52 protein-coding genes (2 of these 52 only partly in view) are annotated in these 56286 nt (G+C 67.2%); 23 read left to right on the top strand and 29 right to left on the bottom strand.

Translation table 11 applies throughout. The features are described 5' to 3' along the window. The 4 genes from VG556_RS04795 to VG556_RS04780 form a co-directional block, all read right to left on the bottom strand. Positions 1-179, bottom strand: partial view of a TerC family protein gene (locus VG556_RS04795; RefSeq protein ID WP_100449593.1) — the 5' portion only. Its footprint begins 1363 nt before the window's first position; only the first 179 of its 1542 coding nucleotides appear in the window; it begins with the start codon at positions 177-179; its stop codon lies off the left edge, out of view. A gap of 43 nt (positions 180-222) precedes the next feature. Beyond that, positions 223-447, bottom strand: a complete 225-nt coding sequence (locus VG556_RS04790) for a helix-turn-helix domain-containing protein (protein WP_012479411.1) — start codon at positions 445-447, stop codon at positions 223-225. Next, positions 447-914, bottom strand: coding sequence for a DUF2975 domain-containing protein (locus VG556_RS04785; protein ID WP_041864087.1), 468 nt, complete (start codon positions 912-914; stop codon positions 447-449). Before VG556_RS04785 ends, VG556_RS04790 begins: the two co-directional genes overlap by 1 nt. A gap of 209 nt (positions 915-1123) precedes the next feature. Next, on the bottom strand, positions 1124-1705 hold the full coding sequence (locus VG556_RS04780) for an NMCC_0638 family (lipo)protein (RefSeq protein WP_046429431.1): 582 nt from the start codon (positions 1703-1705) through the stop codon (positions 1124-1126). 129 nt (positions 1706-1834) lie between these two features. On the opposite strand from VG556_RS04780, the gene VG556_RS04775 reads away from it, so the two are divergent. Together VG556_RS04775 and VG556_RS04770 are read left to right on the top strand one after the other, a co-directional pair. After that, positions 1835-2146 carry a metalloregulator ArsR/SmtB family transcription factor gene (locus VG556_RS04775; protein WP_004147836.1) on the top strand — a complete coding sequence of 104 codons (312 nt, stop codon included), beginning with the start codon at positions 1835-1837 and terminating at the stop codon, positions 2144-2146. Between the two features lie 24 nt (positions 2147-2170). Further along, the gene (locus VG556_RS04770; RefSeq protein WP_100449592.1) at positions 2171-3565 is read left to right on the top strand and encodes a DUF2867 domain-containing protein; all 1395 of its coding nucleotides are present in this window, start codon (positions 2171-2173) and stop codon (positions 3563-3565) included. Positions 3566-3603: 38 nt separating this feature from the next. On the opposite strand, the gene VG556_RS04765 is transcribed toward VG556_RS04770, so the two are convergent. After that, positions 3604-4035, bottom strand: a complete 432-nt coding sequence (locus tag VG556_RS04765; protein WP_046429427.1) for a pyridoxamine 5'-phosphate oxidase family protein — start codon at positions 4033-4035, stop codon at positions 3604-3606. Between the two features lie 285 nt (positions 4036-4320). Between VG556_RS04765 and VG556_RS04760 the strand changes: the two genes are divergently transcribed. Both VG556_RS04760 and VG556_RS04755 read left to right on the top strand, forming a co-directional pair. After that, complete coding sequence (locus tag VG556_RS04760; protein WP_049418964.1) at positions 4321-4758, top strand: hypothetical protein; 438 nt, start codon at positions 4321-4323, stop codon at positions 4756-4758. A gap of 36 nt (positions 4759-4794) precedes the next feature. Continuing rightward, entirely contained in the window at positions 4795-5301 is a 507-nt protein-coding gene (locus VG556_RS04755; protein WP_053494603.1) for a PaaI family thioesterase, read from the top strand. Positions 5302-5310: 9 nt separating this feature from the next. On the opposite strand, the gene VG556_RS04750 is transcribed toward VG556_RS04755, so the two are convergent. From VG556_RS04750 to VG556_RS04735, 4 genes are all read right to left on the bottom strand, one after another. After that, entirely contained in the window at positions 5311-7053 is a 1743-nt protein-coding gene (locus VG556_RS04750) for a GGDEF domain-containing protein (RefSeq protein WP_100449640.1), read from the bottom strand. A 164-nt stretch (positions 7054-7217) separates the two neighbouring features. After that, positions 7218-8243, bottom strand: a complete 1026-nt coding sequence (locus VG556_RS04745) for an AI-2E family transporter (protein ID WP_032961540.1) — start codon at positions 8241-8243, stop codon at positions 7218-7220. A gap of 106 nt (positions 8244-8349) precedes the next feature. After that, the gene (locus VG556_RS04740; protein WP_049404949.1) at positions 8350-9402 is read right to left on the bottom strand and encodes a sensor domain-containing diguanylate cyclase; all 1053 of its coding nucleotides are present in this window, start codon (positions 9400-9402) and stop codon (positions 8350-8352) included. A gap of 144 nt (positions 9403-9546) precedes the next feature. Further along, positions 9547-10554, bottom strand: a complete 1008-nt coding sequence (locus VG556_RS04735; protein WP_046429416.1) for a LacI family DNA-binding transcriptional regulator — start codon at positions 10552-10554, stop codon at positions 9547-9549. A gap of 95 nt (positions 10555-10649) precedes the next feature. On the opposite strand from VG556_RS04735, the gene VG556_RS04730 reads away from it, so the two are divergent. From VG556_RS04730 to VG556_RS04710, 5 genes are read left to right on the top strand one after another with little or no spacing between them, the layout of a single operon-like run. Continuing rightward, entirely contained in the window at positions 10650-11702 is a 1053-nt protein-coding gene (locus VG556_RS04730; RefSeq protein ID WP_100449591.1) for a sugar phosphate isomerase/epimerase family protein, read from the top strand. Positions 11703-11729: 27 nt separating this feature from the next. After that, on the top strand, positions 11730-12947 hold the full coding sequence (locus VG556_RS04725; protein ID WP_049404951.1) for a nucleoside permease: 1218 nt from the start codon (positions 11730-11732) through the stop codon (positions 12945-12947). 12 nt (positions 12948-12959) lie between these two features. Then, a complete protein-coding gene (locus tag VG556_RS04720; protein ID WP_046429414.1) occupies positions 12960-14084 on the top strand; it encodes a Gfo/Idh/MocA family protein in 1125 nt (374 codons plus the stop codon). Positions 14085-14103: 19 nt separating this feature from the next. Beyond that, entirely contained in the window at positions 14104-14967 is an 864-nt protein-coding gene (locus tag VG556_RS04715) for a sugar phosphate isomerase/epimerase family protein (RefSeq protein ID WP_075076559.1), read from the top strand. Positions 14968-14985: 18 nt separating this feature from the next. Beyond that, positions 14986-15282: a c-type cytochrome gene (locus VG556_RS04710; RefSeq protein ID WP_032961525.1), complete on the top strand. Its 297-nt coding sequence runs from the start codon at positions 14986-14988 to the stop codon at positions 15280-15282. Positions 15283-15312: 30 nt separating this feature from the next. Here the strand turns inward: VG556_RS04710 and VG556_RS04705 are convergent, their stop codons facing one another. The 6 genes from VG556_RS04705 to VG556_RS04680 form a co-directional block, all read right to left on the bottom strand. Next, positions 15313-16071 carry a 3-keto-disaccharide hydrolase gene (locus VG556_RS04705; RefSeq protein ID WP_100449639.1) on the bottom strand — a complete coding sequence of 253 codons (759 nt, stop codon included), beginning with the start codon at positions 16069-16071 and terminating at the stop codon, positions 15313-15315. Then, on the bottom strand, positions 16071-16646 hold the full coding sequence (locus tag VG556_RS04700; RefSeq protein ID WP_014646300.1) for a gluconate 2-dehydrogenase subunit 3 family protein: 576 nt from the start codon (positions 16644-16646) through the stop codon (positions 16071-16073). Before VG556_RS04700 ends, VG556_RS04705 begins: the two co-directional genes overlap by 1 nt. Further along, positions 16646-18331, bottom strand: coding sequence for a GMC oxidoreductase (locus tag VG556_RS04695; protein ID WP_100449590.1), 1686 nt, complete (start codon positions 18329-18331; stop codon positions 16646-16648). The genes VG556_RS04700 and VG556_RS04695 overlap by 1 nt, the downstream gene beginning before the upstream one ends. Before the next feature lie 26 nt (positions 18332-18357). Continuing rightward, on the bottom strand, positions 18358-19254 hold the full coding sequence (locus VG556_RS04690) for a hydroxypyruvate isomerase family protein (RefSeq protein WP_100449589.1): 897 nt from the start codon (positions 19252-19254) through the stop codon (positions 18358-18360). A 210-nt stretch (positions 19255-19464) separates the two neighbouring features. Continuing rightward, positions 19465-20247, bottom strand: coding sequence for an SDR family oxidoreductase (locus VG556_RS04685; RefSeq protein WP_049404956.1), 783 nt, complete (start codon positions 20245-20247; stop codon positions 19465-19467). Next, positions 20244-20570 (bottom strand): nuclear transport factor 2 family protein, encoded by a 327-nt coding sequence (locus VG556_RS04680; protein WP_049404957.1) that lies wholly within the window; start codon positions 20568-20570, stop codon positions 20244-20246. Before VG556_RS04680 ends, VG556_RS04685 begins: the two co-directional genes overlap by 4 nt. Before the next feature lie 98 nt (positions 20571-20668). Here VG556_RS04680 and VG556_RS04675 point away from each other — a divergent pair, with 98 nt between their 5' ends. Further along, the gene (locus VG556_RS04675) at positions 20669-21580 is read left to right on the top strand and encodes a LysR family transcriptional regulator (RefSeq protein ID WP_049404958.1); all 912 of its coding nucleotides are present in this window, start codon (positions 20669-20671) and stop codon (positions 21578-21580) included. A 121-nt stretch (positions 21581-21701) separates the two neighbouring features. Here VG556_RS04675 and VG556_RS04670 read toward each other — a convergent pair whose 3' ends face one another. After that, positions 21702-22274, bottom strand: coding sequence for a single-stranded DNA-binding protein (locus tag VG556_RS04670; RefSeq protein WP_005408464.1), 573 nt, complete (start codon positions 22272-22274; stop codon positions 21702-21704). 291 nt (positions 22275-22565) lie between these two features. On the opposite strand from VG556_RS04670, the gene VG556_RS04665 reads away from it, so the two are divergent. From VG556_RS04665 to VG556_RS04655, 3 genes are all read left to right on the top strand, one after another. After that, a complete protein-coding gene (locus VG556_RS04665) occupies positions 22566-23597 on the top strand; it encodes a LacI family DNA-binding transcriptional regulator (protein WP_014646297.1) in 1032 nt (343 codons plus the stop codon). Between the two features lie 129 nt (positions 23598-23726). Further along, positions 23727-24629, top strand: a complete 903-nt coding sequence (locus tag VG556_RS04660) for an ABC transporter ATP-binding protein (protein ID WP_046429400.1) — start codon at positions 23727-23729, stop codon at positions 24627-24629. Between the two features lie 12 nt (positions 24630-24641). Further along, positions 24642-28226 carry an ABC transporter permease/M1 family aminopeptidase gene (locus VG556_RS04655; protein ID WP_423179979.1) on the top strand — a complete coding sequence of 1195 codons (3585 nt, stop codon included), beginning with the start codon at positions 24642-24644 and terminating at the stop codon, positions 28224-28226. A gap of 115 nt (positions 28227-28341) precedes the next feature. Here the strand turns inward: VG556_RS04655 and VG556_RS04650 are convergent, their stop codons facing one another. The 5 genes from VG556_RS04650 to VG556_RS04630 form a co-directional block, all read right to left on the bottom strand. After that, a complete protein-coding gene (locus VG556_RS04650; RefSeq protein ID WP_049404961.1) occupies positions 28342-28659 on the bottom strand; it encodes a hypothetical protein in 318 nt (105 codons plus the stop codon). Between the two features lie 142 nt (positions 28660-28801). Continuing rightward, on the bottom strand, positions 28802-29188 hold the full coding sequence (locus VG556_RS04645; protein ID WP_021203054.1) for an SseB family protein: 387 nt from the start codon (positions 29186-29188) through the stop codon (positions 28802-28804). 120 nt (positions 29189-29308) lie between these two features. After that, a complete protein-coding gene (locus tag VG556_RS04640; RefSeq protein ID WP_049404962.1) occupies positions 29309-31024 on the bottom strand; it encodes an alpha-amylase family glycosyl hydrolase in 1716 nt (571 codons plus the stop codon). Next, positions 31024-32511: an MFS transporter gene (locus VG556_RS04635; RefSeq protein ID WP_049404963.1), complete on the bottom strand. Its 1488-nt coding sequence runs from the start codon at positions 32509-32511 to the stop codon at positions 31024-31026. The genes VG556_RS04640 and VG556_RS04635 overlap by 1 nt, the downstream gene beginning before the upstream one ends. Beyond that, positions 32508-34700 (bottom strand): Six-hairpin glycosidase-like protein, encoded by a 2193-nt coding sequence (locus VG556_RS04630; RefSeq protein ID WP_049404964.1) that lies wholly within the window; start codon positions 34698-34700, stop codon positions 32508-32510. Before VG556_RS04630 ends, VG556_RS04635 begins: the two co-directional genes overlap by 4 nt. 237 nt (positions 34701-34937) lie before the next feature. Between VG556_RS04630 and VG556_RS04625 the strand changes: the two genes are divergently transcribed. Both VG556_RS04625 and VG556_RS04620 read left to right on the top strand, forming a co-directional pair. Beyond that, entirely contained in the window at positions 34938-36992 is a 2055-nt protein-coding gene (locus VG556_RS04625) for a glycoside hydrolase family 97 protein (protein ID WP_049404965.1), read from the top strand. Between the two features lie 275 nt (positions 36993-37267). After that, positions 37268-40021, top strand: coding sequence for a TonB-dependent receptor (locus VG556_RS04620; RefSeq protein ID WP_049404974.1), 2754 nt, complete (start codon positions 37268-37270; stop codon positions 40019-40021). A 211-nt stretch (positions 40022-40232) separates the two neighbouring features. Here the strand turns inward: VG556_RS04620 and VG556_RS04615 are convergent, their stop codons facing one another. Then, positions 40233-41846: an alpha-glucosidase family protein gene (locus tag VG556_RS04615; protein ID WP_100449587.1), complete on the bottom strand. Its 1614-nt coding sequence runs from the start codon at positions 41844-41846 to the stop codon at positions 40233-40235. A gap of 214 nt (positions 41847-42060) precedes the next feature. Here VG556_RS04615 and VG556_RS04610 point away from each other — a divergent pair, with 214 nt between their 5' ends. Continuing rightward, on the top strand, positions 42061-43059 hold the full coding sequence (locus tag VG556_RS04610) for a polyprenyl synthetase family protein (protein WP_014646286.1): 999 nt from the start codon (positions 42061-42063) through the stop codon (positions 43057-43059). A 173-nt stretch (positions 43060-43232) separates the two neighbouring features. On the opposite strand, the gene VG556_RS04605 is transcribed toward VG556_RS04610, so the two are convergent. Next, positions 43233-44024 (bottom strand): dienelactone hydrolase family protein, encoded by a 792-nt coding sequence (locus tag VG556_RS04605; protein ID WP_100449586.1) that lies wholly within the window; start codon positions 44022-44024, stop codon positions 43233-43235. 133 nt (positions 44025-44157) lie between these two features. Between VG556_RS04605 and VG556_RS04600 the strand changes: the two genes are divergently transcribed. Next, complete coding sequence (locus VG556_RS04600; protein WP_100449585.1) at positions 44158-44751, top strand: SMI1/KNR4 family protein; 594 nt, start codon at positions 44158-44160, stop codon at positions 44749-44751. Between the two features lie 77 nt (positions 44752-44828). Here the strand turns inward: VG556_RS04600 and murD are convergent, their stop codons facing one another. From murD to VG556_RS04585, 3 genes are all read right to left on the bottom strand, one after another. Further along, a complete protein-coding gene (gene murD / locus VG556_RS04595; protein WP_100449584.1) occupies positions 44829-46238 on the bottom strand; it encodes a UDP-N-acetylmuramoyl-L-alanine--D-glutamate ligase in 1410 nt (469 codons plus the stop codon). Further along, a complete protein-coding gene (gene murL / locus VG556_RS04590) occupies positions 46219-47571 on the bottom strand; it encodes a UDP-N-acetyl-alpha-D-muramoyl-L-alanyl-L-glutamate epimerase (protein WP_100449583.1) in 1353 nt (450 codons plus the stop codon). Before murL ends, murD begins: the two co-directional genes overlap by 20 nt. Positions 47572-47647: 76 nt before the next feature. Further along, positions 47648-50242 carry a bifunctional aspartate kinase/diaminopimelate decarboxylase gene (locus tag VG556_RS04585; protein ID WP_046429381.1) on the bottom strand — a complete coding sequence of 865 codons (2595 nt, stop codon included), beginning with the start codon at positions 50240-50242 and terminating at the stop codon, positions 47648-47650. A gap of 75 nt (positions 50243-50317) precedes the next feature. Between VG556_RS04585 and VG556_RS04580 the strand changes: the two genes are divergently transcribed. Both VG556_RS04580 and VG556_RS04575 read left to right on the top strand, forming a co-directional pair. Continuing rightward, positions 50318-51190 (top strand): PhzF family phenazine biosynthesis protein, encoded by an 873-nt coding sequence (locus VG556_RS04580; RefSeq protein ID WP_014646278.1) that lies wholly within the window; start codon positions 50318-50320, stop codon positions 51188-51190. A 130-nt stretch (positions 51191-51320) separates the two neighbouring features. Beyond that, the gene (locus VG556_RS04575) at positions 51321-52199 is read left to right on the top strand and encodes a PhzF family phenazine biosynthesis protein (protein WP_100449582.1); all 879 of its coding nucleotides are present in this window, start codon (positions 51321-51323) and stop codon (positions 52197-52199) included. A 166-nt stretch (positions 52200-52365) separates the two neighbouring features. On the opposite strand, the gene VG556_RS04570 is transcribed toward VG556_RS04575, so the two are convergent. After that, positions 52366-52797 (bottom strand): OsmC family protein, encoded by a 432-nt coding sequence (locus VG556_RS04570; protein ID WP_014646276.1) that lies wholly within the window; start codon positions 52795-52797, stop codon positions 52366-52368. A 372-nt stretch (positions 52798-53169) separates the two neighbouring features. Here VG556_RS04570 and VG556_RS04565 point away from each other — a divergent pair, with 372 nt between their 5' ends. The 4 genes from VG556_RS04565 to VG556_RS04550 all read left to right on the top strand — a co-directional run bounded on the left by VG556_RS04565 (position 53170) and on the right by VG556_RS04550 (position 55399). Then, positions 53170-53568, top strand: coding sequence for an HU family DNA-binding protein (locus VG556_RS04565; RefSeq protein ID WP_010483539.1), 399 nt, complete (start codon positions 53170-53172; stop codon positions 53566-53568). A gap of 253 nt (positions 53569-53821) precedes the next feature. Continuing rightward, on the top strand, positions 53822-54130 hold the full coding sequence (locus VG556_RS04560) for a DUF3861 family protein (RefSeq protein ID WP_014646275.1): 309 nt from the start codon (positions 53822-53824) through the stop codon (positions 54128-54130). 56 nt (positions 54131-54186) lie between these two features. Continuing rightward, entirely contained in the window at positions 54187-54720 is a 534-nt protein-coding gene (locus tag VG556_RS04555) for a hypothetical protein (protein WP_100449581.1), read from the top strand. 82 nt (positions 54721-54802) lie between these two features. After that, positions 54803-55399, top strand: a complete 597-nt coding sequence (locus VG556_RS04550) for a DUF1439 domain-containing protein (protein ID WP_014036282.1) — start codon at positions 54803-54805, stop codon at positions 55397-55399. 72 nt (positions 55400-55471) lie between these two features. Here VG556_RS04550 and VG556_RS04545 read toward each other — a convergent pair whose 3' ends face one another. Further along, positions 55472-56014 carry a type 1 glutamine amidotransferase domain-containing protein gene (locus VG556_RS04545; RefSeq protein WP_032957815.1) on the bottom strand — a complete coding sequence of 181 codons (543 nt, stop codon included), beginning with the start codon at positions 56012-56014 and terminating at the stop codon, positions 55472-55474. A gap of 162 nt (positions 56015-56176) precedes the next feature. Next, on the bottom strand, positions 56177-56286 hold the 3' end of the coding sequence (locus VG556_RS04540; RefSeq protein WP_012479369.1) for an SET domain-containing protein. Its footprint extends 358 nt past the window's final position; only the last 110 of its 468 coding nucleotides appear in the window; its start codon lies off the right edge, out of view; its stop codon occupies positions 56177-56179.

Raw genomic sequence — 56286 nt, 5'->3', positions numbered from 1 at the left:
ACCAGCCGCATCAGCAGTGCCAGCGCCAGGCCGATCACCCGCGCGCGGTCGCGCTGGTGCGGCGGCAGCTTGTCGGCAAGGATCGCAATGAACACCAGGTTGTCGATGCCGAGAACGATCTCCAGCACGACCAGGGTTGCAAGGCCCATCCATATCGAGGGGTCAGCCAACCATTCCATTTCAGGTCCGTTTTGTCAGTGGGTAAGGGAAAAGGGCGTCCACTCAGTCGGCATCCTGCGCCTGCGCCGGGTCATGCCCAAGCAGGTCGCCGGGCGTGCACTGCAGCTCGCGGCAGATCGCATCCAGCGTGGAAAAGCGGATGGCTCGCGCCTTGCCGGTCTTCAGGATCGACAGGTTCGCCAGGGTGATGTCGATGCGCCCGGCCAGCTCGGACAGGGTCATGCCCCGTGCCTGCAGCATGCGGTCCAGGGTGATGACGATCGCCATCAGATGACACCATCAAGGTCATCGCGCATCGCCGCGCCCACGGCGAACACGCGTGCGAGCACGAACAGCATCAGCACCGCCACCAGCCCGGTGATCGACATGCCGCCGCCCACCTCCATCCAGGTGAAATCCGGGCCCATCCAGGCCGCGTAGGCACCGATCAGGATCGACAGCAGTTCCATTGCCAGCATCAGCCAGGCCATGCGCTGCAGGCGCTGTGCATTGGCATGGGTGAACGGCCGCTCGCGCGCCGCCGACTTCAGCAGCCTCAGCAGATGGCGCAGGAACAGCAGGCACAGCACCAGCAGCGCGACGATCGCGCCCAGGCCCAGGCAGAAGTGCAGGAACAGGTCGTTGCCATGCGCGGCGGCGGCCTCGGCGTCATGCACGCTGTCGAGCAGCCAGCGGCGGTCATGGGCGACCAGGGGCACCGCCAGCAGTGCGGCCAGGATGCCCAGCCAGCACATCGCCCGGACGGCCTGTACGGCGGCCTGGGCAAGGGTGAACAAGCCTCGCGCGGGTCTGGCGCGGGCGGGACGAGCGGTCAAGCGGCCTCCGGCATTGGGGTGGCCTCGCCGCCCCAGGGTGGATTTATCGATAAACGATATAACACATCCTGCGTGAAAGGCTGAATCGCGGGCATGGTCCACCGGCTGGGCGCGGGCCCCGGCAGGCGTTACGGGGTGGGAGCCGCGGGTTCGAGCATCGCGTCCCCCGGCGTCACCGAGGCCATCGCCTGTACGCCGGCCTCGGCCGCCTGCCGCGTCACCAGCCGGAAGCGCACCTGCAGCTTGGCCTGCCCCGGCGTGGCCCAGCCGTATTGGATCGCCACCTGGTCGGCCGACAGCGGACCACGGCCCGGCAGCGAGCGCGCCTGCAATGGCTTCGGTGCCGCCTGCACCAGCCGTGCGAAGCCCTTCTGCACCACCGCCGCATCGGCCTTTTCCGCATACACCGAGCAGGTGCCGTCGTCGGCCCAGCTGACCGCATAACGGCCGCTGGCCAGCGGCACCATCCAGGCCACGCCCGACTGCCCCTGCAGCAACGTTGCCGCTTCGGCAGGCTGCAGCGGTGACAGCCCGTTGGATTCCATCAGCGACTGCAACCGCGCCGGCGCGCCGATGTGCTGCATGCAGGCGGTATCGAACAACTCGCTGAAGGGATCCTGCGCCGGGGCCTTGGCCTTGGGAGTACGCGCGGGTTGCGCCACCGCCAGGGTGGGCAGCAGGGCCAAAGCCAGCCAGAACGCAGGACGCATCGGGATTCCACGCTACGGAAAACAGCAGGGAGGATGGCAAAGCCCGGGCGCGCCGCGCAATGGGTCATGGCTTGACAGTCCTAAGCTGCGGGAGCAACATGAATTAACGAATTAGTTAACTAGCTCTCCATGGACCGCATCTTCGAAGCCCTTGCCTCCACCGCCCGCCGGCAGATCCTGGCCTATCTCAGCGCCGGCGAGCTCAGCGCGGGCGAGCTGGCCGAGCGCTTCGACTTCAGCAAGCCGGCGTTGTCCAGCCACCTGCGCATCCTCGAGGAAGCCGGACTGATCGAACGCGAGAAACGCGGCCAGTTCGTGTACTTCAGGCAGGTACCCGACCGTTTGGCCAACACGTTGTTCTCGTGGGCGGCCGAAGTCTGCCCGGTCGGCGGCCCGCTCAAGCGTGAAGCCCGCGCCCGCCGCAAGTCCCCCGCCCGCTGATCCGCCCCGCCAAGGAGCATGACCATGCCTGGTTCGACCCGCGATCGCCGTTCGTTTCCAGCAGTGCAGCTTCCGGCACAGGACGGCGGCAGTCCGACCGAAGTCACCCTGATCGCGCAGCTCGGCATCGGTGCCGGCGACGCGCTGGTGAGTGACGCCGGCCAGCGTCAGCGCCACCACCCGGCGTTCATCGATGCGTTGGATGAACCTTCGGCGCGACTGGGTGGCATGCACCTGCAGCACGGGGATGCCTCCTCGCTGTACAGCTTCACCGTCGGTGCCGGTGGCCACCCGTTTCATCGCCATGCAGGCCCGCGCATGTTCACCGCCATCGCCGGCAGCGCGGGAGCCGAGCTGCGTTTCGCTACCGCCTCCGACGCGCAGCTGGCAGCAGGTCCTGGTGCCTTCGCGCGCACGCTTCGGCGCGTCCGCATCCCACCGGACTGCCTGTTTACCGTGCGCTTCGGCGGCGGCACCTGGCACCAGTTCGCGTCGAACCATCCTGCACATCCGGCGCTGTTTGCGCTGTCCTGCCACAGCGATGAACTGGCAGGCCGAATGAGCGAGCAGACCCGTGCGCAGGTGGAGCGCAATGCCGCCGATATCCCCAGCCTGACCGAGGTGCTTCCGGAATCGCACTGGCCTTCGTGCACCTCGCTTGCGGCGGCACCGCTGTTGCAGCTGTCGCTGCAGGCGGCACCTCCCAGCGTGTGCGCGCTCCTGTGCGCGCGTACCCGTGCCGTGCTCGGCCCGCTGCGCCGCATCCCAATACGGCCGCTGCGCGGGTTCGTCGAACGTGCCACACCGGCCTATCCCATCCATTCGCGGCCCGCGCCCACCGATGGCCTGCTGACCACAGCGCTGCCGCACAGCCACTACCAGGACCTGACCACCCTGTGCCTGGAACCCTCGCAGGTGGTCCACCCTTCCGCGTCGGCGCTGCTGGCCGACGTACTGGAGGGCTTCCTGCGCAATCCACCCAGCGGCGTAGGCCATCTGATGGCGCTGCGAAACCGACTGGTGGCACCGCTGCGGTTGCGCACGTCGCCGCTGGGATGCCCGGTGTCGTCATTGCTGTCGACCGATCGCAGCCGGTTGTTCGCTGGTCGATTCCCGGTGCTGGATTCGCACATCGATACGCAGGACAACGACGCCGAAGTCCTGCTCGGCGCCGACGATCGGCACCTGCGTTTCCGCAGCAGCGTGCGCGTGCAGCGGCATCGCGATGGACACGTCGAGATCAGCCTGGGCTCACGCGTGCAGACCCTCAATGCGTTCGGCGGCATGTACATGGCCCTGATCGACGCCGGGCACCGGCACTATGTCGCACCGGCACTGCTGCGGCGCGCGGTGGAGCACGCCTTGGCACCGGAACTGGCCAACCTTGAGGGTCCGGCAGCACACCCTGCGCACTGCTGACCCTGGAACGCGATGCGCCGGGCGCTGCGCGGTTCCGGTCAGATCACGATTTCGCCCTCGTCCTCGCCATCCCAGTAGTGGATGCGGCTGGCGCGCACATGGATCAGCACCAGTCCCGGTGTATCCACGCCCTGTTCGAACCAGCGCTCCAGGTCCTTCACCCAGTGCTGGCTCATCGTGGCCCGGTCGCGCACCAGCACAGCCCTGCCCTGCACGTGCACGAACAGCGGCGGCTTGCCCAGCAGCGACTTGCTGCCGGAAAAACCCAGCGCAACGGCGGGGTCAGCTTCAATCTCGCGCACCATGTCGGTGTCTTCGGTGGTGAAGAACCAGCTGTCACCGTCATAGTCCACGTCGCCATTGTTGCTCATCGGACGGCCGGCAATCTCTCCACCGGCGTGGGTCTGCAGCAGGCTGAAATCAATGCCGGCCATTTTCCTGGCCAGTTCGGGCAGGGTGAGCTGGGTCATGGCGTCGTCCTTCATGGAATGGAATCCCAGCGTCTGCGCAGCGCGGTGACCTGGGCGTGGACGGGTAGTTGCGGCCTCTTCACAGGAAACGAGATAGAGCGCATGGCGCGTACGTGACGCATTCCTCACCACCACACTGGCGTTAACGGCAGATGGAGGAACGGCCCTGCAAGCCGCGACACGCCCCTAACGGCGTGCTGCCCCAGAATCGCGCAACCCCGTGGCGCGACCGGCATGGCTGCCGGTACAAACGCGGCCTTTCCTCCGCAACCGCATGGCCTCCACATGGACCTGTCCGCCTGGCTCGCGTTCGGCTGCTACCTGTTGGCGTTCTTCATTGTCTCCCTGTTTGCTGCGGCCTATCTGAAACGCTCCGACTTCATGCCCTACCACGGCCAGGCCGTGGACAGGCCGTGGGCACAGATCGACCCCCGCATGCAGGTGCTGCTGATGGCACTCATCCGCGTGGTCGGCGCTGCCTGGATCGCACTGGCCGGTGCCGGCGTGATGCTGGCCTGGTTGATCTTCTTCGGAGGTCACTTCGCACTGCCGCAGCTGCTGGCGTTCCAGCTGTTCTGCCTGGTCGCCACCCTGCCGCCGGTCCTGGTCGCTTCCGGCGTGCGGCGACGCACCGGTGCGCGTACACCGGTGCCCGCCGGCGCCGCGGTGGTGCTGCTGTCGGTCATCGGATTCGTGCTGGCCCTGTTGTCGCTACCGCAGTGAGTTCTTTTTCTCCCCTCTCCCCCGCGAGGCTCCACGATGAATCCCGAATCGATCTTCTACAGCGTGGTCAACGGTGATCTTCCACGCTCCCAGGCCGGCACCCTGCTCGGCTGGTGCTTCGTCGGTTACGACGATGCACTGCGCCGCATCCAGGTCGAGTTCGAGGCCGGGCCGGTGCTCACCAACCCGATGGGCAACGTGCAGGGCGGTTTCCTGTCAGCGATGCTGGACGACTGCATGGGGCCAGCGATCTACGCCACCCTGCCTGCCAACCGCATCGCGGTCACGGTCGAATCCAAGACCAGTTTCGTCAGCCCCGCACGGCCCGGGCGGATCATCGGCTGGGGCGAAGTCGAGCACAGCAAGGGCAGCATCGCCTTCACCCGCGGCTGGCTGACCGACCCGGCCGGCAAGGTGCTGGCCACTGCCAGCGCCACCTTCCGCGTGGGTGCGCTGCGCTGGCGTGGACTCTCGGTGCCGCGTCCCATCGCGCGCCGGATGATTGCGCGCACGCTGCGGCGCGTGCATGCGCAGATCGGCTGATGGGTGCCGTCAACGTGCGTTGCGGCCGCCGCCAGCCACGCGCACGCGGTCGCGGCCCTGCGCCTTGGCCTGGTACATGGCCGCGTCGGCGGCACGCAGCAGGGTACGCCAGCCCAGCGCGTCGGTGCCGCCCTCGGCCACACCGAAGCTGGCGGTGACGCGCAGCACCTTGCCACCGACCAGGGCGATGTCCAGCCGCTGCAGCGCCACCCGCAGCGACTCGGCCAGCTGGCGGCCACCGGCCAGATCACCGTCGGCCAGCAACACGAGAAACTCCTCGCCACCATAGCGGGCAATGCTGTCGCTGCGGCGCAGGTGGCGCTGCAGCAGCTGCGCCACCTGCACCAGCACCTCGTCACCGGCGTCATGCCCGTGGCCATCGTTGATCGCCTTGAAGCGGTCCACGTCCAGCAGGATCACCACCGCGCTGTTGCCACCGTCGGCATGACGCTGCTGCACCAACTCGTCCAGCGCGCGCCGGTTCAACAGCCCGGTCAGCTCATCGGTGCCGGCCAGCTGGCGCAGCTCGCTGGTCAATGCCGAGCGCTCGCGCGACTTCTCGCGCAGCACTTCGATGGCATCGAACAGGCGCTGCATCTCGGCCAGCGGGTGGGTCACATGCTGCTCCGGGCCGGGCGCTTCCGAGGCGATCTGGATGACCTGCTTCTGCGCCTGCAGCAGCGGCCGCAGGATCTGAAGATGCGCGATGCGCAGCGCCACGCCCAGCACCACCAGCGTGCCCAGCACCGTCGCCACCAGCACCACCAGGCGCGTCGCTTCGCGATTGCGGGTGCGTTCGAAACGGGCGATGGACACGCTCAGGTAGCCGTCCCGCAGCGCTTCCAGCGACCGCAGGGTCGGCACGTAGCGGGTGGTGAATTCGGCGGTGGTCCACGGCGGCGGCACGCCGCGCCGGCCATCCTCGATCAACTGTTCGATCATCGGCAGCGATTCGCCGAAGAACTGCCGGCGCGCCATGTCCCAATGCCAGGACAGCACCGGATCACTGCGGAACACCGCTTCATGGCTGCCTGCCAGCCGCCACAGCTCCAGCAGGCGGCCTTCGGTCTGCAATGCCGCCCGCACCTGTTCGTCACGCCAGGCCCCCGGCACCGCCACCGGCGCCATCACGTTCGAGGCCAGGCGGCCGCCATGCTCGCGAAGGTCGATCAGCACCTGGCCCTGCATCGCCGGAATCGCCGCTTCGCGGTCGGCGCTGACCAGCACGTTGATCTGCGCCGAGGTCAGCACGTGCAGGCGATCAACCACGGCGAACATGCTGCTGATCGCGCGCTCCACGTCCTCCACCTGGCGCGCGCCATGCGGCTGTGCCGCCACCCGGTCCACCGCGGCCCGCGCCGATTGCAGGCGACGTTGCGCATCGGCCAGCAGCCCGTGTTCGTCGACCACGCCCGGGTCAGCGTTGAACACGGTGTCCAGGCGTTGCAGGGCGGTATCGACCCGCTTGCGCGCGACTGCCAGCTCCGCCGCCAGCCGGGCCTGTTCGCCCGCATCGGCCGTGTCGGCCCCGAGCAGGCTGTTGGCGGGGCCGCGCTCGGCCGACACCAGGTTGGCCAGGTCGAAGGTCTGCCGCAGCTGGCGCAGGCTGACCAGGTTGTCCTCGGCGGCAGTGAAGCGCAGCGTGCCCTGCACCAGCGCGATGGCCATCAATGGCAGCGTACAGACTACGAACAGCCCGGCCAGGATCCAGACCCAGGTCCGCAATCCGATGGGCGACGCCTTGCGGGCCATGCACATTTCCCCTGTAGTGCACAACACTGTAGCGGCCGCCTGCACAGGCGCCAAGCCGCTACCGGATCAATCGTTGCCATGGGTATACCGCGCCCGCCGCGAACGCACCGACAAAGGCCGCACGGGTTGTCGAATCGGGGCAAATTACGTCATGCCCCGCCGCGTCAGATCCAGCGCTGGTCGACCAGTTCGCGCTTCACGTAGGCATAGAACACCGGTGCGGCGACCAGGCCCGGCAGGCCGAAGGCCGCCTCCATCACCAGCATGGCCAGCAGCAGCTCCCAGGCACGCGCCTGGATCTCGCCACCGACGATGCGCGCGTTGAGGAAGTACTCCAGCTTGTGGATCACGATCAGGTACAGCAGCGCCGCCACCGCCACATAGAACGAGACCGACAGCGCGACGATGGCGATGATCGTGTTTGAAATGATGTTGCCCACCACCGGCAGCAGGCCGGCCAGGAAGGTGATCAGCACCAGGGTCTTGGACAGCGGCAGGTGCACGCCGAACAACGGCAGCACGCCCAGCAGGAAGATGGCGGTGAACACGGTGTTCAGCAGCGAGATCTTCACCTGCGCGAACACCACCTGGCGGAACGCGGTGGCCAGGCGGCTGGTGCGCCCGACCAGCTCCTGCGCCAGCGGGCCCATCTTCGGCAGCGGCAGTTCGTCATACAGCGCGATCATCGCGCCCAGCACCATACCGATCAGTACGCGCACACCGACCTGTACCACCGAGGTACCGGCCACGCCCAGCTGCCGCTGGTGCTCGGCGGCCCAGTCGTTCAGCGCCGCGCGCAACGCCGGCATGTCTTCGGGAATGTAGGGTTGCAGCAGCGCCGGCACCTGGTGCCGCGAAGTGTTGAGGATCTCCATCAGGCGCGCCAGCAATGCGTCCGGGCCGCCGGTCTCGTTGCGGAAGAACGAGGCCACGCCGATGCCGGCCAGTACCAGCCCGCTGATGATGATCGCCGACAGCACGATCACTGCGATCGCCCGTGCCCGCCCCGGCGGCAGCTTGCCCTCCACGGTGGAGGCCAGCACGTGCGTCAACTGGAACACCAGCAGGCCGGACAGCAGGGTCACCACCAGGCCGAGCTTCAGCGCCAGCCACATGCCCAGCAGCATCATCAGCCACGCCGCGATCCTTGGAATGGGGGGCTTGGGCTGGGCAACGAGAGCGTCTTGCATGGGAGCGCGTCCGGGCGGGGTGGCCCATGGTAGAGGATTGGCGTGCCGATTCCGCGTGCAGGATGAACCGGCATTTCACCCTCGTTCGGCGGCGGCGGTGCCGCACTCACTCGCCGTAGCTGGCCGTGTTCTTGCCCTGCCGCTTGGCGTGGTACAGCGCGCGGTCGGCCAGTGCCAACCAGTCCTCGACACTGCCGCCACGCGGTGTGGCGGCAATGCCGATACTGACGCTGAACTCCACGCCCGGCGTGGCCTGCTGCGCGGCCTCCAGCAGGTGCAGGCGCACCCGCTCGGCCACATGCATCGCATCGACGGGTGCGCAGTCGCGCAGCAGCACCACGAACTCATCGCCCCCCAGCCGCGCGGGCGTATCACCGGGCCGGGCAAAGGAGCGCAATGTCGCCGCGACATGCCGCAGCACCTCGTCACCGGCGCGGTGGCCATGCGAGTCATTGATGCGCTTGAAGTCATCCACATCGAGCATCAGCAGGCAGGCAAAACCGCCCTGGCCCTGTGCCCGGTCCAGCGCCTGTTGCGCACGCAGGATCAGGAAGCCGCGGTTGGCCAGCTCGACCAGCGGGTCCATCCGGCTGAGCCGCTGCAGCTGACGGTTCTGCGATTTGACCCGGCGCGCCAGCTGCCAGCTGAGAATGCTGAGGCCGATGCCATACACGAACAGGAACGGAACACTCAGCATGATCGTGCGCTGCGAGGTGACCGGCTGAAAGGGGAAGCCGAGCAGCCACCAGGCGAGAGCGAAACCCAGCAGCAGGGCCAGGGTGGCGCGCATCGCCAGGCGCACGCCACCGGCAGCGATCTTGTCGGCCACCAGCAGTGCGGCGAACAGTGCACTGGGCACCGCGCTCAACGCCATGAAGGCGATCCAGCCACCGCCGAAGAAGGAGTCGGCCACCATGCAGCGGAACTGGACGACCGCCGGCTGGCGCGAGCGCTGGGTCAGCCGCAGTGCCAGTGCCGGCCACGCCAACGCGTTGAGCAGCAGCAGGACCCAGGCCAGCCCGCCGTCCTGGCGTTCAAGCATGATCGAAGCGATGGGGATCGCCCCCAGCCCATTGCCGACGAAACGCATCCAGCCGATGCGACGTGCCGCGCCAATGCCTTCGACCGCGCCTTCCGCCGAATCGGTGAAGAATGGCATTGCCGACCCCCTTGCGCGATCGCACCTGGTGCTACGGCCCTTGCCGGGCTGCCTGCGATGAGTCTGACAGCTTTGCGTCAATTCGGGATCAAGGTTGCGCGATATCGCGCGGGCCGCTGCCGCTGCCCCTCCCGCTCCCCGTGGTTACCCGGGGCGGGGCGCAGCCGTCGAGCCACGCAGCTTGAAGCTGAACTCCAGCGTCTGCTGAAGCGGCACATCGACGTGCTCGATGATGGCGAGCAGCAGGTTGACCGCACGCTCGCCGATCTCCCGCATCGGCTGCCGGATGGTCGTCAGCGGGGGCGTGAGGTAGCGGGAGGACGCCAGATCATCGAAGCCGACCACGGACAGCTCGTCCGGCACGCGGATGCCCAGGTCCCGGCAAGCGGCCAGGGTTCCCAGTGCCATCTGGTCACTGAAGCAGAACACCGCGGTCGGCGCGGCCGTGCCATCCAGCAGCGCCATCGCCGCTGCATGGCCGGACTCCACGGAAAAGTCACCCGGCACGATGCTCAGCTGGCGCAGGCGGCCACGCGCCTTGCCGGCCGCGCGGACCCCTTCCAGCCGTTGCTGGTGCAGGGGGTTGTCAGGCGGCCCGCCGACCACCGCAATCCGTTCGTGTCCCAGCCCGTACAGATGCTCCATCACCGCGCGTGCGGCGGCGGCGTTGTCGATGTGGACGCTGGGGATGCCCAGCGCGGGGTCGAACTCGCAGCCGTTGACCACCGGTGCGGCGGCGCCGCGCTGCTCGACGATCTCGCGCGCGGTCGGTGGCAGGCGATGGCCCAGCACGATCATGCCGTCGGCCTCGTTGCGCCGGAGCATCTGCGCGTAGCGCTCCTCGCGGTCGGGTTGATGCTGGGTATCGCCCAGCAGGACCGCATAGCCCACCGCCTGCGCGGCCTCCTCCGCCCCCTGCAGGATCTGCGCGAAGAACGGATTGGCGATGTCCGGGACGGTGACCAGGATCTTGCCGCTGCGCTGGGTCTTGAGCGTGCGCGCCACCGTGTTGGGCACATAGCCCAGTGCGGCGGCGGCCTGCTCGATGCGCGCGCGGGTGGCCGGCAGCACCTTGTCCGGCCGCGAAAGCGCGCGCGACACCGTACCGGCGGACACGCCGACGTGTTTTGCGATGTCGTAGATGGTGGCCATGGCGTTAGTCCTCCTGCCCGCTGTGCACTGCACAACAGGTCCTGCGTAAGCCCCTGCTAGGATAATGCAATCGATTGCATCGAGGGCGAATCACGTTGAAGACGCTCAAGGGTCCAGCGCTGTTCCTGGCGCAGTTCATCGGCGACACAGCTCCTTTTGATCGGCTGGACACGCTGGCCGGATGGGCCGCGGGTCTGGGCTATTCTGGCGTACAAGTCCCCACCTCCGCGCCCCACCTGTTCGACCTGGCGCAGGCGGCGCGCAGCCAGGCGTACTGCGACGACATTGCCGGCATGCTGGCCGGGCACGGCCTGCAGATCACCGAACTGTCGACCCACCTGCAGGGGCAGTTGGTTGCCGTCCATCCTGCCTACGACAGCCTGTTCGACGGATTCGCGCCACCGGACAAGCGCGGCAACCCGGCCGCCCGCCAGGCCTGGGCGGTGGAGCAGCTGCGGCTGGCGGCGCAGGCCAGCCAGCGCCTGGGGCTGACCGCGCACGCCACGTTCTCCGGTGCATTGGCCTGGCCCTACTTCTATCCCTGGCCTCAGCGCCCGCCGGGACTGGTGGAAGAAGCCTTCGCCGAACTCGGCCGTCGCTGGCGCCCGATCCTGGATGCGTTCGATGCCTGCGGCGTTGACGTGTGCTTCGAGATCCACCCGGGCGAGGACCTGCACGATGGCGCGACCTTCGAGCGCTTCCTCGATGAGGTCGACCACCATCCCCGCGCGAAGATCCTGTACGACCCCAGCCACCTGCTGCTGCAGCAGATGGATTACCTCGGTTTCATCGACCGCTACCACGCGCGCATCGGCATCTTCCACGTCAAGGACGCGGAATATCGCCCCAGCGCAAGCAGCGGCGTGTACGGCGGCTACCAGGACTGGATCGACCGTCCGGGCCGGTTCCGTTCACCCGGTGACGGCCAGATCGACTTCAAGGCGATCTTCTCGAAGTTCGCGCAGTACGACTTCCCCGGCTGGGCGGTACTGGAATGGGAGTGCTGCCTGAAGCACCCGGAAGACGGCGCGCGCGAGGGTGCCGCCTTCATCCGCGACCACCTCATCCGCGTGACCGAACGCGCCTTCGATGACTTCGCCGACAGTGGCACCGACGCCGCATCACTGCACCGCATGCTGGGAATCTGAGCCAAGACCGCCCCGGGAGGGCAAGCCATGACGCACGCCATGTCGCGCCTGGGCGCGATGATGTTTCTGCAGTTCTTCATCTGGGGGGCGTGGTTCGTCACCCTGGGCACCTACCTGGTGCAGGGCCCGCTGCAGGCCAGCGCGAGCCAGGTGGCGACCGCGTTCCTCAGCCAATCGATCGGTGCCATCGTGGCGCCGTTCCTGGTCGGGCTGATCGCGGATCGCTACTTCGCGGCGCAGCGCATTCTTGCGGTACTGCATCTGGCCGGTGCCGTGCTGATGTGGCTGGCGTCCACGGCAACCAGCTTCAGCATGTTCTCTGCGTGCGTCATGGGCTACATGTTGCTGTTCATGCCGACCCTGGCACTGGCCAACAGCGTGGCCATGCGGCACATGCAATCACCCGAGAAGCAGTTCCCGCTGGTCCGCGTGGCCGGCAGCATCGGCTGGATCGTGGCGGGCGTGCTGATCGGCTGGCTGGGCTGGGAACAGGCGCATCGGCTTGAGCTGACGTTCCGGATGGCGGCGGCGGCGTCGCTGGTGCTCGGGCTGTATGCGTTCACCCTGCCGCACACACCGCCACTGGCGCAGCAGCGCGATGCCGGGCTGGGGCAGATCCTGGGGCTGGATTCGCTGCGGCTGCTGAAGTCGCGCGCCTACCTGGTGTTCTTCCTGGCCTCCATCGCCATCTGCATCCCGCTGTCGTTCTACTACAACTTCACCAATCCCTATCTCAACGACCTCGGCGTGCGCGGCGCGGCGGGCCTGCAGTCGCTGGGCCAGGTTTCCGAAGTGCTGCTGATGCTGGCCATGCCGTTCCTGTTCGTTCGGCTGGGGGTGAAAACCATGCTGGCGGTCGGCATGGCCGCCTGGGTGGTGCGCTACGCGCTGTTCGCCTTCGGCGATGCAGGTGGCGGTTTCCCGCTGCTGGTGATCGGCATCGTGCTGCACGGCATCTGCTACGACTTCTTCTTCGTCACCGGCCAGATCTACACCGATGCACATGCCGGCCCTGCCGCGCGCAGCAGCGCACAGGGGTTCATCACCCTGGCCACCTATGGCGTGGGCATGTTGATCGGCACCTTCCTGTCCGGCGCGGTGGTGGAGCACTTCACCACCGAGGCCGGTCCCGACTGGCAGCAGATCTGGCTGTTCCCGGCCGCTGTTGCGCTGGTGGTGCTGGTCGCCTTCCTGCTGCTGTTCCGCGACCGGCCGGCGGCTGCGGCCGCGCCCTCCACACCCTGAGGATCCCCGTCGATGCCCAAGCTTGGAATCGCCATCGTCGGCACCGGCATGATCGGCGCCGTGCACCGCCGCGCGGCCTTGCTCGCCGGCGCCGAGGTACGCGGCGTGGCCGCCTCGTCACCGCAGCGCGCGCATGAGGCAGCGCACTCCTGGAATGTCCCGCGCGCCTACCTGGATATCGAGGAGGTGATCGCCGATCCGCAGGTACAGGTGGTGCACGTGTGCACGCCCAACCATCTGCACCGCGCCATGGCACAGGCTGCGCTGGAAGCCGGCAAGCACGTGATCTGCGAGAAGCCGCTGGCGACGACGCTGGACGATGCGCAGGCGCTGGCGGTACTGGCCGCCTCGACCGGATTGGTTGCCACCGTCCCCTTCGTCTACCGCTACCACCCGGTGGTGCGCGAGGCGCGTGCACGCATCGCGCAGGGTGACCTGGGGCCGCTGCACCTGATCCATGGCAGTTACCTGCAGGATTGGCTGCTGGACCCGGCCAGCAATAACTGGCGCGTGGACCCGGCGCTGGGCGGCACCTCGCGCGTGTTCGCCGACATTGGTTCGCACTGGTGCGACCTGGTCGAATGGGTCAGTGGCGAGCGCTTCACCGAAGTGAACGCGGCGTTTGCCACGGTGATCGCCGAACGCAGCGCCGTCACCGGCCAGAGCTTCAGCACACCGGCAGCGAACGGCGCGACGCAGGCGGTCGCGAGCGAGGACGTGGCGACGGCGATGTTCAGGACCGGCGCCGGTACGCTGGCGTCGTTGACGGTGAGCCAGGTTTCGGCCGGACGCCGCAACCGCCTCTGGTTCGAGATCGACGGCGCCAACGCCAGCATCGCCTTCGACCAGGAGGACGCCGAGCGGCTGTGGATCGGCCTGCCCGACCAGCGCGAGGAAATCTTCGTGCGCGGGCCCGGCGCGGGCACTGCCGAACAGCGCCGGCTGTCGGTGCTGCCGGCCGGGCACGCGCAGGGCTACGCCCAGTGCTTCGAGGCGTTTGTCGCCGACACCTATCGCGCCATCGACGGCGAGCAACCGGACGGCCTGCCCACCTTCGAGGACGGCATGCGTTCGGCGCGGATCGTTGATCGTGTCATTGCATCGGCCAGGTCACGCGCCTGGACCACCATCGGTTGAATCCCGGGAGGATCTGTTGATGAAAGCCCTTGTCCGTCGAAGTGCAAGCCTCGTCCTGCTGCTCGCGGCGCTGCCCGCCTTCGCAGTCGAAGCCGCCAGCGCGCAGAAGCCGATAGCGGTGCAGATGTACACCCTGCGCAATGCCGGCTCGCTCGAGCAACAGTTGAAGATCGTCCACGATGCCGGTGTGCACGCGGTGGAAACCGTCGGCACGCAGAACGTCAGTGCCGCGGAACTGAAGCAGCTGCTGGACCGGTATTCGATCAAGGCCATTTCATCGCATGTGCCGCTGGCCGAGCTGCGCAGCAACCTGGATGGGGTGGTGACCTTCAACCGATCGATCGGCAACACCACGCTGGTGGTGCCGTACCTGGACAGGAAGGAACGCCCGAGCGATGCCGCCGGCTGGACCGCCCTGGGACAGGAACTGGGCCGGATCGCGAAACAGGTGCGCGGCAAGGGCATGCGCCTGGCCTATCACAACCACGACTTCGAGCTGGTCGACTTCGATGGCAGGACCGGGCTGGAACTGCTGTTCGCCGCCGCCGGCCCCGACCTGCAGACCGAGCTGGACCTGGCCTGGGTCGCGCGTGCGGGCCTGGACCCGGCGGTGATGCTGGGAAAGTTCCGCGGCCACGTATTCGCGGTACACGCCAAGGACAATGCGCCCAAGGGCCAGGCCGAAGACGAAGGCGGATTCGCTGCGGTGGGCCAGGGCGTCTTGGACTGGAACGCGATCCTGCCTGCTGCGGCGGTCGCCGGCGTGCATTGGTACATCATCGAGCACGACCAGCCACGCGAGCCGGCCAAGGTCGTCCAGGCCGGCGCCGACTATCTGCGTGAACACCTGACCACCAATACGCCTGCCCGTGCGCGGCGCTGACGCATCAAGGAGCCCCACATGAAAATGATCCTGGCAATGGCGGTGGCCCTGGGCGGCATGAGTGTTGCGACAGCCGCCTGGTGCAAGGGCGACCCGGCTGCGGGAGCAAAGCTCTACACCGCGAACTGCGTGGCCTGCCACGGCGCCGATCGCGCGGGCATGCCGGGCGCGTTCCCGGCACTCACCGACATCGGCAAGCGCATGGCACCTGCACAGATCAAGGAAAAGATCAGCAAGGGCGGCGGCCTGATGCCGCCCTTCTCACAGCTGTCACAGCAGGAGATCGATGACATCGCCAGCTACCTGGCGAAGTAAGCGGCCGGCGGCCACGCCGGCCACGTGCCGCTACAGCTCGCGCACCCAGATGTTGCGGTAGCTGACCCTGGAGTCATGTTCCTGCAGATAGAGCGGCGCGCACCCATGCGGCGCGTACGACGGTGCGCCGATGTACTCGGTCTTGCCCGCCAGCACGGTGTCATCCTGCACCAGCACGCCGTTGTGCAGCACCGTGATGCGTGCGGGCGACTCAAGCCCACCTCCCGCCGAGAAGCGCGGCGCCTTCCAGAGGATGTCGTAGGCCTGCCACTGGCCCGGCGCGCGCGAGGCATTCACCCGCGGCATGGCCTGCTTGTAGATGGAGCCCGCCTGGCCATTGGCATAGGTCGGGTTGTTGTAGCTGTCGAGCACCTGCAGTTCATACAGTTCCTGCAGGAAGATCCCGCTGTTGCCCCGGTTCTGGCCGTCGAAGCCCTTCGTGTCAGTGGGCGTGCGCCACTCCACATGCAGCTGGACATCGCAGAAGCGTTGCCGGGTGCGGATGCCCTTGCTGCCCGGAACGACGGTCATGGCGCCCCCGGCAACCTTCCAGGGCACGCGTCCGCCCTGCTCCGATTCCCACGCGGAGACATCCTTGCCATCGAACAGCACGATCGCGTCGGAGGGGGCCTTGCCTGGCGGCGTGGCCACGACAGCGGGCACGGGGGTCCACACTTCGGTCTTCTTCGGGTCGCGCGCAGCGTCGGCACTGTCCTGCGCGAATGCAGATGCAGCGGCCAGCAGGCCAACAGTGATCAACGCAGGGCGGATCATCAGGGTGGTGTCCATCAGCTGGTCCCCCACGCGGGCGTACCGGGGACATAGGCGAGGTCGCCGTCGTAGCGGCCGGGCACCGCGACGTACTGCAGCACGCCGGTCGCCCCGACCTTGGAGGTGAAGAAGCCGAAGATGGCCAGCTGCTTGATCATCGTGAAGTAATGCGGCATCGCCTCGCCCTCTTCAGGCGTACCGGTCTCGGTCACGTCGGCAGAGCGCGCCTTGGCTTCGGCGTCCAGCGTTCGCAGCAACTGGGTGCGGGCTTCCGGCGCAAGCGCCACAAACCGGCCGCCGGCGCGCTTGTCGATATCGACCAGGCCTGCCCGGAACGTTGCCTGCTGCCGGGCGGTGTAGCAATCGCTGACGAAGGTCGCCATGAACAGGCCAGCGCCGGCATCCTTCGCCCCTGGCGTCCGGGTCCGCGGCAGGATGGTCTCGGCGATCTCGTCCAGCGTGCCGATGTCGGCATCGGAGAACAGGGTCTTCACCGGTGCCGCGGCGGCGTTTCCCTGCGCGAGCGCAGGCAGGCCGACCATGGCCGCGCCGGTGGCGGCAACGATCATCTTCAACAGTTCGCGGCGATCCATCAGAGGTTCCCCGCTTTCAGTTCGCGTACCGCGTGGTCGGCCGCGCGCGCGGTCAGCGCCATATAGGTCAGCGAAGGATTCACGCAGGCGCTGGAGGTCATGCAGGCACCGTCGGTCACATAGACGTTGGGCGCATCCCAGACCTGGTTGTGCGCGTTCAATACCGAGCTCTTCCGGTCACGTCCCATGCGTGCGGTCCCCATCTCGTGGATGCCCTTGCCCGGGGCATAGTCGTGGTCGTGCATCTTCACGTCCTTGACGCCAGCCGCCTCCAGCATCTCGGCAGCATCGGCGGCCATGTCCTTGCGCATCGCCAGTTCGTTGGCGCGCATGGACACGTCCATCGCCAGCACCGGCAGCCCCCATTTGTCCTTGCGGTCGTGGTCCAGGCGGATCGTATTGTCGTGGTGCGGCAGCATTTCACCGAACCCGGTCATGCCGATGCGCCAGTCGCCCGGTACGGTCAGCGCCTCCTTCAGGTCGGCACCGATGTTGAGCTCGGCGATCTCGCGCGACCAGCCGGTGCGGCTGGCACCGCCCTGGTAACCGAACCCGCGCAGGTAGCCGCGCTTGTCGGCCGCGACGTTGCGGAAGCGCGGAATGTAGAAACCGCACGGACGGCGGCCGAAGTAGTACTTGTCTTCGTAGCCCTCGACCCGGCCCGAGGCGCCCGCACCGAAATGATGGTCCATCACGTTGTGCCCCAGCTCGCCCGACGAAGAACCCAGTCCCCCCTCCCACACATCGGTCGCCGAGTTCATCAGCAGCCAGGTCGAATTGAACGACGATGCATTGAGGAAGATGACCTTGGCGGTGTACTGGTAGGTCTGCCCGGTCTCGGCATCGATCACCTCCACGCCGCGCGCACGCTTGCGATCCTTGTCGTAGAGCACTTCCTTGACGATCGAGAACGGCCGCAAGGTCAGGTTGCCGGTCTTCATCGCCGCCGGCAGCGTCGCCGCCTGGGTCGAGAAATAGGCACCGAAGGGACAGCCCAGGATGCACTTGTTGCGGTACTGGCAGTTGACGCGCCCCTGCTCGGGCATCGGCTGGGTGATGTTGGCGGTGCGCGAGTGGATCATGTGCCGCGTTCCGCCAAAGGCCTTCTTGATCCGCGCGGCCACGTCCTTCTCGACGATGTTCAACGGGATCGGCGGCAGGAACTCGCCGTCCGGCAGCACGTCCAGTCCTTCGCGCGTGCCGGCGATGCCGGCGAACTTCTCTACATGGTCGTACCACGGCGCGATGTCGGCATAGCGGATCGGCCAGTCGGTGGCGACGCCATCCTTGAGGTTCGCTTCGAAGTCCAGGTCGGAAAACCGATAGCTCTGCCGGCCCCACATCAGCGAGCGCCCGCCTACGTGGTAGCCACGGAACCAGTCGAAGCGCTTGGTTTCGATGTAGGGTGAGTCCTGCTCGTTGGCCCACATTCCTTCCAGGTTCTCGGCCAGGCCGTAGTCGCGCATCAGCACCGGGAAGGCGGCCTTCATCGCCTGCGTCGGCCGGTTGCGATGCGGGAAGTCCCACGCTTCCTTCATCGCATTGACGTAGTCCTTGACGTGCTCGATGTTGCGCCCGCGTTCCAGCATCAGGACCTTCAGGCCCTTCTCGGTCAGCTCCTTCGCTGCCCAACCGCCACTGATTCCCGAGCCAACAACAATGGCGTCGTAGTGATTATCTGCCATGGTCTCTCACCTGGGTGGATATCGTTTCAGACGTCGCAGAGGCGGATCGCCTCGCGCAATGAGGCAACGGGATCGGGCGCTGCAGGCGTGAATTCCTGCGCCAGATACCCCTTGAAACCGGTGTCGCGGATCGCGCGACAGATGGCCGGATAGTGGAGTTCCTGCTGGTCTCCAATCTCGTTCCGGCCCGGCACGCCTGCAGTGTGGTAATGCTTGAAGCAGGCGTGATGCTTGCCGATGGTGGCGATGATGTCGCCCTCCATGATCTGCATGTGGTAGATGTCGTAGAGCAGGCCGAAGTTGTCCGAGCCGAGCCGCTGGCACAGCTCCACGCCCCAGGCGGAGTGATCGCACAGGTAGTCGTGGTGATCGACCCTGGAGTTCAGCAGCTCCATCACCAGCACGACGCCGCGCTTCTCGGCATGCCCGAGGATGCGCTTGAGGCCGGCTTCGGCATTGGCCATGCCGTCATGGGGGTCCATGCCATTGCGATTGCCGGAGAAGCAGATGAGGTTGCGGTAACCGGCATCGGCGACCAGGTCGATGTGCCGCGTGTAGCGCTCCACCAGCGGGTCGTGGAATTCGCGGCCGGCAAAGCCCTTGGTCAGGCCCAGCTCCGCGCCATTGCACATCGAACTGTAGACGCCATTCGCCTTCAGCGTGGGCCAGTCTTCCGGGCCGACCAGGTCGATGGCGGCGAAGCCGATGTCCTTCACCGTCGCGCAGAGCTGGGCGACCGACAGCTGCGGGAAGGTCCAGCGGGCCACGGAGTGTTGCAGGTTGCCCTTCAGCGGTGCAGTGGCGGCGAATGCAGGCAACGCTCCCGCAATACCCAGGGCTACGCCTCCCGCAACCGCCATGCGCAGCGCATCACGCCGCGTGAGCCCCATCGCCGGGGCCGGTCTGATCGAATGGATGGACATCCACCTGCCGGCCTCCCAACCGGTATCAAACGCAACGATTCACAGCAATGCAATCGATTGCACCATAGGGGAGGAAATTGGATGCTTGCAAGTTGCGGTGCACGAAAATTGAATGCTGCGAAGCACAACTCCGCAACCGACCTGGAAAACAAAAGCCCCGCGTGAGCGGGGCTTTCCTTCTGGCGGTGGGAGCAGGACGACGCCTGTTGGCTACAGGGTCGAAACCGTGCCGCCGTCGATCCGATACTCCGTTCCGGCAATCGACGCCGACCGGGGAGACGCCAGGAACACAATCAGATCGGCCACCTCCTGCGGTGCCGCGGGCCGTCCCACCGGGATCCCGCCGAGCCAGTCCATGACCACCTTCTTGCCTCCTTCATAGTCGGTTCCCGCTTCCGCAGCGATCCGTTCTGCAAATTCCCTGGATGCTTCTGTCTCGATCCAGCCCGGCGCTACGCTCAGCACCCGCACGCCCTTGGGGGTGACCTCTCGTGAAAGCGACTTGCTGTAGGTCGTGAGTGCCGCTTTGGCGGCGGCGTAGGCGGTGGTGGACTCCGGCAGAGGCAGCATGCGCTGGATCGAACTGACGTGGATGATCACGCCAGCGCTCTGCGCGAGCATGGATGGCAGCAAGGCACGATCCAGGCGGACCGCCGGCATCAGATTCAGGTTCAGCTCGGCAAGCCAGTGCGCATCACTGATCGCTGCGAAGCCACCGGCAGGTGTCTTTGATCCCCCCAGCACATTGACCAGGATGTCTGCGCCGCCCCATGCCTGCAGCACGGCGTGGGCGAAAATGCCGGTGCCCTCGGCCGTCGACAGATCGGCGGCTACGTAGGCGACTCCTTCCACCGGGCGTGCCGGCAGGCTGCGCGCCGACGTCATTACCCTGGCCCCGGCCTCGGCGAAGGTCCTGACCACGGCCGCCCCCACACCGGCCGTGCCGCCGGTCACCACGGCCCGCAGGCCACCGAGTTGAAGATCGAAGCTCACGCCGTGATCTCCAGCGATGCGATCAGGCCCCGTTCCAGTTCGAAACGGTAGCTCAGCAGAATCGGACTGCCGGGGAAGTTGCCGCTCACGATGGCACGGACAACGTGGTGTTTCTCCTGCCGTTCGATGGCGCTCGGCACGCTGGTGGCGCTGTATTTGGCCGATGCCTCGGCCAGGAAGGCTTTGATGGCGTCGACGCCGACGAGGGTGTGCCCGTCGTCCTTCAGCACAGCCTGGGCGGCAAAACAACGCGCCAGCACTTCAGGGTCATGTTCGGCCGCGAAGTACGCGGCAATGGGTTCTGGGAGGGTCAACGCATTCATTCCTGGCTCCTGCAGTGGTCAGGCGCTCAGGATGTGCACGCAGGTCGGTTAAGTGAATGCCCTATAATCCGAATGGGTTATGTCAAGAATCTCACATAATGCGCGGATCCGAGTTCGCTGAACTGAAGGCCTTCGTGGCGGTAGTGGAACGCCAGAGCTTCGCGCGGGCGGCGGAACATCTGGGGGTATCGCCCTCGGCCCTGAGCCAGACCATCCGCCAACTGGAAGGCCGTCTCGGCACCCGCCTTCTCAATCGCACGACACGAAGCGTGGCGCCCTCGGCAAGCGGCGGGCGACTGTACGCGCGCATCGCGCCGCTGTTCCAGGAGTTGGCCGTCGCGGTCGCTGAAACCAGCGAAGCCAGCGGACGGATCAACGGGACCCTGCGAATCAATACGCTGGGCATCGCCGCGAGAACACTGATTGCCCCGCGGCTTGCCCGCTTCCACCAGGCCTACCCTGATGTCGTTGTCGACATCGTGGTCGACGACGCGCTCAGCGACATCGTCAGTGGCCGGTTTGATGCGGGCATCCGCGTGGGTGGTCAGCTCGAGAAGGACATGGTGGCCATCCGCCTCACCCCGGACCTGAACATGGTGGCCGTGGCGTCACCGGATTACCTGGCACGCCGCGGAACACCGCGAACTCCGGCGGAACTGCAGGATCACGCCTGCATCAACTGGCGGCTGCAGAGCGATGGCAGGCAGTACCGATGGGAGTTCAAGAAGCGAGGTCGCCACCTCGAGGTCGCCGTGGACGGTCCTGTCGTCACCAATCACGCTGACATCGGGATTGCGTCGGCCCTGGCCGGCCTTGGAATCGCCTATCACTTCGAACAGGATGGTGTGGGCGAACTGTTGGCACAGGGACTGCTGGTGCGGGTACTGGCGGATTGGTCGGTCTCGCGGCCCGGGCTTTTTCTCTACTACCCGAACAGGCGGCATCGCCCCGCCCTGCTGGGTGCGTTCATTGACTGCCTGCTGGACCAGGGAATGTTCGGCAATCGGTGACGAGGTCGACGAACGTCCGCATCCTGCCGCCGGGCAATGGGATCCTGCCACGTCGCCTGTAACGAGAAGGGCCCCGGGCACGCGTGCCAGGAGCCCTTGTCGGGATAAACGGAAGATACGCTTAGAACGGAATATCGTCGTCAGCGAAGTCGTCCATCGGCGGCGCCTGCTGCGGCTGCGGGCGCTGGTTGCCGCCCTGGTTGCCGTAACCCCCGCCCTGGTTGCCGCCCTGGTTGCCATAGCCACCGCCCTGGCCGCCACGCTGGCCACCGCCGCCGCCGTACTCCTGGCGCGGCGCCTGCTGGCGCTGCGGACGATCGCCGCCGTAATTGCCACCACCGCCACCGCCGCCGCCTTCACCGCGGCCGCCCAGCATCTGCATTTCATCGGCGATGATGTCCGTGGAGTACTTCTCCACGCCGTCCTGGCCGGTGTACTTGTCGTAGCGCAGGCTGCCTTCGACGTAGACCGAGCTGCCCTTGCGCAGGTACTCGCCGGCGATCTCGCCGAGCTTGCCGAAGAACACCACGCGGTGCCATTCGGTGCGCTCCTGCTGGTTGCCATCCTTGTCCTTGCGGACGCTGGTGGTGGCCAGGCTGATGCGGGTGATCGCCATGCCGCCCTGGGTGTACTTCACGTCCGGGTCGTTGCCGAGATTGCCGACCAGGATGACTTTGTTGATGCCGCGCGCCATAGGTACCTTCGTCCGTTGTCCAGGGGCAGACCGCCAGTGATAGCACAGCCCCGGGCGGGGTGCAGTACCCTGGGCCGCCCCTGGTGAAATTTGGGGGAATGCGAGAACGACGCATCTTACCATTGCCGCCGCCATCCGCCCGGTCAGGAGACCCCGACCGCACCGAAGGATCAGGCTGATTTCCTTGTCCGGCAATGACTTACCTGTGCCCAGGCCGACGCCCGGAGGGGCATTCGCGTCTGCGCATGGCATCATGCCCGGGCACCTTCCACCTGCCCGCTCCGCCCACACATGACGATCAAAGGCAAAGCCACCTCCCTGGACATCGCCCACCTGGCCGGGGTCTCCCAGCCGACCGTGTCGCGAGCCCTGCGTGGCAGCCCGATGGTCAACGCCGAGACCCGCGAGCGCATCCTGCGCATCGCCCGCGAGCTGAACTACAAGGTCGACAAGAACGCCTCCAGCCTGCGCCTGCGCAATGCCGGCACGCTGGCCCTGCTGTTCTTCGAGGACCCGACCAACGACGACTCGCTGATCAACCCGTTCTTCCATTCGATGCTGGGCTCGATCACCCGCGCCTGCGCCCTGCACGGGCAGGACCTGCTGGTCTCGTTCCAGCAGCTGTCCACCGACTGGCAGGCCGATTACGAGGACAGCAACAAGGCCGACGGCATCATCCTGCTCGGCTACGGCGACTATCACGAATCGCGCGACCGCCTGCAGCGGCTGGTCGAACAGGGCACGCACTTCGTGCGCTGGGGCGCCGCCCTGCCCGGCCAGCCCGGTGTCTCGATCGGCAGCGACAACTTCCAGGGCGGGCATGACATCACTACCCACCTGCTGCAGCAGGGCTGCCGCCGCATCGCCTTCCTCGGCCATGCCTCCAGCCACTACCCCGAATTCCAGGAGCGCTACCGCGGCCACGTCGCGGCCCTGCAGGACCACGGCCTGGCCGCCGAACCGGCGCTGCAGCACGATGCGATCACCACTGAAGCCTCCGGCCAGGAAGCCTGCCAGGCCCTGTTGGCGCGCGGCGAGCCGATCGATGCGATCTGCGCGGCCAGCGACCTGATCGCCATCGGTGCGATGCGCGCCCTGCGCGAGGCCGGGCTGCGGGTGCCGCAGGACGTGGCGGTGACCGGCTTCGACGACATCCCGCTGGCCGCTTCGGTGTCCCCCGCGCTGACCACGGTGCAGCAGGACACCAAGCAGGCCGGCCAGCTGCTGGTCGAGCGCCTGCTGGCGCTGATCGGCCGGCAGCCGGTGGACAGCCAGAGCATCCCGGTGAAGCTGGTGGTGCGCGAATCATCCCTGCGCGGGTAAGGCGCCGCTGGGCCGGCGCGCCGGCCAACGCACGACGGCGGGATTCTCCCCCATGACCAACGGCGGATGCGCACGGAGGCGGTTGCGCGGATAACGCGCAGACATTGCCCATGGAAAGGTGTACGTCGCATGCTGAAGATCGATTCGCTGTCCAAGACGTACGCCAACGGCGTGCATGCCCTCAACAACGTCACCCTGGACATCCCGCGGGGCATGTTCGGCCTGCTCGGCCCGAACGGCGCCGGCAAGTCCTCGCTGATGCGCACGCTGTCCACCCTGCAGGAGGCCGACAGCGGCACGGTGACGCTCAGCATTCCGGGCGAGGCGCCGATCGACGTGCTGCGCGACAAGGACGCCGTGCGCCGTCGGCTGGGCTACCTGCCGCAGGATTTCGGCGTGTACCCGAAAGTCAGCGCGCTGGACCTGCTGGAGCATTTCGCAGTGCTCAAGGGCCTGACCCAGCGCGCGCAGCGCCGCGAGGTGGTCGATGGGCTGCTGCAGCAGGTGAACCTGTGGGATGCCCGCAAGCGCAAGCTGGGCACCTACTCCGGCGGCATGCGCCAGCGCTTCGGCATTGCCCAGGCGCTGCTGGGCGACCCGCGGCTGGTGATCGTCGACGAGCCCACCGCCGGCCTCGACCCGGAGGAACGCAACCGCTTTCTCAACCTGCTGGCGGCGATCGGCGAGAACGTGGCGGTGATCCTGTCCACCCACATCGTCGAGGACGTGACCGACCTGTGCCCGACGATGGCGATCATGAACAAGGGCCAGGTGCTGCTGACCGGCCGCCCCAGCGAAGCGATCAACGCCCTGCAGCACCAGGTCTGGCGCAAGCAGGTCGATCCTTCAGAGCTGGCCGACCATGAAGCGCGCTACGTGGTGCTGTCGACCCGTCTGGTCGGTGGCCGCCCGGTGATCCATGTGCACAGCGCCAACGACCCCGGCGACGGCTTTGCGGCCGTGGCTCCCGACCTCGAAGACGTGTACTTCCAGCGCCTGCGCCTGCAGGCCCGTGCTCGCGCGGCAGCCTGAGCGGAGCACGCCATGATCCTCGATTTCTTCCGTTTCGAGCTGCGCGAGCAGCTGCGTTCCCCGCTGCTGTGGCTGCTGGCCGGGCTGTTCGCCCTGCTCGCCTTCGCCGCTGCGTCCAGCGACGCCGTACAGATCGGTGGTGGCAGCGGCAACGTGCACAGCAACGCGCCCACCGTGATCGCGCAGATGCTGGGCATCTTCACCCTGCTCGGCATGCTGGTCACCGCCCTGTTCGTCAGCAATGCGCTGCTGCGTGACTTCGAACTGGGCACCGCCGAGCTGATCTTCGCCAGCCCGGTGAAACGCCGCGATTACCTGGCCGGCCGCATCGCCGCCGCCCTGGCTACCGGCCTGCTGTTCTACCTGCTGGTCGCTTTCGGGCTCTGGCTGGCACCGTTCATGCCCTGGGTGGACGCCGAGCGCATGGGGCCGATCAGCTGGCAGGGCTATGCCTGGAGTTTTGCGGTCATCGTCATTCCCAACCTGTTGTTCACCACCGCGCTGCTGTCATTGCTGGCAGCGGTCACGCGTTCAATCCTGTGGGTCTACATCGGGCTGGTGGCCTACCTGGTCCTGTTCGGCGCCAGCGCGGCGGTGCTGCGCGACATCGACAACACCTGGCTGGCGGTGCTCAGCGAGCCTTTGGGCATGCGCGCCCTGTCGCGCACCATCCGCTACTGGTCCACCGCCGAGCACAACAGCGGCGTTCCCGGCCTGGCGGGCTACCTGCTGGCCAACCGTGCCCTGTGGCTGGGTGTGACGGCGCTGCTGTTCGCCGCCACGTTCGCCCTGTTCCGCACCGAGCGCAGCGGCAGCGGCCGTCGTCGCTGGGGCCGCCGGCAGGCGCAGCCGGTTGCCGACGCCGCCGCCCTCCGGCCCAACCGCAACCCGTTGCCGCGCGTGGTACCGGCATTCAGCGCGACCACCGCGTGGCAACAGTTCCTGCGCCAGGTGCGCTTCGACACGCGCGGCGTCCTGCGCAGCGTGCCGTTCATCGTGCTGCTGGTGCTGGGCCTGGCCAATTTCCTGCCCAACGCGCTGTTCCGGCAGACCCTGTACGGCACCTCGATCTGGCCGGTCACCTCGCAGATGATCATGGGCCTGCAGGGGGCCTTCAGCTGGCTGCTGGTGATCATCGTGCTGTTCTTCGCCGGTGAGCTGGTGTGGAAGGAACGCAGCGCGCGCATCAACGAAGTGACCGATGCCATGCCGGTGCCGAACTGGGTACCGCTGCTGGCCAAGTTCACCGCACTGCTGGCAGTGATCATCTGCTTCCAGGCCGCCGGTGCACTGGCGGCGATGGGCGTGCAGCTGGTCAAGGGCTACACCCACCTGGAGCCGCTGCTGTACCTGCGCAGCCTGGCGCTGGATTCGGTGATCTACATTCTGATGGGGGGCCTGGCACTGGTGCTGCAGGTGCTCACCAACAACAAGTTCGTCGGTTACGCGCTGCTGATCGTGGTGATGATCGGCCAGGGCGTGCTCGGCATGCTGGACTACACGCAGAATCTGTACACCTTCGGTGGCTGGCCCAACGCTCCCTATTCGGACATGAACGGCTACGGCCACTTCCTGCCGGGGCAGCTGGCATTCCATGGCTACTGGGCGCTGTTCCTGCTGACCCTGATGTGCCTGGCATCGGCGCTCTGGGTGCGCGGTGTCAGCCAGGGCCTGCGCCAGCGCCTGGCCCTGGCCGGCCGCCGCCTGCGCGGCCCGACCGGCGTCTTCGCCGGACTTGCGGCATTGGCCTTCGCCGGCGTGGGTAGCTGGCTGTACTGGAGCACCAATATCCGCAACGAGTTCATCTCGCCCGACCAGCAGCTGGACCTGCAGGCCCGCTACGAGCGCGAGCTGTCGAAGTACCGCAGCCTGCCGCAGCCGCGCATCGTGGCGGTGGACAACCGCGTGGACCTGTTCCCGGAATCGCAGTCGATGGTGATCGATGCGAACTGGACGGTGCGCAATACCCATGCCACGCCGATCCAGGACGTGCATGTCTCGATAGGCGATGACAAGCAGCTGGTCGACGTCGACCTGGGTGGGCAGACGCTGTCGTTGCACGATGCCGATCTCGGCTACCGCGTCTACCGCCTGCAGAAGCCGCTGCAGCCGGGCGAAACCCGCAGCGTGCATTTCCGGGTGGTGCAGAAACCCAACGGCATCACCGCCGGGCCGGCGCCGAGCAACATCGTGGACAACGGCACCTTCTTCAACAGCCGCGTGCTGCCCTCGTTCGGCTACAACGAGGGCGCCGAGATCAGCGACCGCAACGAGCGGCGCAAGCGCGGCCTGGGTGAGCCGCGGCGCATGCCCAGGCTGGAGGACGAAGCGGCGCGCGCCAACACGTACATTGCCAACGATGCCGACTGGCTCGACTTCCGCACCACGGTCTGCACCGCACCGGACCAGGTGGCGCTGGCCCCGGGCTACCTGCAGCGCGAGACCACGATCAACGGCCGGCGCTGCTTCAGCTACGCCATGGACCGGCCGATGCTGAACTTCTATGCCTATCTATCGGCACGCTGGGAGGTGCGCAAGGCGAAGTACAAGGACATCCCGATCGAGGTCTACTTCGACCCGGCGCACGGCTACAACGTGAACCGGATGATCGAGGCGGTGCAGAAGTCGCTGGCCTATTACGAGGCGAACTTCACCCCGTACCAGCACCGCCAGGTACGCATCATCGAATTCCCGGGCTATGCCCGCTTCGCGCAGTCCTTCGCCAACACCATCCCCTATTCCGAGGCCATCGGTTTCATCGCCGACCTGCGCGACCCGGACAAGGTGGACTACGTGTTCTACGTGACCGCGCACGAGATCGCGCACCAGTGGTGGGCGCACCAGGTGATCGGCGCCAACGTGCAGGGCGCGACCGTGCTGTCCGAATCGCTGTCGCAGTACTCGGCCTTGATGGTGATGGAGCAGGAATACGGCCGCCAGCACATGCGCCAGTTCCTCAAGCGCGAACTGGACGGCTACCTGTCCGGCCGCGGTGGCGAAGCCATCGAGGAACAGCCGCTGGAACGCGTGGAAAACCAGCAGTACATCCACTACCAGAAGGGTTCGCTGGTGTTCTACCGCCTGCGCGAGGAAATCGGCGAGCAGGCGCTGAACCGTGCGTTGAAGCGCTTCCTGCAGGACAAGGGCTACCAGCAGCCGCCGTACACCACCTCACGCGAGCTGCTGGGCTACATCCGCGCCGAGACCCCGGCCGACCGCCAGCAGCTGGTCACCGACCTGTTCGAGAAGATCAGCTTCTACGACAACCGGGTGATGGCCGCCAGCGCCCGCAAACGTGCTGACGGCCGCTACGACGTGACCCTGGACCTGCATGCCGCCAAGCAGTACGCCGATGGCAAGGGCAAGGAGAGCGAGGCGAAGATGGATGACTGGGTCGAGATCGGCGTGTTCGCCACCGGACCGTCGGGCAAGGAGCGCGACCAGAAGGTGCTGTACCTGCAGCGCCACCACATCACCAGCGCCGCGCCGAAGATCACGGTGACGGTGGATGAAAAGCCGGACGAAGCAGGCTTCGATCCCTACAACAAGCTGATCGACCGGGTGAGCGATGACAACCGGCGCAAGGTGACGATGTGAAGCAACGGGGCGCCGGCCGATGTGCCGGTGCTCCGCGCGACGCGTGCGGGCTTGGCTTGGCCTTGCTGTAGTGCCGAGCCCTGCCCCGCACACCGTCCACGACAACCGCGAAAGTTCAGCGCACCGGGGCCTTCGGCCCCAGCAACGCCAGCAGCACGAAGACCACGATCGAGGCGACGGTGCCAAGCACCGCCGGCAACCCGAATGCCCACGCCGGACGGCCCTGCTGGCGCGCCCACTGGCCCAGATGCCAGGCCGCCCCCAGGTTGATCAGCCAGGCAATGGCGAACACCGGCCACAGCACCATGCCCACCGCACGCAGAACAGGCATGGACACCAGTGCGGCGACGATGGCCGCGATCAGGAAGACCAGTGCGGAGCGGGAATGGCGTGATCGTGCCGGTGCGTCGGCGGGTGATTCGCTGAATTCCATGGAGAGTGCCTCGATCCCGATGTAGTCCAAAGGGGATCACGTACGGTGCCCGAAGGGAAGCTCTCTGTAGTATCGAGCCGTGCTCGACTGATCCGGCATTGCGCGAACGGCAGCCGAGCATGGGCTTGGCTCTACATGACAATCAACCCTGGGCGAAGTCCTTCAGGATCTCGCCGACGCCGCTGGGCGAGATCTCGAAGCCCAGCGAAGTGCCCGGGTTGATCACCACGCCGTAGCCACCCGGCACCCGGCGCAGCACGTCCAGCATCCGCCAGCGGATCTGGTGTTCGGCCTGCTGGCTGTAGATGCCCACCCGCGACGGATCGGTGAACACGGCCACGTGCAGGGTGCCCTGCTTGTCGAACAGCAGCGGGTCGAAGCCGCTGCCATCGGGGGTCACCAGGCTGCCGGTCAGCAGTACCACCTCGGAGGCGACGAAGGCCTCCATGAAGGCGCGGATCGGCACCGCCCCGTCCATCGCCGCCTTCAGCAGGGTTTCGATCGGGGTCTGCGGGGCGAGGTCGGTCATGGCGATACGGCGGGGCGTGAGGGGGGCCTATTGTGCCGGATATGGTCACCCCGGTAGTGCCGGCCGCTGGCCGGCACCTGAAGGTGCCATGGATTCATGGGTGCCGGCCAGCGGCCGGCACTACCGCCCCAGCCGTACGTCCCGCGCCCGCTGGTCGGCCATCGCCTTGTCCAGCTCGGCCTGCAGCGCCGGCTGCTGCACGGCGGCATCGAGCACGTACACCTTCACCCCGTGCGCCGGCACTTCGGCCTTCAGGGAAGCATCCACCTGCAACGAACCGCCGTCCAGCGCATCACGCCAGCGGCCCGCCTGGAGGTACCGCGCCACGGTGAAGGTCTTCGCACTGTCGCCCTTGTTCAGCAGCACCAGCGCGGTCTGCGCCACCTCGCCATGCTGCAGCACGCGGAAGAACACCGCCTCATCACCCTGCAGGCGCTCGTTCACCTGCAGGCCGCGCTGCAGCGCCGGAGTGGCTGCGCGCAGCCGGGCGATACGCTGCAGCGGCGCGAAGATCGGACTCTTCGGCGCAGCATCCACACGCGGCTGGCCGAAGTAAGCGCGATTGCCGGCATGCTCGGCACGGCCACGCATGAAGCCCGTCTCCGAGCCGTAATAGACCACCGGAATGCCGCGCGCGGTGAACAGCCAGTTGTGTGCATCAATGAAGCCACTGTCGCTGGCCTGCAGTCGTGGCATGTCGTGGTTGTCGTAGAAGCTCATCAGCTCGTACGGGTTGGCATACGGCCCACCGCTCAGATGCAGCGGCTCGGCCAGGGTCTCGAAACCCTTGCCGGCGGTGCCGAAGGTCTGCTCCAGTGCACCGCGCAACGGGAAGTCGAGCACGCTGACGTTGGCGTTGGCCGGCCAGGTGTGCTCTGCAATGCGCGCGGCATCGTAATCGAACGCTTCGCCGAACATGAACATGCCCGGGTGCTCGGCGCGGATACGCTTGACGAAGGCATGCCACCACGGGTGCGGCAACCAGCCGATGGTGTCGATGCGCAGCGCATCCACGCCCTGAGCGGCCCATTGCAGGTAAGCACCGACCAGGTAGTCCATCACCGCCGGATTGTCCTGGTTGAAGTCGGACAGCTCGGCCAGGTTGCCATCGAAGATCGAGCCGTCCTTGCTGTCGACCGGTCCAATGTTGTTGTAGAACGCGTGCAGCGGGTTGTGCTTCGGATCCAGTTCCTGCGGCGGCAGGTTCTGGTGGTCGGCGATCAGCTTTCCGTCCTTGTCGAAGATCTGCCCGAACTGCGGCTGCCGTGTCGGCATGGTCCAGGCCGGCGAACCGTGGTTGCCCACGATGTCCAGCACCACCTTCAAGCCGGCACCGTGCAGGCCCTTGGTCAACCCGGCGAAGTCCAGGTCCTTGCTGGGCAGGTGCTCATCGAGCTTGTAGAAGTTGATGCCCCAGTACCCGTGGTAGCCGGTCTTGCCACGATCGGTCAGCGTGCTGGTGCAGCTGATCGGCTTGCTGCCGGCAAAGGCCTCGTCCGGGTTGTCAACGATGGGCGTGATCCACACCGCACCGAAGCCGAGGTTGCGGATGTACTGCGCATTGTCGAGCACGCCACGGAAGTCGCCGCCGAGATAGCCGATGTTGCCGTCCACCTTGTCCGGGCAGGGCACCGGGATGTCGAAGGTGCGGAGCTTGCCGCCCTGGTCACGATGGTCATTGGACGGGTCACCGTTGACGAAACGGTCGGTGACCACGAAGTACACCGCATCACTGGCGAACGGTTCGGTGGTGCCCACATAGTCCGGGCGCGGCGCGGCCGCCGCATGGCCGGCCAGCAGCATCAAGGAAACAGCAACAGACAACGCAGCACGCATCACACCACCTCCGGACGGGACGGAACCCACAACACGCACAGGCCGGCAATGAACAGGCTGCAGCCGCCCAGCACCAGCACATGCATTGGCTGGCCGCCCAGCAATGTGCGCAGGGCGAAGCCGAGTGCACTGGCCGCCACCAGCTGCGGGATCACGATGAAGAAATTGAAGATGCCCATGTACACGCCCATCTTCGATGCCGGCACGCTGTCGGACAGCAGTGCATACGGCAGCGAGAGGATGGACGCCCAGGCGAAACCGACGCCAACCATCGACAGCAGCAACCAGTGCGGATCGCGGATGAACATCAGCGAGACCAGGCCGGCACCGCCCAGCCACAGGTTGACCAGATGGCTCCAGCGCAGGCCGATCGCGCGCACCATGAGTGGAATCAGCACCGCCGCCAACGCGGCGAACCCGTTGTAGGCGCCAAACAGCACGCCCACCCAGTTGGCGCCCTCGTTGTAGGCCGCCGACTCTGGTTCAGTCGAACCGAAATGGGCGCCAGCCACCGCGGCGGTGGTGTAGATCCACATCGCAAACAGCGCGAACCACGAGAAGAACTGTACCCACGCCAGGCGACGCATGGTGACCGGCATCGCGCGCAGGTCGCCGACGATGGCGGCCAGCATGTGCGTGGCCGGCAGCGTACGCGCGAGCGCCAGCAGCAGGCCATAGCCGGCACACAGGCCGGCCAGCACGTACAGCATCCGGTCGCCCTGCCGCCAGGTGATCAGCAGCGCCAGCAGTACGCCCAGCCCCAGCCATGCGGCCACCTGCACCCAGGGCGCCGGGCCGCTGATCGGCGCCGCTGCGTGATGTGCCGGAGGTTCGGCGTCATCGAAACCGGCCAGCTCCGCCGGTGAGTATTCGCGGGTGCTGACCACCGTCCAGGTAATTGCCGCCAACAGCACCACCGCGCCGAAGTAGAACGCATAGCGCACGGTATCAGGCACCTCACCTGCGGCGGCCGTATTGGCGACCCCGAAGTGGGCCAGGATGAACGGCAGGAAGCTGGCGACGATGGCGCCCACGCCGATGAAGAAGCTCTGCATGGCATAACCGGCCGGACGCTGGCGCGGCGCCAGCTGGTCGCCGACGAAGGCGCGGAACGGCTCCATCGACACGTTGATCGAGGCATCGAGTACCCACAGCGTGCCGGCGGCGATCCACAACGTCGGCGAGTTCGGCATCACCAGCAGCGCCAGCGTGGTCAGCACCGCTCCGATCATGAAATAAGGACGGCGGCGCCCCCAGCGCGTCCAGGTGCGGTCGGACAGGTAACCGATCACCGGCTGCACCAGCAGGCCGGTCAGCGGCGCGGCGATCCACAGCCCGGGCACCGCGTCGATGTCCGCGCCCAGCGTCTCGAAGATGCGGCTGGCATTGGCGTTCTGCAGGGCGAAGCCGAACTGGATGCCCAGGAAGCCGAAACACATGTTCCAGATCTGCCAGAACGACAGCTGCGGCTTGGCGGTACGATTCATCGTGCGCCCTCTGCCGCGGCCACCGGCGCCACCATCAGCGCCTGCACCTGGGCCTGGTTGAGCACGCCATCGCGTCCGCCCTTGCCCCCGGTGTAGTGCGCGAAGTGCTGCAGCGCGCTCATGTTGAAGCCTTCTTCAAGCGTGACCGTGCATCGGCCCTTGGGCACCGTGAATGTCGCCGAGGTCGAGTCCTGCACGGCCACGCTGTGCGGCAGGGTGACGGTGTGCCGCTGCAACGGCTGGCCCGGGCACTGCAGCACCAGCTGCTTCACCGCAGCGGTGACGCCGGTGTTGATCGGCCCGTTCGGATTGCGGTACTGCAGGCGCAGGCGCACCTGCCCGGCCCTGGCGGAGGTGAACTGCCAGCGCTGCGTACCCTTCAGTCGCTGCTGCGGACCGACGCAGACCATCGGGCTGTGCAGCGATTCAATTGCACCGTCGCGCCGGGTCAGGCTGAGGCAATGCTGCAGGCCATCGTCACCGATGCGTGCCAGGCCATTGCTGGCGGCGAGCGCCCGGCCGTCCTGCCACAGCACCTGGCCGGCAGCGACCACGACATTCCAGCCCCTGCCCTTGCGTTGCACCTGCGGTGCGGCCGGCGTGGCCGGTGCGCGCGCATCTGCGTCGGCCGTCGTCGCCGCGCTGCGTGGCGCGGCTGCGGCGGGCACCAGCTGCACGGTGGTGGTGGCGCCACGGGTCTTCACCTTGCCCGCCACCAGCAGGCCATCACCCACCTGCTTCGGTCGCTCCAGCACATAACGCCTGCCATCGGCCTCCAGGGAGATGCGGCGCTGATTGCCGAACAGTTCGGGCACCAGCACGGCCGGCAGCTTGGGCTGCACGCGGCCATCGTCCTGCACGCCGAATACGCCCTCGACCACCATCGACAGATAGCCGGCCACCGACCACAGCTGGCGTTCGGAGTTGACCACCGGGCCGCTCAGCACGCCCTCGTCAACATGCACCGCCTGGCTGACCAGCTCGTAGTTCTCCATGTTGGAACCGGCCAGCGCGGCGCCCTGCATCAGCGAGCGGATCTCGGCGGCGATGCGCGGTGCATCGTCCAGCTGGCGCGCCGCGCGCAGCGAATAGGCACTGACGAACGGCCAGATCGCGCGGTTGTGGTAGATCGGCTGCTGCGCCTCCTGCGGCCACACCACCGGGCTGCCGGCCGGCCCCATCGGATAGGCGGCCAATGCACGGCGCGCCCGCTCGGGTGGCAGCACTTCGGCCAGGATGCCCAGCGACAGGCCAAGCAGATCGACCTTGGCGTACGGCACCGGGTGCGCGGCCTCGCCGATGTAGCTCATGTACTGGCCGATATCCTCGCGCCAGAAGCGCGCATCGATCTGCTGCGCCAATGCATCGGCCCATGCCCTGTAGTCGGCCGCGCGGGCATCGCCGTGCTGCCCGGCCAGGCGTTCGGCCAGGCGCAGTGCCTGGTAGTGCAGCACGTTGGTGGACAATGCGTAGGAATCACCGATGAAACGCACGTCCTCGCGGGTCCAGTCTGGATAGGTCTGCTCGCGCCAGTCCAGGAAGGAGGTCTCGCCGCGGTACAGGCCCATCTGCGCGTCGAACACCATCGCGCGGTCCTGCGCCAGCGTGCCCTGCAGCGCCTGCCAGACCTGATCGGCAAACGCTCGGTCCTTCAGCAGGTGGCGTGCCGCCAGGAACCACACCACGCGATCACTGCTGATCGGCCAGCTGCCGCCGGAACCGGTGTCCTGCGCCACGAACAGGCCGGGCGTACGCCCGTCACGGGCTGCCGACAGCTTGAACTGCAGCGACTGCCGGGTGCGCTGCGGGTCCAGCCGCGCCAGCGCCAGGTCGGCGGCGAAGCTGACATCACGGGTCCACACATAGGGCCAGCGTGCACCGGTCTGGAAGCACTCGCACGGGACCGGCCGGCCCTCGTCGAACGCCGGATCACGGATCGCGTCCACGCGGTCCTGGGACATCTCCTGCTGGGCGAGCGCGAACAGGGCATCGAACATCACGCTGCCGGTCTGGCTGCGCATCGGTGCGGCTGCGATCTGCACTGCGCCCTTCGGCGCATGCAGCACGAAGCTGCCCTTGGCAGCGGCTTCGGCGCGCGCATGGCGACCGTCGAATTGCAGGTCGGCCGCCTGCGCGGTCGATCCCAGCGCTGCCCCCAGGGCAGCGGTCAGGCAAATGATCTTCAGCATCGAAGCGGCGGACCGGCTTGCGCCCGTCGGCCTCCCTCCCTCTCTGCACGCGTTGTAGGTCCGCACCGTCGTTGCCGGCGGGCGGGCGCGGCCCCTCCCTCAAGGTGCCTGGACCCCATGGTAGACGCGGGGCTGTCGGCTGCGTCCAGTTGCATACGTATTCATGGCATCGCGCGGTGGCGCGCCCGCCGCGCTGGCTTATGGTCCGGGTCTGCCAACGGCGCCTTGGGAGGGGAATTGCCGATGTCATCCACTGCTGTACGCGCGGTGTTCGCGCACATGCTTGGGCTGGCCCTGATCGGGTGGGCCACGCTGGTACAGGCCACGCCGCAGGTGGCCAGCGTCGAATCGCCGGGCAAGGTATTGAAGGTCAGTCTGCTGCTGGACGGCGGCACCGCCCGCTACCGTGTCGAGCGCCTGGGCGACACCGTGGTGGAGGATTCGAAGCTGGGCTTTGCCCTGCGCGACGGTCGCCTGGACCGCGATTTCGCCCTGCTGGGCCAGCAGCGGCGCAGCGTCGATGACACCTGGGAGCAGCCGTGGGGCGAGCGCCGGCTCACCCGCAACCACTTCAACGAGCTGACCGTGCAGCTGGCTGAAACCACCGGCCGCAAGCGGCGGCTGGATGTGGTGTTCCGCGTCTACGATGATGGCCTTGGCTTCCGGTATGTGTTCCCTGAGCAACCGAACCTGCGCGAAGCCATCATCGATGACGAACTGACCGAGTTCGCCATCGCGCCCGAATCAACCGCCTGGTGGATTCCCGCCGGCGAACCGATCCACTACGAATACCTGTATCAGCGCACGCCGCTGCGCGAAGTGCCGCTGGTGCATACGCCGATGACCCTGCGCAGCCGCGATGGCCTGCACGTGGCGATCCACGAGGCAGCGCTGGTGGACTATGCCGGCATGTGGCTGCGGCGCACCGAGGGGCAGCGCCTGCGCGCGCAGCTGTCGCCCTCGGCCGAAGGCTGGAAGGTACGCCGCACCCTGCCCTTCGCCACGCCGTGGCGCACGCTGCAGATCGCCGATCGTGCCGGTGGCCTGGTCGAATCGGACCTGATCCTCAACCTCAATGAACCCAACGCGCTGGGCGATGTCAGCTGGGTGAAGCCGGCCAAGTACCTGGGCGTGTGGTGGTCGATGCACCTGGACAACGAGAGCTGGGCAACCGGACCGAAGCACGCGGCCACCACCGCCAAGACCAGGAAGGTGATCGACTTCGCCGCCGCGCATGGCTTCCGTGGCGTGCTGGTGGAAGGCTGGAACCCGGGCTGGGACGGCAACTGGGTGGGCAATGGCTACGACTTCGATTTCACCCGTGCCACGCCCGATTTCGATATCGAAGCGCTGTCGGCGTATGGCCTGAAAAAGGGTGTGCACCTGATCGGCCACCATGAAACCGGCTGCGCCATCGAGCACTACGAGGACCAGCTGGGCGCCGCGCTGGACCTGTACGCACGGCTGGGCGTGGACCAGTTCAAGACCGGCTACGTCTGCGACGATGGCCAGGTCGACCGCCGCAACCCCGCGGGGGGCCCACTGTGGCGCGAGTGGCACGACGGGCAGTTCATGGCCCGCCACCACCTGAAGGTGGTGCAGGAAGCTGCGCGCCGGCATCTGTCGGTCAACCCGCATGAGCCGATAAAGGATACCGGCCTGCGCCGCACCTATCCCAACTGGATCTCACGCGAAGGCGCGCGCGGCATGGAATACAACGCCTGGGGCCAGCCGCCGAACCCGCCCGAGCACGAGGTCAACCTGGTGTTCACCCGCATGCTGGCCGGGCCAATGGATTACACCCCCGGCATCCTCAGCCTGAAGGGCCGCCACGGCCAGGCCATTCCCAGCACGCTGGCCCGCCAGCTTGCCCTGTACGTGGTGCTGTACAGCCCGATCCAGATGGCCGCGGACCTGCCCGAACACTACCTGCAGCATCGCGAGGCGTTCCGTTTCATCGAGGACGTGGCGGTGGACTGGGAGCAGAGCCGCGTGCTCGATGGCGAAGTGGGTGACTACGTGACGATCGTGCGCCGCGACCGCAACAGCCGCGACTGGTTCCTCGGCAGCATCACCGACGAACACGGCCGCGTGCTGCCGGTACCGCTGGGCTTCCTGGAGCCAGGCGTGCGCTATCGCGCCGAGATCTACCGCGATGGTGAAGGCGCTGATTTCCGCAGCAACCCGTTCGCGTTCGCACGCGAAACCCGCGAGGTGACCAGTGCCGATGCACTGACGCTGGTGCTGGCACCGGGCGGTGGGCAGGCCATTCGCTTCACGCCCATCCACTGAACGTTTTCCTACCTGCGCTCCCGTAGCGCCCGAGCCCATGCTCGGGCGGCGGTGCGTAGCACCGAAACGCAGCCGAGCATGGGCTCGGCTCTACCGAACAAGGCACCTGAAAGCGATTACAACCCTGCAGACGCCATTGAATACGTATGCAGGGTGATTCCCGCGAAGAACGCGCTGCCTACCATAGCGGCGACGACAGCGGCCACCGCGTCGCACGTTCACGGCCCCGCCGGAACGCTCACAAATCGATCTGCAACATTGCCTGGGAGGGGAAAATGTTGAACCACAAGCGCAGCGCGCTGAGCATCGCGCTGGCCGTTGTCCTGGCGCCGACGCTGGCGTCGGCACAGTCCACGCAGAACACCACCACGCCGGCCGGCACCGCCGCCACCAACCTGGATACGGTGCAGGTCACCGGCATCCGCCGCGGCATCGAGAGCGCGATCGCGGTCAAGCAGGACGCCACCTCGGTGGTCGAGGCAATCTCCGCTGAAGACATCGGCAAGCTGCCCGACGTCAGCATCGCCGAATCCATCTCGCGCCTGCCCGGCCTGGCCGCCCAGCGCGTGGCCGGCCGTGCGCAGGTGATCAGCGTGCGCGGCCTGTCGCCGGACTTCGCCACCACCCTGCTCAATGGTCGCGAAGTGGTCAGCACCGGCGACAACCGCGGCGTCGAGTTCGACCAGTACCCGTCCGAGCTGGTCAACGGCGTGACGGTGTACAAGACCCCGGACGCGGCGCTGGTCGGCCAGGGCCTGTCAGGCACCATCGACATGCAGACCGCGCGCCCGCTCAGCTTCGGCGAGCGCGTGATCGCGGTCAGTGGCCGCTACCAGAAGAGCTCGCTGGGCCGCGCCGCCAACACCGATCCGTACGGCAACCGCTTCAGCGCCAGCTACATCGACCAGTTCCTGGACAAGACCCTGGGCATCGCCATCGGCTATGCGCACAGCGACATGCCGATCCAGGAGAACCAGGTCGGCCTGTACGAGCCGTGGACCACCGAGCACACCGACAAGGGCGACCGCCCGGGCGTGGGTGCCGGCACCTACTTCTCCGATGGCATCAAGGCGCTGCGCCGCACCGGCAACAACAAGCGCGACGGCGTGATGGCCACGATCCAGTTCCGCCCGAACAACAGCTGGACCAGCACCTTCGATGCCTTCCACACCGAAGCCGAGCAGATCGACACCGCCAACCAGTTCGAGCTGAACCTCAGCAACTACAACGGCAACTACACCCCGGGCCTGCTGGTCAGCAACCCGCAGGTCAACGCCAACGGCTCGTTCACCGGCGGCACCGCCAGCGGCGTGTATCCGCTGGTGCGCGGCATGTACAACAAGCGCAAGGACAAGATCGATGCGTTCGGCTGGAACAACGAGTTCAACTTCGGCGGCGTCAAGCTGGTCGCCGACCTGAACTACTCCAAGGCCACGCGCGACGAGCTGAACCTGGAAAACAACCTGCAGCTGACCCCGATGCCGCAGCTGGACACGGTCGGCGTGTCGATCCGCCAGGACGGCTTCTCGCAGATCACCCCGGGCCTGAACTACTCCAACCCCGATGCGCTGTTCCTGACCAACACGATCTACGGCTCCGGCTACGGCAAGGTGCCGCAGGTGGAAGACCGCCTGAAGGGCGGCAAGCTGGCTGCCACCATCGCCCTTCCTGATGCCATCGCCTCGTGGGCACCGGACATCGACATCGGCGTGAACTATGCCGACCGCCGCAAGGTGAAGACCCAGTCCGAAGGCAACATCCTGCTCGGCGCACAGGGCGATGCCAACATCGCCTCGGACCTGCAGTACCGTCCGGTGGACCTGGGCTTCGCCGGCCTCGGCACCATCCCGGCCTGGAACGTACCGGCCGCTGTGGGTCGTTACATGACCTTCAACCCGGTCGACAACCTGGACTACTTGATCCCCAAGTCGTGGACGGTCGAAGAGAAGATCACCACCGCCTGGGCGCGCCTGAACATCAACACCGACATCGGTGAAGTGGGCGTGCGCGGCAACATCGGCGTGCAGATGCAGCACACCGACCAGAGCTCGGATTCGCGCTACTTTGACCGCTCCCGCCCAGCGGGCGAGAACGTTCTTCCTATCGCCAGCGGGAAAACTTATAACGATTGGTTGCCGAGCCTGAACCTGGCCTTCCTGTTCCCGCACCAGCAGACCCTTCGCTTCGCCGTCGCCAAGCAGGTCGCACGCCCGCGCGTGGATCAGATGCGCGCCGGTCTGGATTTTGGTGTTGCCCGAGAAACCGGCAAGCCCGGGGCCAGCGGCGGCAACCCCCTGCTGGATCCCTGGCGTGCAACCGCGGTCGACTTGTCTTACGAGAAGTACTTCGGCGAGAAGGCCTACGTAGCGGCGGCGATCTTCTACAAGGACCTGAAGAGTTACGTCTATACGCAGACAATTGATGGTTATGATTTCAGCGACCAAGTGGCCAACTGGGTTTCTCAACCAGGTGATGCGCCGGTGCTGACCACCGGCACCTTCTCCGCGCCGCAGAACGGCAAGGGCGGCACGCTGAAGGGCCTGGAACTGACCGCATCGTTCCCGCTGGACATGCTGACCGACAGCCTGCGTGGCTTCGGCCTGCAGGCCAGCGCGACCTTCAACAAGAGCGACATCACCATCCTGGATCCGGAGAGCGCCTCCAGCGTGGGCAGTGAACCGATCAGCCTGCCGGGCCTGTCCAAGCGCGTGTACAACTTCACTGCCTATTACGAGCGCAGCGGTTTTGAAGCACGCGTCAGCCAGCGCCGGCGGTCGGACTTCATCGGTGAGATCGGCAACTTCAACGGCAACCGCAGCCTGCGCTATGTCGTCGGCGAAAACGTGACCGATGCGCAGGTCAGCTACACCTTCAGCGACAGCAGCGCCCTGCGTGGCCTGACCCTGCTGCTGCAGGGCAGCAACCTGACCAACGAGCCGTACCGCACCTACGCCGGCAGCAAGGACCGCCCGCTGGAGTACATCGAATGGGGCCGCACCTACATGCTGGGCGTGAACTACAAGTTCTGAGGCAGCGCCGGGCCCTGCCCGGCAGCCCGGACCCGGTAGTGCCGGCCGCTGGCCGGCAACAGAAAACAGGGAGCAGGACCGGAAACCCGCTGCGCAGGCAGCGGGTTTTCCTTTGCGCGGATGCCGGCCGCTGGTCGGCAAGGCCCAGCCACAAAAAAGGGACGGGGCGCTTCGGCCCCGTCCCCGCAAGTACCGCCACCGGAGAAAACGGTCAGCTGCGTCGGGCGCAATACACCGCGCGTGGCGGCAGCTGGAGTTCATTGCCCTGCACCGTGCCCGCATCCGGGCCCGGTACCACCACCTGCTGCCAGTTGCCCGGCGGCAGCGGATGGCTCACCGCTTCGGCCGACAGGTTGAAGGCCAGCAGGAGGGTTTCATCTGCAAGCATACGCTCGAACAGCAGCACGGGCTCGGCGCTTTCAAGAAATCTGATGCTGCCATGCAGGAGGGCCGGCTGGGTATGCCGCCAGGCCAGAAACGCGCGGAACGCCGCCAGCACCGAATGCGGGTCGCGCTCCTGCACGGCGACCGCCGCGGCCCGGTGTTCGGCCGGGATCGGCAGCCAGGGCTGGCCAGTGGTGAAGCCGGCCAGCGGTGCATCGGTCCACGGCAGCGGGGTACGGCAGCCGTCACGGCCCTTGAAATTCGGCCAGAAGGTGATGCCATAGGGGTCCTGCAGGGCCTCGAACGGCACCTCGGCCTCGGCCAGGCCCAGCTCCTCGCCCTGGTACAGGCAGACCGAACCGCGCAGCGAGCACAGCATCGCCACCAGCATCCGCGCCAGGCGCGGGTCGGCGGGGTGGCCGCCCCAGCGGCTGACCGCGCGCTCCACATCGTGGTTGGACACCGCCCAGCACGGCCAGCCTTCGGTCATCGCTGCTTCCAGGCGCGAGACCGTATCGCGGATGTAGGCCGCACTGTAGTCGTCCACCAGCAGCTCGAAGCTGTAGCCCATGTGCAGGCGGCCATCGCGGGTGTACTCGGCCGTGGTGGCCAGCGAGTCTTCCGAAGAGATCTCGCCCAGGCTGACCGCCCCCGGGTATTCGTCCAGCAGCGCGCGCAGGCGCTCCAGGAACGGCAGGTTCTCCGGCTGCGTGTTGTTGTAGTAGTGGTACTGGTAGGCGTACGGGTTGTCCGGGCTGAAGCCGCGCCCCACCCGCTTGTCGGCGGGCTTGGCCGGGTTGTCACGCAACTGTGCGTCGTGGAAGCAGAAGTTGATCGCATCCAGGCGGAAGCCATCCACGCCGCGGTCGAGCCAGAAGCGCAAGTTGTCCAGGGTCGCCTGCTGCACGTCCGGGTGATGGAAATTCAGGTCCGGCTGGTCGACCAGGAAGTTGTGCAGGTAGTACTGCTCACGGCGCGGCTCCCACTGCCAGGCGCAGCCGCCGAACAGCGACAGCCAGTTGTTGGGCGGGGTGCCATCCTCGCGCGGGTCGGCCCAGACGTACCAGTCGGCCTTCGGATTGCTGCGGTCCTGGCGGCTCTCACGGAACCACGCATGCTCGATCGAAGTGTGGCTCAGCACTTGGTCGATCATCACCTTCAGGCCCAGGCCGTGGGCCTTGGCCAACAGGCGGTCAAAGTCGTCCAGGCTGCCGAACAGCGGGTCGACATCGCGGTAATCGGCGATGTCGTAGCCGAAGTCGGCCATCGGCGACCTGAAGAACGGCGAGATCCAGATCGCATCCACGCCCAGCGCGGCAATGTGGTCCAGGCGCTGGATGATGCCGGGCAGATCGCCCACGCCATCGCCATTGGCATCGAGGTAACTGCGCGGGTAGATCTGGTAGATGACGGCTCCGCGCCACCATGGATAGTGCGACATCGACAGCCCCCCTCCGGGCATGCGGGACCCGCCGGCAGCGGGCCGAAATCCTGATCCGGCAAGCTTAGCGGCGGGCTCCCAGGCATGGCGCAACCTGCATACGTATTCACGCGGAGGGCCGCGCAGGCCGGGCTGGAATTGCCGCTCGGGCCGGTTTGCGCCCGAATTCACGGCCAGCGCCTATAATCGGTGGTGAGCCTGAAAGCCTGATCGCATGACCATCACCGAAGACACCCGTCCCGCCCTGGGCCTGCCCCAGATCCAGTCGCTTGCCGCGGCCGACATGGCCGCCGTCGACGCCCTGATCCGGCGCCGGCTGTCCTCGGACGTCGTGCTGATCAACCAGATCGCTGACCACATCATTTCCGCCGGCGGCAAACGCCTGCGCCCGATGCTGGTGATGCTGGCCGGCCATGCGGTCGGCCAGGCCGGTCCGGAGCACCACCAGCTGGCGGCGATCATCGAGTTCATCCACACCTCCACCCTGCTGCACGACGACGTGGTGGACGAATCCAGCCTGCGCCGCGGCCGCAGCACCGCCAACGCACTGTGGGGCAACGCGCCCAGCGTGCTGGTCGGCGACTTCCTGTACTCGCGCAGCTTCCAGCTGATGGTCGAGCTGGAGCGCATGCCGGTGATGCAGATCCTGGCCGACGCCACCAACCGCATCGCCGAGGGTGAAGTGCTGCAGCTGCTGCACGTACACAACCCGGATACCGACGAAGCCGCCTACCTGCGCGTGATCGAGCGCAAGACCGCGGTGCTGTTCGCCGCCGGCACCCGCCTGGGCGCGCTGGCCAGCGGCGTGGATGAAGCGACCCAGCAGGCCCTGTTCGACTACGGCATGCACCTGGGCTACGCGTTCCAGATCGCCGACGACGTGCTGGACTACTCGGCCAACGCCGAGGAGCTGGGCAAGAACCTGGGCGACGACCTCGCCGAGGGCAAGGCCACGCTGCCGCTGATCCACGCGATGGCCCACTCCGACAACGCCACCCGCGAGCGCCTGCGCACCATCGTGCAGGACGGTGACGCCTCGGCGATGCCGGAAGTGCTGGCCGCGATCCGCGCCACCGGCGGCCTGGAGTACAGCCGCGCGCGTGCAGAGGAATATGCCGAAGCCGCCGAGCGCGCGCTCGATGGCCTGGGCGACAACGATGCCGTGGCCGCCCTGCGCGGCCTGGCCCGCTACGCGGTGCAGCGCTCGCATTGACCGGCTGAGGTGTGCTGACCAACGGTCGGCACCCACCAAACCGGCATTCCGGTGGGTGCCGACCGTTGGTCGGCACTGAAGCATCGGTAGTGCCGGCCGCTGGCCGGCATTCCCGATGACATCCGCAGCATCATGAGGTTGCCGGCCAGCGGCCGGCACTACCACTGCACGAATCAACGTTTCTCGAAGCGTTCCTCGAAGAACTCATCCAGCGCCTTCCATGCGCGCTTCGCCGCCCGCTCGTTGTACTGGCACCCCGGCGGACTGTTGGCATCGCGCTCGGCGAAGCAGTGCACCGCACCGCTGTAGTTGGTGAACTCCCAATCGACCTTGGCCGCGTCCATTTCCTTCTGGAAGCCAGCGATGTCCTCGGCAGTCACGCTCCTGTCGTCTGCGCCGTTGAGCACCAGCACCGACGGATGGCTGCCACCGGCCTGCGCCGGCAGCGGTGAACCCAACCCACCGTGCAGGCTGACCACACCGGCCAGCGGCGCACCGGCACGGGCCAGTTCCAGCACCGTGGTGCCGCCGAAACAGAAGCCCACCGCGCCAATCCGGCCGGCATCGAGCGGCACCTTGCCCGCCTGCGCCCTGAGCACGTTCACCGCCTCCAGCGCACGTGCGCGCAGCAGCGGCCTGTCATTGCGCAGCTTGGTTGCCACCGGCCCGGCCTCGGCATCGGTCTTCGGCCGCACGCCCTTTCCGTAGACATCGGCCACCAGCACCACGTAATCATCGCCGGCCAGCTGCTTGGCCTTTTCGACCGCCGATTCGTTCACGCCCTTCCAGTTCGGCACCATCACCAGGCCCGGGCGCTTGTCGTTGTCGCCGTCGTCATAGACCAGCACGCCACTGAAGGTCGTGCCCTGGTGTTTCCATTCCACCGGCTGGGTCTTCATCGCCGCCCACGCCGGCATCGCCGCCAGCCCCAGGATCACCGCCACACCGCATCGCCAACGATTCATGCGCCTGCTCCGCAAGAAAAAGGGGACGGAGGGGATTAAGCCGCATTTGCCCCTCCCGCGTCGCATTCTGCATTGGCGACGTGACGCAGGTGTGGTTGGATACGACTTAATCCCCTCCGTCCCCTTTTTCCGTATGAACGTTGTTGACCGCTTTCTGTCTGGCCTGAACCCGCGCCTGCCTGCTGATGACGCCTCGCAATGGATCCACGTCCAGGGCGCCAGCGCCGAAGACCTGCAGCGCCTGCGTGTGCAGTGGCCGCAGGTGCCGGACAGCCTGGTCGAACTGCTGTCGCGCGTGGATGGCACCCACTTCCGCGAGTACCCCGGCGGCGAGGTCTGCGTGCTGATGCTCGGCTCGGACGTGGAGGACGGCGGCTATCCGTACTACCTGCGCTCGGTCGCACAGATCTTCGAGGACCAGCGGCAGTGGGACGACAGCATCCGTTCCATCTATGAAGAATGGCTGGATGACGAACCGGAGATCCTCGGCGAGGGCATCGACGCGGATCTGCCGATGAGCCGTCGGCTGTGCTTCTCGCACTGCATGAACAATGGCGGCACCTCGATGCTGTACCTGGATTTCGATCCCGCACCGGGTGGCACGGTTGGACAGGTGGTGCGCTACCTGCATGATCCGGACAGCTACGCGGTGATCGCGCCCAGCTTCGACGCCTACCTGCAGCAGCTGATTGACGGCGATTACGCGTTCATCGACGAAGATCTGTAGATCCACGCCATGCGTGGATAGCTGCACAGGATCCCGCCGGGGTCAGAGCCCTTTCCTGCGGAAAGGGATCCGACCCCTCACCCGATACCCAGCCCGGAAATCGCGCTGATGCTGTCCGGATCGAAGCCGGCCAGCTCGGCGAAATGACGTCCGCGCGCCACGTAGTCGCGGTATGCACCAAAGCTCGGTGCACCCGGCGACAGCAGCACCACCCCGCCCTGTTCGCCCAGCGCGGCGCGCGCCAAGGCCATCGCCTCGGCGAGATCGCCCGCCGCATGCAGGCCGAAGCGACCGGCGTCGGCCAGCGGCTGCAGCATCGCGTGGATGCGCGGGCCGTTGCTGCCCATGGTCACGATCTCCACCGGCGGCACATCGTGCGCCATGTGCTGCATGAAATCGGTCCAGTCCAGGCCACGGTCATGCCCCCCCACCAGCAGCGCGATTCGCTGGCCGGCGAAGCACTCCAGCGCGGCCAGGCTGGCATGCGGCGTGGTGCTGATCGAATCGTTGACGTAGGTCAGGCCATCGGCCACGCCGATGCGCTGCAGGCGGTTCGGCAGCGGACGGAAGTCCTGCACCGCCGGCGCAAGCGCCGCGGCATCCAGCCCCAGCGCTTCCAGCGCGGCCAGCACCGCGCACAGGTTGCCACGGTTGTGGCGGCCCGGCAGCGGCGTGTTGCGGGTATCAAACACGGCCTGCTCACCGCGATGCACGATGTCGCCGCGCATGTGCCAGCCCTGCGGCTGGTTGAACCAGACCACTTCGCTGTCGGGCAGCGACAGCGCGGCCAGGTGCGGATCGGCGGCATTGAGCACGGCGATGCGCGGTGCGGCTTCAGTCACCAGCCGCAGCTTGTCTTCGATGTAACGCTGTTCGCTGCCGTGCCAGTCCAGGTGTTCCGGGAACAGGTTCAGCACCACCGCCACCTGCGGGCGGCTGCCACTGCGTGCCACCTCACCGGTCTGGTAGCTGGACAGTTCCACCGCCCAGTACTCCGGCGCGGGCTGCGGATCCAGCACTTCCAGCAGCGGCAGGCCGATGTTGCCGACCAGGCCGGTGCGATGGCCGGCGGCACGCAGCAGGTGCGCAACCAGCGCGGTGGTGGTGCTCTTGCCCTTGGTACCGGTCACGCACACGGTGTCGTGCACGATGCCATCGTCGGCCGCGTGTTCGGCGAACCACAGCGCGGTGCCACCAATGAAGCTGGTGCCCTGCCCTGCAGCCGCCAGCGCGATCGGCTGGTAGGGGCTGATGCCGGGCGATTTGATCACCACGTCGAACGCGGCCAGCGCTTCAGCGGAAGGCTCGCCACGCACGTCCAGCGCGCCCTTCGTTTCCGCACGCGCCGCCTCGACCTCGGACGCCGGGCAGAACAGGCTCAATGCCAGCGTGGGCAGGCGCGCGCGCAGCACCGCAAACGCGGCGCGGCCCTCACGGCCCCAGCCCCACAGCGCGACGCGCTTTCCTTCAAGCTTCGAAATCTTCACGCACCCGTTCCCACAGCGCAGCTGGAACACGGTGCTCGCCCTGCAGCTGCAGCAGCGGTGCCAGTTCCAGTTCGGCGGCATCCAGCTGCGGCTGGATCTCGTTGCAGAAGCGCTTCACCAGCACGTCTTCCTTCCACTCCGGGCGCTGTGCCAGGGTCGCCATCGCCGCACGCGATTCGCGGCCTTCGCCCACGCACTCGAACGGCTTGTGGTCCTGGAATTCAAGCAGCGCATCGAAGCCAGCGGCCTGCTCGGCATCGTCCAGCAGGTTGCGGCCGAAGATGCGCACCAGGCGCGTCTTGGGCATGAACGGGGCCAGCGCCAGGAACACGAAATGGCATTTCGGGCAGACGCCGCACCAGCGGTTCACCGGGCGCTCGCCGAGGATGTGGAAGTTGCGGTTGCAACTGGAGAAATGCGCGTCGTAGAAGTCACTCTTGGCGAACTGGCGGGCCACCGCCAGCTCGGACATCGGGCGCAGCAGCGAGTAGTACTGCAGGTCCGCCGCCACGTACTTCTGCACATGGCTACCGAAGGCCTGCTCGCAGGCCCACCCCTTGGACCACTGGTGGTTCACTTCGCCGGTGCCTGGAATCTGGCTGCCGTAGCTGGCCGAGCGCTCGTTGGAGAACACGACCTGGTCCACGCCGTGCAGCAACGCGGCCAGCACCATGATCGCCGAGTTCACCACCGTCACCGGGATATGGCCGTTCCAGGCGCCCTGGCGGTTCAACTCGAACAGTTCCGGTGCCAGCGTGCGGCCCAGGTTCAAGGTCGGCAGGCCAGTGCGCTCGGCGCACGCACGGATCAGCTGCGAGCCACCGATCCAGGTCACGGTCTCGTCCACGCCGGCACGGCGCAGCGCTTCGATGCTGACCAGCGAATCCTTGCCGCCGCCGATGGCCACCAGCGCATGCGGCTGCAGGCCCAGCGCCGGCGCCTGCACGGCCTCGCCCTGCACCGGCAACCGGAAGCGGCCGCGCAGGTTCAGGCCGTTGCGGTAGGCGAATTCGCCCAGGCCGTTGAGGTAAATGGTCTCCACCAGCGCGGCGGTATCGGCATCGATGCTGTAGCTGTCGATGCTGACCGTATCCGGTACGCCGGCCTTGTAGTAGCTGACACCGGCGATCAGGTGCAGCAGCTGCAGCGCGCGCTGCACGGCGGCGCTACGCGCTTCGTCCAGCACGAACGGGGCGCCGGGCACGGTGATGGTTTCCACCATCTCCGGGCCGTCATCGAAGGCGTAGACCAGCCTGGCCACGCCGGTATCCGCGGCGAATTCGCAGCGGACGAAGCGGAAGCGGGAAACCTGGTGTTTGTCGAAAGCAGTCATGGTGTATCCGGTCAGGCACGGGCCCGCGCGATGGCGCGGGGCGTGTCGGTGGGCGGGTGCAGGGCGCGCGCGGTGGTCATTCGATCACGTCTTCGCGCGGCAGCATCCGCTGGTTGTAGGTGTTGGCCATCACATAGCCGTACGCGCCGGCGTCGGCGATCAGCATCACGTCGTCCGGCGCAGTTGACACCGGCAGCTTGCGGCGCTTGCCGAACACATCGCTGGATTCGCAGATCGGGCCGACCACATCGAACGCCGCTTCGGCATAACCACCCTGGCGGCTGAGGTTCTCGATGTCGTGCCAGGCGTCGTACAGCGCCGGGCGCATCAGCGTGTTCATGCCGGCATCCAGGCCCACGCGGCGCACGCCGTCCTTTTCCACCACCTGGGTGGCATGGGTCAGCAGCACGCCCGATTCGGCCACCAGGTAGCGGCCCGGCTCGATCGCCAGGCGGAATGCCGGGTGCAGCGCCTTGACCTCGGCCAGGCCCTCGGCCCAGGCGTCCAGGTCGAACGGCTCGTCTTCGTCGCTGTACGGAATCGGCAGGCCGCCACCGATGTCGATGGTGTGCACGCTGCCGATGCGGCGGGCGAAGCCGGCCAGCTCATCGCACATCAGGCGCCAGTGCTGCGCGGTTTCCACGCCACTGCCCAGGTGCGCATGCAGGCCGACCACGCGGCTGCCCAGCTCGGTGGCCGCGCGCACGAACTCGTCCACGCGGGCGATCGGCAGGCCGAACTTGGACTCCTTGCCGCCGGTGCGGACCTTGGCATGGTGGCCTTCGCCACGCCCCAGGTCGACGCGCAGCCACAGCTCGCGGTTGCGGAACAGGTCCGGCCAGCGCTGCAGCGCTTCGACGTTGTCGACGGTGACGGTCACGCCAAGGGCGAACGCCGCCTCGTACTCGCTGCGCGGGCAGAAGCTGGGAGTGAACAGCACGCGCCGCGGCGACAGCTCCGGCAGGTGCTGGAACACATGCTTCAGCTCGCCGTACGAGACGCACTCCAGCCCGAAGCCCTCGGCTTCCAGCAGCTGCAGGATGGCCGGGTGGCTGTTGGCCTTGATCGCGTAGTAACGCTGGTCGATCGGCTTGATCGCGGCCAGCGCGCGGGCGCGGGCGCGCACCGTCGGCAGGTGGTAGACATAGCGCGGCGTACCGGCATCGGCCAGCTGCAGCAGGTGCGCACGCTGGCCGCGCCACCACGGCGTGCCGCGCGGGCGCACGGTGCCGGCAATCTCGCGCCAGCGCGGGCCGAACACTTCGGTTTCTTCCACCGGCATCGCGCCGCTGTCGATCAGCTCGGCATGCAGGATCGGCAGCAGGCCATCGGCATCGGCCTCGTCGATGACGAAGGTCAGGTTCAGGTCGTTGGACGACTGCGAAATCATGTGCACGCGCTCGCGGCCGAAGGTGGCCCACACGTCCGACAGCTTGTGCAGCAGAGAACGCATGCCACGGCCGACCAGGGTGATCGCCGCGCACGGCACGATCACCTTCACCTTGCAGATCTGCGACAGGTCGGCCGACAGCGCGGCCAGCACATCGGTGTTGACCAGGTTCTCGGACGGATCCAGCGACACGGTGACGTTGGTCTCGGCCGAACCGATCAGGTCCACCGACAGGCCATGCTTCTTGAACAGGTTGAACACATCGGCCAGGAAGCCGACCTGCTGCCACATGCCGATGCCTTCCATCGACACCAGCACGATGCCGTTGCGGCGGCTGATCGCCTTGACGCCTGGTACCGGTGCAGCACTGCCGTCAATGCTGGTGCCCGGCAGTTCCGGACGCTCGGTATCGAGGATGGCCATCGGCACGCCTGCATCGCGGCACGGCTTGATCGAGCGCGGATGCAGCACCTTGGCACCAGTGGTGGCGATTTCCTGCGCCTCGTAGTAGTCCAGGCGGGTCAGCAGGCGCGCGTCCGGCACATCCTTCGGGTTGGCACTGAACATGCCCGGCACATCGGTCCAGATTTCCACGCGGCTGGCGCCGAGCAGCGCGCCGAAGTACGCCGCCGAGGTATCCGAGCCACCACGGCCGAGGATGGCGGTACCGCCATCGGCATGCCGCGAGATGAAACCCTGGGTGATCAGCAGGCGGGTCGGCTGCGCGCGGAAGCGCTGCATCCACTCCGCGTCGGCACGCCACTGGCAGTTCACCGACAGGCGCTGTGACCAGTCGCTCTGGTTCGGCTGCGGCGGCATCGCGTCCAGCCACTGGCGGGCATCCATCCAGCCCATGTCCAGGCCCGAGGCGTGCAGGTAGGCCGCGCCCAGCGTGGACGACAACAGTTCGCCCTGGCCCAGCACTTCGGCCTGCCACTGCAGCGGACGGGTGGCCGCACGCGGGTCGTCGAGCAGGCCCTGCAGTGCCGCCAGGCGCTCGGCCAGTACTTCGCGGCCCAGGCCCAGTTCGGCCAGGAAGCCTTCATGGCGTTCGACCAGCGCGGCCACGCGATCACGGCTGTCCGGCGCGCCATCGGCGATCGCGGTCAGTTCGTTGGTGACCCCGGACAGCGCCGACACCACCACCAGCACGCGCGAGCCGGTCTCTTCCGCGCGTTTTTTCGCCAGCTTCCCGATCGTGTCCCAGCGGTGACGACGCGACACCGAAGTGCCGCCGAACTTCAGTACGATCCAACGATCGACAAGGGGGGAAGCTGACATGGATTGGCTATGTAGAATGTGGGGAAGCCGCCCTTGGGGGCGGAACCTTTGATTCTAAGCGCAATATCCCCGTAGATGGCCCTCCTCCGTTACCTGCAGCTCGATGTCTTCGCCTCCCGCCCCGGAACCGGGAATCCACTGGGTGCCCTCCTGGACGCCGATGCGCTCTCCGGCGAGCAGATGCAGGCCCTGGCCGCCTGGCTGAACCTGTCCGAGACGGTGTTCTTCCTGCGCCCCAGCGCGCCCGGCGCCGACTACCACATCCGCATCTTCACCCCGACCCGTGAGCTGGCCTTCGCCGGCCACCCGAGCGTCGGCGCGGCCTGGGCGGCGGTGAGCTGCGGCCTGGCCCAGCCTCGCGACGGCGCCCTGCTGCAGCAGTGCGCGGCGGGGGTGCTGCCCGTGCGGGTGAGCGGCCCGGCCGAGGCACTCCAGATCCAGCTGGCCAGCCCACCGGCGCGGCAGCTGGCGACTGGCGCAGATGCGGCACCCGAAACACTGCTGGCCCTCGCCGCCAACGGGCACGTGCCCGAACTCTGGGACAACGGCGCGCGCTGGTGGCTGCTGCCGCTGCGCGATGCCGCCGCTGTGCGCGGCCTGGCGCCGGACATGGCCGCCCTGCGTGACTGGAGCCTTGCCACCGAGGCCACCGGCGTGGCCGTATTCGCCGACGAAGCCGGTACCGACCACACCCGTGTGGTGCGCGCATTCTGCCCCGCCGATGCGGCCAGCGTGCCGGAAGATCCGGTCACCGGCAGCGCCAATGCCCTGATCGCTGCCTGGCTGCGGCAGCGCAACGCCCTGCCCGGCCGCGAGGGCCACTACGTGGCCAGCCAGGGCCGCGAAGTCGGCCGCGATGGCCACGTGCAGGTGCAGGTCGACGCGCAGGGCACGGTCTGGATCGGCGGCCAGGTGCAGCCGGTCATCGACGGCCACCTTCGCTGGTAGCGCACGAAAAAAGGGGACGGAGGGAATTAAGTCGCTTATGGCACTTGGGGCACAAGCGACTTAATTCCCTCCGTCCCCTTTTTTGTGCCCCGCGCTACGCTATGCCGCCTGTTTACTGGAGTCCTGCCCGATGTCCACCCGCCGTTTCCTGCAGCTGGATGTGTTCTCCCCGCGCGCCGGTGCCGGCAATCCGCTGGCCGTGGTGCTTGATGCCGAAGGCCTGGACGATGCCAGCATGCAGGCCATTGCGCGCTGGACGCGCCTGCCAGAGACCACCTTCGTGTTCCCGCCGCAGGTCGCAGGCGCCAGCTACCGGCTGCGCATGTTCAGCCCGCAGAAGGAGGTCCCGTTCGCCGGCCATCCCAGCGTCGGCACCGCGCATGCGGTGCTGCAGGCGGGCCTGGCCGCGCCAGTCGACGGCGTGCTCGTGCAGGACGGCATTGCCGGTGCGCTGCCGCTGCGCGTGAACGGTGAGGGCGCGCAGCAGCGCATTGCCATCCGCACCCCGCGCGCGCAGCTGGCGGAGATCGCCGAGGCCACCGACCCGCGCCTGCAGGCGGCGCTGAAGGATTGGCCGCTGGGCTCGCTGCCGCCGGCGCGCATGCAGGGCGGGCGCAGCTGGTGGGTGGTGCAGGTGGCCGATGAAGCGGCACTGCGCGCACTGCGCCCGGACTGGGACGCGGTCGCGGCTCTGGCCGAATCCACCGACAGCATGGGCGTGTTTGCCTACGCCTTCAGCGATGGCAGCGAGGGCTTCGATCTTGCAGTACGTGCCTTCGTCGGCAATGGACGCCGCTTCGAGGACGCCGCCTCCGGCGCGGCTAATGCCGTGCTGGCCGCGTGGCTGGACCTGCGCGATGCGCTGCCCCGAGGCCGTGCACCGTTCGAAGTCAGCCAGGGCCGCGAAGTCGGCCATGACGCGCGCCTGACCCTGCGGGTCGATGAAGACGGCGAGGTCTGGTCGGGCGGGCAGGTGCAGACGGTGATTACCGGCACCCTTGATTGGTGATCGCGCTGGCGGGTGGTAGAGCCGAAGGCAGCGGCAGGAGCCGCTGCCAACGTCGGACGCGACGGCCCGGAGGGTGGCGGCCAGGAAGGCCGCCATAATGCTGGCCGGCTGTTACATGGGCCTCGGCATCATGCGGTTGCCGGCCCGCGGCCGGCACTACCGTGGCTCAGCCCAGTTCGGCTTCCAGGCTGATCGGCACCGCGCTCAGCGCCTTGGACACCGGGCAGTTCTGCTTGGCGTCATCGGCAATGGCACGGAACTGTGCGGCGTCGATGCCCGGCACCACGGCCTTCACCTTCAGCCGGATCTGCGACAGCTGCGGCCCGCCCTCCAGGGACAGATCGACCTTGGCCTCGGTGTCCAGCGAGGTCGGGGTGAAGCCGGCCTCACCAAGCTTGGCCGACAGCGCCATGGTGAAACAGCCGGCGTGCGCGGCGGCGATCAGCTCCTCCGGATTGGTGCCCTTCTCGTCGCCGAAGCGGCTGTTGAAACCGTAGCGGGTCTTGTCCAGCAGCCCGCTCTGCGGCGTGCTCAGCTGTCCCTTGCCCGACTTCAGATCGCCTTCCCAGTGCGCGGTGGCGTGTCGCGAGATTCCCATGTGCTGCTCCTGCGTGGCGGTGATGAACGGCCACTCTCGCACGGGACGCGTTAGCCCTGCGTCGCTCCGCCGCATGCCGCACGTCCGCCGGACATCGGACAGCTGGTCACTTCTTCGCCAGACCGACGTGGACTTTTCCCTTGTTTTCAGTGGTTTCGCACATTCCAGCAACGGGCAGGCAGCAGCCATCGCGCACGCTGCAGCGCCCCCGCCCCCCCACCGCCGGCCATGTACTGAATCGGCCTGGATATGAAAAAACATGCACTTTCCGCGCTTCGGGCTATTGGCGGCGCCCGAGAGTTGCCCTACATTGCGCTTGCCGACGGGGTTCGGCGCCGACCACACAACCAACCGTTCACGGAACAGGAAACCATGGCAAAGACCGCTAAGAAGGCTGCCCCGAAGAAGGCAGTGAAGAAAGTCGCGACGAAGGCAGCCGCCAAGCCGGCCGCTCCGAAGCCGATCAAGGAAGTGCTGACCAAGTCCGGCCTGGTTGCACACATCGCTGAAGCCTCCGGCGTCATCGCCAAGGACGTCCGCGCTGTGCTGGCCTCGCTGGAAAGCGCCGTCGCCTCCTCGGTGCACAAGAAGGGCGCTGGCTCGTTCACCCTGCCGGGCCTGCTGAAGATCACCACCGTCAATGTGCCGGCCAAGCCGAAGCGCAAGGGCATCAACCCGTTCACCAAGGAAGAGCAGTGGTTCGCTGCCAAGCCGGCCACCACCAAGCTGAAGGTGCGTCCGCTGAAGAAGCTGAAGGACGCCGCGCTGTAAGCGCGCGCCCCAACGCGGGTTCCGACGGGACGGCTCTGGCCGTCCCGTTTTTTTTGTCGCACCACACCCCGCAACACAGCGTTGCCGCGGCCCCAGCAATCCCCGTACAGGCCCGCCAGCATTGGCTGCCGGTGCTCCGCAAAGGGCGCGGAACGTACCGGGTGGAACACTGCGTGCAGCGCCGGCCGTCGCCGCCGGCCGTGGCCTTGCCTATGGTGGGCACATCCTCCACAGCTACGGCGAGCACACCCTCATGGCCAGCCCCTCCACCCGCTACCGGATCTCGGTAACCCCGATCGAAAAGGACGGGCTGCAGTGCACCGGGCGCTGCACCATCGAACTGGAACACCGCGCCGGCCGCGACCTGATGCGCCTGCTGGAAGCGGCCCCGCGTACCGCCGGCATCAGTGGCGACGAGCGCGCGACCCTGGTGATCGCCACCCAGCTGCTGCGCGACATCGTACAGCGCCACGCCGAGACCGACGGCCACGCACTGGCTGCCATCGCCGGCCAGGTCCTGCCGGCGCTGGACGCGCTGGAGCAGCTGCCCTCCTCCCGCTGATAGCGGCGCAACCGATACACTGCCGCCCTCCAGGTTGCCTCGGGGAGGAGGCGGGCATGCGCAGGATCCTGTTCCTGATCGCACCACTGGTGCTGCTGGGTTGTTCACGCCCGGCGGCACAGACGAATGATCACATCACGGCAGCGTCCGCTCCCGTCGCCGCAGCAGCGGACACCGGTCCCGGTCCCGTTCCCGCAGCATTGCAGGCGAGCGATATGACGCTGCTGTCCGCCGTCGACGACGGCGCAGAGCCGCCGTCGACGATGCTCAACCGCTACGTCGCCGCACTGCTCAACCGCGACCGCGCCGCCAGCGATGCTGCCTGGACGATCCCACCCGGCGACCCGCGGCATGCAGACGACGCCGCGCTGCGGCAGCTGCAGGACCTGCGCACGCTGCGCCTGCACAGCGATACCCCGATCGCCCGAGATGACCGGCAGCCACCGCGGCTGCTTGAAGTCCCTGTGCAGATCCGTGCGGCCACCGCCAATGGCACGTTCCGCTTCGGCGGCTGGTACCGCGTGCAGCCCAGCAGCGATGGCAGCGCCTGGCAGATCCAGTCGGCACAGCTGCGTCCAACGCTGGACTGAACCGTTGCAGCGGCATGCACGCGCGATTCAGCCTGCGCGGCTACTCTTTGATCCATCCATCTGCTTCCCACCGGTCACCGACATGCGCCTGCGTTCCCTGATGACCCGCCTCGCGGCCTCCACCGTGCTGATCGCCGCTGCGATCGGTGCACAGGCGGCTCCCTCCATTTCCGGCCGCGAACTGTCGGTGGGCGCCAGCGACGTGCAGCAGTACCTCGATGGCAGCTTCCCGCGCACCCAGGACGCCCTCGGCGGCCTGATCGCCCTGACCATGAGCCACCCGCAGCTGAGCCTTCCGGCCGGCGAACGGTTGAACCTGGGCATGGACGTCGCGCTGGCCACCGCCGGCGGCAACCCGGCCCGACTGGGCACGGTGAAGCTCAGCAGCGGCCTGCGCTACGACGCGCAGACCCAGGGCTTCCACCTGCAGCAGCCGAGCGTGGATGACTTCACCCCGGCCAACCAGGGCGGCCGCCTCGACTCGCGCACCCGTGGCCTGCTCAATGCGTGGCTGAGCGACTACGCCCAGCGCGAACCGATCTACAAGCTGGACCCGGCCGTGGCCGGGGTGCTCGGCGCCCTGCAGGTGCAGTCGGCACAGGTGAAGAACGGCAAGCTGGTGGTCACTTTCAACCAGAACCTGGGCAACCTGGTACCGGCAGGCGTGCTGGGCAAATGAGGTGGTGCCGGCCGCTGGCCGGCAGCACGTCACTGCATCTGCCGGCCAGCGGCCGGCACTACCGGTAGCGCATCAGGCGGCAAGCGCTTTTACCACCGCCTCGCTGAAAGCCGGAATGTCATCCGGCTTGCGGCTGGTGATGACGTTGCCGTCGACCACCACCTCGGCATCGCGCCATGTCGCACCCGCGTTCGCCAGATCCTGCTGCAGGGAAGGCCAGGAGGTCAGCTCGCGGCCATCGGCCAGGCCGCTGTTGATCAGCAGCCACGGGCCATGGCAGATCGCCGCCACGGGCTTGCCGGCTTCATCCACTGAACGGATGAAGGCCAGTACGGCATCATCGGTGCGCAGTGTGTCCGGATTGATGACCCCGCCGGGCAGAACCACCGCATCGAAGCGTGCAGGATCCGCCTCATCCAACGGGATATCCACCGCGACGGCGTCGCCCCAGTTCTTCTCCTTCCAGCCCTTGATCGTCGCTTCCTTTGCGGGCGAGACCACGCTGACGCGCGCCCCTTCCGCTTCCAGCAAACGCTTGGGTTCGATCAGTTCAGACTGTTCGAAGCCGTGGGTGGCAAGGATGGCAATCTGCTTGCCCTTCAATCGCTCTGCCATGGAGGCACTCCGGTTGGGGGAGCCTACAGAATGGAAGAACGGCCCTTGCGCGGCGGTGACCCTGTCGTGCACGGCAGGTGGAGAGCCGCCGGGTGGTGCCGGCCGCTGGCCGGCACCTGGATTGCGCCTTGCCGGCCGGCGGCCGGCACTACCCGGTACCGATCAGCGCTTGGGCTGCAGCATCGTGCCGGTGCACTTGGGCGAGCCGCAACGGCACTCCCAGATCTTCTTCAGCTTGGCGGTGTGGCGCTCGGCCAGGGTGATGCCGTAGT

The sequence above is a fragment of the Stenotrophomonas sp. CASM106 genome (assembly GCF_049384825.1).
Classification (GTDB): domain Bacteria; phylum Pseudomonadota; class Gammaproteobacteria; order Xanthomonadales; family Xanthomonadaceae; genus Stenotrophomonas; species Stenotrophomonas muris.
Note: the sequence above shows the minus strand (reverse complement) of the source record. Positions and strands in the feature narration are given on the sequence as shown.

Excerpts from the sequence above, each read along its gene's own strand:
- VG556_RS04785 (WP_041864087.1), bottom strand. The coding sequence starts at position 914 with ATGTGCTGGCTGGGCATCCTGGCCGCACTGCTGGCGGTGCCCCTGGTC.
- VG556_RS04695 (WP_100449590.1), bottom strand. The coding sequence starts at position 18,331 with ATGGCAGATAATCACTACGACGCCATTGTTGTTGGCTCGGGAATCAGT.
- VG556_RS04725 (WP_049404951.1), top strand. The coding sequence starts at position 11,730 with ATGACGCACGCCATGTCGCGCCTGGGCGCGATGATGTTTCTGCAGTTC.
- VG556_RS04765 (WP_046429427.1), bottom strand. The coding sequence starts at position 4,035 with ATGACCCAGCTCACCCTGCCCGAACTGGCCAGGAAAATGGCCGGCATT.
- VG556_RS04620 (WP_049404974.1), top strand. The coding sequence starts at position 37,268 with ATGTTGAACCACAAGCGCAGCGCGCTGAGCATCGCGCTGGCCGTTGTC.
- VG556_RS04635 (WP_049404963.1), bottom strand. The coding sequence starts at position 32,511 with ATGAATCGTACCGCCAAGCCGCAGCTGTCGTTCTGGCAGATCTGGAAC.
- VG556_RS04740 (WP_049404949.1), bottom strand. The coding sequence starts at position 9,402 with ATGCCATTCTTCACCGATTCGGCGGAAGGCGCGGTCGAAGGCATTGGC.
- VG556_RS04750 (WP_100449640.1), bottom strand. The coding sequence starts at position 7,053 with ATGGCCCGCAAGGCGTCGCCCATCGGATTGCGGACCTGGGTCTGGATC.
- VG556_RS04680 (WP_049404957.1), bottom strand. The coding sequence starts at position 20,570 with ATGAATGCGTTGACCCTCCCAGAACCCATTGCCGCGTACTTCGCGGCC.
- VG556_RS04545 (WP_032957815.1), bottom strand. The coding sequence starts at position 56,014 with ATGGCAGAGCGATTGAAGGGCAAGCAGATTGCCATCCTTGCCACCCAC.
- murL (WP_100449583.1), bottom strand. The coding sequence starts at position 47,571 with ATGACTGCTTTCGACAAACACCAGGTTTCCCGCTTCCGCTTCGTCCGC.
- VG556_RS04610 (WP_014646286.1), top strand. The coding sequence starts at position 42,061 with ATGACCATCACCGAAGACACCCGTCCCGCCCTGGGCCTGCCCCAGATC.
- VG556_RS04555 (WP_100449581.1), top strand. The coding sequence starts at position 54,187 with ATGCGCAGGATCCTGTTCCTGATCGCACCACTGGTGCTGCTGGGTTGT.
- VG556_RS04570 (WP_014646276.1), bottom strand. The coding sequence starts at position 52,797 with ATGGGAATCTCGCGACACGCCACCGCGCACTGGGAAGGCGATCTGAAG.
- VG556_RS04735 (WP_046429416.1), bottom strand. The coding sequence starts at position 10,554 with ATGGCCACCATCTACGACATCGCAAAACACGTCGGCGTGTCCGCCGGT.
- VG556_RS04665 (WP_014646297.1), top strand. The coding sequence starts at position 22,566 with ATGACGATCAAAGGCAAAGCCACCTCCCTGGACATCGCCCACCTGGCC.
- VG556_RS04645 (WP_021203054.1), bottom strand. The coding sequence starts at position 29,188 with ATGACCGACCTCGCCCCGCAGACCCCGATCGAAACCCTGCTGAAGGCG.
- VG556_RS04575 (WP_100449582.1), top strand. The coding sequence starts at position 51,321 with ATGTCCACCCGCCGTTTCCTGCAGCTGGATGTGTTCTCCCCGCGCGCC.
- VG556_RS04700 (WP_014646300.1), bottom strand. The coding sequence starts at position 16,646 with ATGGATCGCCGCGAACTGTTGAAGATGATCGTTGCCGCCACCGGCGCG.
- VG556_RS04560 (WP_014646275.1), top strand. The coding sequence starts at position 53,822 with ATGGCCAGCCCCTCCACCCGCTACCGGATCTCGGTAACCCCGATCGAA.
- VG556_RS04770 (WP_100449592.1), top strand. The coding sequence starts at position 2,171 with ATGCCTGGTTCGACCCGCGATCGCCGTTCGTTTCCAGCAGTGCAGCTT.
- VG556_RS04705 (WP_100449639.1), bottom strand. The coding sequence starts at position 16,071 with ATGGACACCACCCTGATGATCCGCCCTGCGTTGATCACTGTTGGCCTG.
- VG556_RS04565 (WP_010483539.1), top strand. The coding sequence starts at position 53,170 with ATGGCAAAGACCGCTAAGAAGGCTGCCCCGAAGAAGGCAGTGAAGAAA.
- VG556_RS04615 (WP_100449587.1), bottom strand. The coding sequence starts at position 41,846 with ATGTCGCACTATCCATGGTGGCGCGGAGCCGTCATCTACCAGATCTAC.
- VG556_RS04605 (WP_100449586.1), bottom strand. The coding sequence starts at position 44,024 with ATGAATCGTTGGCGATGCGGTGTGGCGGTGATCCTGGGGCTGGCGGCG.
- VG556_RS04580 (WP_014646278.1), top strand. The coding sequence starts at position 50,318 with ATGGCCCTCCTCCGTTACCTGCAGCTCGATGTCTTCGCCTCCCGCCCC.
- VG556_RS04585 (WP_046429381.1), bottom strand. The coding sequence starts at position 50,242 with ATGTCAGCTTCCCCCCTTGTCGATCGTTGGATCGTACTGAAGTTCGGC.
- VG556_RS04720 (WP_046429414.1), top strand. The coding sequence starts at position 12,960 with ATGCCCAAGCTTGGAATCGCCATCGTCGGCACCGGCATGATCGGCGCC.
- VG556_RS04690 (WP_100449589.1), bottom strand. The coding sequence starts at position 19,254 with ATGTCCATCCATTCGATCAGACCGGCCCCGGCGATGGGGCTCACGCGG.
- VG556_RS04780 (WP_046429431.1), bottom strand. The coding sequence starts at position 1,705 with ATGCGTCCTGCGTTCTGGCTGGCTTTGGCCCTGCTGCCCACCCTGGCG.
- VG556_RS04775 (WP_004147836.1), top strand. The coding sequence starts at position 1,835 with ATGGACCGCATCTTCGAAGCCCTTGCCTCCACCGCCCGCCGGCAGATC.
- VG556_RS04760 (WP_049418964.1), top strand. The coding sequence starts at position 4,321 with ATGGACCTGTCCGCCTGGCTCGCGTTCGGCTGCTACCTGTTGGCGTTC.
- VG556_RS04640 (WP_049404962.1), bottom strand. The coding sequence starts at position 31,024 with ATGCGTGCTGCGTTGTCTGTTGCTGTTTCCTTGATGCTGCTGGCCGGC.
- VG556_RS04790 (WP_012479411.1), bottom strand. The coding sequence starts at position 447 with ATGGCGATCGTCATCACCCTGGACCGCATGCTGCAGGCACGGGGCATG.
- VG556_RS04755 (WP_053494603.1), top strand. The coding sequence starts at position 4,795 with ATGAATCCCGAATCGATCTTCTACAGCGTGGTCAACGGTGATCTTCCA.
- VG556_RS04670 (WP_005408464.1), bottom strand. The coding sequence starts at position 22,274 with ATGGCGCGCGGCATCAACAAAGTCATCCTGGTCGGCAATCTCGGCAAC.
- VG556_RS04675 (WP_049404958.1), top strand. The coding sequence starts at position 20,669 with ATGCGCGGATCCGAGTTCGCTGAACTGAAGGCCTTCGTGGCGGTAGTG.
- VG556_RS04715 (WP_075076559.1), top strand. The coding sequence starts at position 14,104 with ATGAAAGCCCTTGTCCGTCGAAGTGCAAGCCTCGTCCTGCTGCTCGCG.
- VG556_RS04655 (WP_423179979.1), top strand. The coding sequence starts at position 24,642 with ATGATCCTCGATTTCTTCCGTTTCGAGCTGCGCGAGCAGCTGCGTTCC.
- VG556_RS04600 (WP_100449585.1), top strand. The coding sequence starts at position 44,158 with ATGAACGTTGTTGACCGCTTTCTGTCTGGCCTGAACCCGCGCCTGCCT.
- VG556_RS04550 (WP_014036282.1), top strand. The coding sequence starts at position 54,803 with ATGCGCCTGCGTTCCCTGATGACCCGCCTCGCGGCCTCCACCGTGCTG.
- VG556_RS04630 (WP_049404964.1), bottom strand. The coding sequence starts at position 34,700 with ATGCTGAAGATCATTTGCCTGACCGCTGCCCTGGGGGCAGCGCTGGGA.
- VG556_RS04660 (WP_046429400.1), top strand. The coding sequence starts at position 23,727 with ATGCTGAAGATCGATTCGCTGTCCAAGACGTACGCCAACGGCGTGCAT.
- VG556_RS04650 (WP_049404961.1), bottom strand. The coding sequence starts at position 28,659 with ATGGAATTCAGCGAATCACCCGCCGACGCACCGGCACGATCACGCCAT.
- VG556_RS04745 (WP_032961540.1), bottom strand. The coding sequence starts at position 8,243 with ATGCAAGACGCTCTCGTTGCCCAGCCCAAGCCCCCCATTCCAAGGATC.
- VG556_RS04710 (WP_032961525.1), top strand. The coding sequence starts at position 14,986 with ATGAAAATGATCCTGGCAATGGCGGTGGCCCTGGGCGGCATGAGTGTT.